The sequence below is a fragment of the Allobosea sp. NPDC003192 genome (genome assembly GCF_050275675.1).
GTDB lineage: Bacteria > Pseudomonadota > Alphaproteobacteria > Rhizobiales > Beijerinckiaceae > Allobosea.
The window spans coordinates 1-56203 of sequence record NZ_JBNNPK010000020.1 but is presented as its reverse complement, the minus strand read 5'-3'; the positions used below and the strand labels follow the sequence as shown (position 1 = coordinate 56203).

Below are 56203 nucleotides of genomic sequence, written 5' to 3'. Positions count from 1 at the left end.
GCGACCGCATCGATACCGCTCTGAGCCGCGGCCATTGCGGCCTGTGGGACTGGGACCTGGCCAGGGGCCGGATGTACTGGTCGGATTCGATGTACGCGATGCTCGGCTACAACCGTACCGGCGAGTATATGTCCTTCGGCGAGGTCAACGCCTTCATCCACCCGGAAGACGCCGACCTCTACGGCCTGGCCGATGCGGTCAGCCGCGGCGAGACCAACCATCTCGACCAGGAATTCCGGGTCCGCAACGCCTCCGGCGAATGGGTCTGGCTCAAGGCGCGCGCCGAGCTGGTCACTGACCGCCGCACCGGCTCGCAGCACCTCGTCGGCATCGTCGTCGACATCTCCGAGCAGCGCCGCATGGCCGCCCGCACCGCCACCGCCGATGCCCGCCTGCGTGACGCTGTCGAGGCGATCTCGGAAGCCTTCGTGCTCTGGGACGCCGACCAGAGGCTCGTGCTCTGCAACGCCAAGTACCAGCAGTTGCACAAGCTCTCGCCCGAGCTGGTCAAGACCGGCACGGCCTATGAGCAGATCATGAGCCACAGCGCTCAGCCGAGCATCGACCGCGAGCCGGTCCGCACCTCGCGCGCAGCCTCGGGCAGCCACTCCTACGAGGCGAAGCTCTCCGACGGGCGCTGGCTGCAGATCAACGGCCGCCGCACCAAGGATGGCGGCTCGGTCTCGGTCGGCACCGACATCACCATGCTGAAGCAGCAGGAGGAGCGCCTGACCCGCTCCGAGCACGAGCTGCTCAAGAGCGTCACCGATCTCAAGGCCTCGCGCCAGAAGCTGGAAGCGCAGGCGCAGCAGCTTGCCGAGCTGGCTGAACTCTATCTCGAACAGAAGGCCTCGGCCGAAAGCGCCAACCGCGCCAAATCGGAATTCCTCGCCAATATGAGCCATGAGCTGCGCACGCCGCTCAACGCCATCCTCGGCTTCTCCGAGATCATGGATGACGGGCTGTTCGGCCCGCTCGGCTCGGAGCGCTATGTCGAATACGTCCGCGACATCCGCTCCAGTGGCGGCTACCTGCTCGCGGTGATCAACGACATCCTGAACATGGCCCGGATCGAGGCCGGCAAGCTCGAACTCGAAAAGACCGATGTCGCGCTCGACCTCGTGGTCGGCGAAGCGATCAGCTGCCATCGCGAGGAGATCACGCGCAAGCGGCTTTCCCTCACCAGCGATCTCGGCAGCGACATGCGCCTCGAAGCCGATGCGCACGCCCTCTTCCAGATCGTCGGCAACCTCGTCGACAACGCCGTCAAGTTCACGCCCGAAGGCGGCAGGATCGCGGTCCGCGTCAAGCCGGCCCCCGACGCGCTCAACCTCTATGTCGAGGACAGCGGCATCGGCATCCCGCGCGAGAAGCTCGGCCGGATCGGGCGCCCGTTCGAGCAGGTCGAAGGCGATCTCATCCGCAGCCATGGCGGTTCCGGCCTCGGCCTCGCAATCGCCCGCTCGCTAGCCGAACTGCATGGCGGCTCGCTCAGGATTCGGTCGATCATCGGCTCGGGCACGATCGTGATGGTCCACCTGCCGCTGAAGAGCCCGGCGGTGTCCGAGCTGGAACAGGCAGCTTGAAGCCGTTTCGCAGGGTGGCAGTGACCGCCTGATGCCGCGAAACCTTGCGGCATTCTTAAACGCCTCTTAACCGAGCAACTTGACGAAGCCTCAACCCAGCGGGGGCAAGCCTGCCCCGAGCAGTCGCGCCGACCGAGCAGCCGGTGCGTTTCCCGGGGTTAGAGCAATGCAAGCCCATCTCGCATCCGACGGCCCGCGGGCCGGCCGAAAGGCGAGCGACGCACTGGGACGCTCGTCGATCGTGACGATCGCCTTCCTGGCCGTGATGATCGCTCTGGTCATGTCTGGCTTCGTTTACATCAGCCACCAACAGACATTGGTGGAAGAGGTGCGCAAGAACGCCAGAACCTTGCGCGTCGCGCGCCAGGCAGTGATGGAAACCGGTGCGGCGGTCGCCGACCTGATGATCCGCCACGACAGCGAGCCCAAGCTGCTCAACTACGCCAGGGCTCTCAACTGGCTGAACAGCTTCCCCGAAGATATTTTCCCAAGGACCGCCTCGCGCGGGTCGGAAGAGGTTCCGGCGAGCGCCATACTCACGGCACTCAAGGCCGGCTGGGCCGATACGGTCTCGGCAGTCGTCGCAAAGCAGCCGGAGATCGCGCAATCGCTTTACGTGGCCCGTGAGATCCAGCCCAACACGACGACCCTCATCGATGCGATCCTGGCGGATCTGACCAGGAGGGAAGCGATCGAGGCATCGCTCAATCGCAGGATCTCCAGCGCGACGAGCATCGTATTGGGCCTGCAGATCATGACCGGCGCCTTCTGCATCCTCGCCTTTCTCGGCGCTTCGCGCAGCAGCTCGCGTGACGCCAGAGCGCGCGATCAGGCGGTCGGCAATGCGAATGCATCGCGCGAACAGGTCTCGCGCCTGTTCGAAATGACCGAGATGCTGCAGAGCGCACTGGACCATGGCGACGCCAATGCGGTGCTGCGCGCGACAGCCGGGGAGTTGATCCCCGAGTTCGGCGGCGCATTGTATGTCTTCAACAACTCGCGCGATCGCCTGACGCTGTCGACCAACTGGGGACGCCCGGACCGCGAAGCATTGCCGGACGCGATCGGACTGCAGCAATGCTGGGCGCTGAAGCGCGGCAAACCGCACATCAACCACCCCAGCTCACACAAGCTGCGCTGCGAGCACTACCACGTCAGCGACTGCGCGCTGGAGATTCCGATGATCGCCCGTGGCGAAATCCTCGGCCTCCTGCAGATCTATTGCGCTGGCGATCAGGCCGAAGAGCGCCTCAAGGACGTGGCGAACATCGGTGCAGCGCTCGCCGACGCCATGTCGCTTGCGCTCTCGAACATCGCCCTGCGCGACAAGCTGCGCAGCCAGGCGCTACGCGATCCGCTGACCGGCCTCTACAACCGCCGCTATATGGAAGATGCGCTGGAGCGGGTCGTTCGCCTGGCCGAGCGCGAGCGGACCGAAGTCTCGGTCATCATGATCGATCTCGACAATTTCAAACGCCTGAACGACCAGCATGGCCACGCGAAGGGCGACGCGGTGCTGCGGGACGCGGCAGCGGCCGTGACGAACCAGCTACGCGAGACCGACATCGCCTGTCGCTATGGCGGCGAGGAGTTGATCGTGGTGCTGCCGAATTGCGGGATCGACATTGCCGCGGCGAAAGCCGAGCGCATCCGGATCAGCATCGAGGCCCTGTCGGAACCGAACGGCGCCCAGGTGTCCGCTTCGCTCGGAGTCGCCAGCGTGCCAGCGACCTCGACATCGACGCGCGACCTGCTGGCCAATTCCGATGCGGCGCTCTATCGCGCCAAGCAGGAGGGCCGGAACCGGGTCGTGCGCGCGCCATCGCACAAGACCAAGGGCGCGCGGATGGAGCAGAGCGGCCCGGGCGACGCCCTGGCGGCGGAGTAACGCGCAGCGCCGGTCATGACGCTCGCCCCGGCCCCAGGAGGCGCCGGAAGATGGCGCGCACGGCGCTGCGGGTTTCGTCGAGTTCGGCCTTCAGCATCTTGGCGTCGGGCAGCCCGACCGCCGTCGCGATCCGGCGCATCACCCGCTCCGGCACGGCCTTGGGATCGAAGTTCTCCTCCACTGCGAAGCGCTGCCAGAGCTGGACGTCGCCGATGAAGCGGGCCGCGCTTGCGAGCCGCTCGGCATCCTCGGCAGGGATGACGCCGGTGTCACGCGCCGCAATGAAGACACCCGCCGTCGTGCGGACGAGGAGCTGCGGGTGGTGGTGGCCATAAGCGAGCACCAGGAACTGCGCCAGGAAATCGAGATCGGTCAGCCCGCCGGCGGCGAGCTTCAGGTCCCAGGCGTCGCTCTCGCCCTTCTCCTTGGCGATCAGCGCCCGCATCTCGGCGACCGCAGCCGCGACCTTCGCCGGTTCGCGCTTGCGCAACAGGATCTCGCGGATCGCGGCCTCGACCTTTGCCTTGAGATCGACATCGCCGGCGACGACACGGGCGCGGGTCAGCGCCATCTCCTCCCAGATCTCGGCCTCGCCCTGATGATAGGCCTCGAAGCCGCCGAACTGCGTCGCGGCCGGGCTCTTGTTGCCAGCCGGCCGCAGGCGCAGGTCGACCTGGTAGAGTGTTCCGCGCCGGGTCGGCACGGTCAGAGCCGCGACGAATCGTTGGGTAAAGCGGACATGCCAGGTGACGGGATCGAGCGGGCGCCTGCCATCGCTGGCCTCCGCCTCCTCCGGCCGATCGTAGATCAGCATCAGGTCGAGATCGGATGAGGGGGTGAGCTCGCCGGCGCCGAGGCGGCCCATGCCGAGCACGACGGCCTCCGCCCCCGCCACAAGGCCGTGATCGGCTGCGAAGGCAGCGCGCGTATCCTCGAAGGCGACGCGGACGCAAGCCTGCGCCACCGCTGCATAGCCCTGCGCCGCCTGTTCGGCGTTGATCACCCCGGAGAGCAGCCGCGCGCCGACCAGGAAGTTCTCCTGCCTTGCAGCGTCGCGCATGCGGTCGAGCCCGTCCTCGACACTGGGCAGGGGCGTTCCGACCATGGCGCGCACGCGCTGCGCCACCCGTTCGGCGTCGTGGCGCGGGGCGCTGAAGGCGGGATCGATCACCGCGTCGAGGACATGCGGATAAAGCGCCGCGACCTTGGCGAGGCGTGGTGCACTGCCGAGAATCTCGGCGAAGAGCTGCAGCAGGGCCTCATGCGAGCGCAGCAGGGTGAGCAACTCGACAGCCGCAGGCATGCGCACGAAGGCGTTGTCGAGATGCGCGAGCGCGCCGTCCGGATCGGTGGTGCGGCCGAGCGCAACCAGCAGCGCCGGCGTCAATTCGGTCAGTACCTCGCGGGCGCGGGCGCTGGTGACGGCGGCACGGCGGCCGAAATGCCAGCCGCGCACCGTCTCGGCCGCAACCGCAGGCTGACGGAAGCCGAGCTTGCCCAGCGTCGCCAATGTCTCGGGGTCGTTCTCGGTTCCGGTGAAGGAGAGCGAGCCGGCCTCGCTGGCGAGGCTGGGCGCGTCCTCGAACAGCAGGGCATAGTGACCCTCGACGCGCCTGGCATGCGCCTCCAGATCCTTGCCGAAAGCCTTGGCCGAGGGGTAGCCGCAGAAGCGAGCGAAGGCGTCGAGATCGGCGGCGTCGGTCGGCAGAGTCTGGGTCTGCTCGTCATGGCGCATCTGCAGCCGGTGCTCGATGGTGCGCAGCCAGCAATAGGACTCCGTCAGCTCGTCGCGGGCTTGCGGGCTGATCCAGTTCTCCTTGGTGAGCTCGCCCAGCATCTCGAGCGTGCGTGGCCCGCGCAAGGCCGGACGCCTTCCGCCAAAGACGAGTTGCTGGGTCTGGACGAAGAACTCGATCTCGCGGATGCCGCCGCGGCCGAGCTTGACGTTGTGGCCGGGCAGGCTGAGCGTCTCGAAGCCCTTTACCGACTGGATCTGCCGCTTCATCGCATGGATGTCGGCGATAGCGGCGAAGTCGAAATATTTGCGCCAGATGAAGGGGGCGAGATCGGCGATGAAGCGGCGACCGAGCTCAAGGTCTCCGGCGACGGGCCGCGCCTTGATCATCGCGGCGCGTTCCCAGTTCTGGCCGACCGTCTCGTAATAGGCATAGGCGGTCGGCAGCGCGACGGCGACATGGGTCGAGCCGGGATCAGGCCGCAGGCGCAGATCGACGCGGAAGACGTAGCCGTCAGGCGTGCGCTCCTGGATGATGCGGGCGATCTGCTGGGTGAGCTTGACGAAGAAGCTGGTGGGCTCGCCGACGCCGGCGGCTTCGGCCATCTCCGGGTCGAAGAAGACGACGATGTCGATGTCGGAGGAGTAGTTCAGCTCGCCGGCGCCATGCTTGCCCAGTGCCAGCACGACGAGGCCCGAGCCCTTGCCGGGCTCGGCCGGGTCGGGAAGCTCGATCCGGCCGAGGCCGGCAGCCTGGTGCAGCGCGTGCTCGCTGGCGAGCTTCACCGCCATGTCGGCGGTAGCGCTGAGCGCGGCAGTGACAGTCTCGACCGGCCAGACGCCGCCGATGTCGGCGAGCGCGATCAGGAGCGCCATCGCCTGGCGGAAGCGGCGCAGTTCGCGCATCAGGTCGGCGGTCGCGGTCTCCGGCATGGCGAAGGCTGCGATGCCGGCCAGCAGCGCATCGCGGCGCTCGCCGGGGTCGGTGGTCAGGGAGGCGAGCAGCCCCTCTGGATCGCGCCGCATGATCTGGGTCAGGAAGGGCGAATGCGCCAAGATGCCCGCGACCAGCGCAGCCGATGTCTCATTGCCTGTCAGATGCGCGACGAGCCGTTCGCCGGCCTCGGCATCGAACAGGCGCTCGATCAGCTCTTCGCGCCAGAGCGCCTCGACCTTGCCGCGCGCCGGCAGGACGGGCGCCGCCTTCAGGCATTCGCATAAGGGCTCGCCCACACTGACCTCCGCGTCGACCGGCTGAGCGAGCCTTAGCGGTTCATCAAGCCGACTGGAACCCTGCCCCGTCCGGCTGCGATGTCGAGCCTTGAGGCGTCTCTGCGACGGGCCTGTCCACAGAAGGCGGTGAGGCTGGCAGCGACATCACGACATCGAGCCCCGGCGCATTGTCCGCGAGGCGAATCGCACCGCCATGCAGATGCGCGACGGCGGAGGCGAGCGCGAGCCCCAGCCCGAAGCCCGGCTTGCTGCGGCTCTGGTCGAGGCGGACGAAGCGCTCGAGGACGCGGCCACGGTCGGCCTCGGGGATGCCGGCGCCATGATCGGCAACGCCGAGCTCGACCGTTTCGCCGACGCGCCGCGCCGTCACCGCGACGGTCGCCGGGGCGTCGCCTTCCGGCTTGCCGTATTTCAGGGCGTTGTCGATCAGATTGGCCAGCGCCTGGCCGATCAGCTCGCGATTGCCCGTGAGCGACAGGCCGGGCTCGACCGAAGCGGACAGAGTGAGCCCCGCCTCCTCCGCCAGCGGCTCGTAGAGCTCGGAGAGCCCGTCGACGATCTCGGCGAGGTCGAGCGGCGCCATGCTGTCGGTGATCTGGCGGGTCTCCAGCCGCGCGATCATCAAGAGGGCGTTGAAGACGCGGATCAGCCCGTCGGCCTCGTCGATCGCACCGTCGAGCGCGGCACGCAACTGCTCGGGCGACTGCGCGGTTCGCAGCGCCTCTTCGGCGCGGTTGCGCAGGCGGGTCAGCGGCGTCTTGAGGTCATGGGCGACATTGTCGGTGACCTGCTGCATGCCGCTCATCAATTCGCCGATGCGGTCGAGCATGGCGTTGAGGTTCCCGGCCAGCCGGTCGAGCTCGTCACCGCTGCCAGAGATCGCGAGCCGACCCTTGAGGTCTCCGGCCATGATCGAGCGGGCGGTATCGTTCATGCCGTCGATGCGCTTCAGCACGCGTCGGGCCACGAACCAACCGGCGAAGCAGCCGAGCACGACGACGAGCAGGACCGACCAGGCGGCGGCGCGCTTGATCACGACGCGCAGACGCTCACGCTCCTCGACGTCGCGACCGACCAGCAAGCGAAAGCCGGCCGGCAGCATGAAGACGCGGACGATGGCGTGGTTGGTCTGGTCGAGCGCCTCGGAGGAGCGGGCGTATTCGATCTCGCTCTCGCCCTGGCGGTCGAGCGTGCCCGGCGGCAGCGCCTCGATATTGCCGGCGATACGCTCGCCCAGCGGCGTCGTCACGAGATAGAGCGAGGCGCCCGGCCCGCGCGAGCGCCGCTCGATGACCTGCACCAGCCGCCTGATGCCGCCGAGGCGCTGCTGTTCGGCCAGCCCCTGGATCTCGGCGTCGATGGTCGAGCGGATCTGGTCGTCGAGCAGGTTCTTGGCGTTCCAGGCGACATAGCCCAGCACGAAGATGGCGAAAGCCGCGAAGACGACGAGATAGATCGCCGTCAGCTTGAAGGCGGTGGTGCGGACGAGATGCGGCAGGAAGCGCAGGCGGCCGGAAGGCTGCGGCGCTTCACCCGTCCGGCCCTCAGCGAGCTGTGTCACGGACCATATATCCCGCGCCGCGGATGGTGTGGATCATCGGGTGCTCGAAGCCCTTGTCGACCTTGGAGCGCAAACGCGAGACATGCACGTCGATGACATTGGTCTGAGGGTCGAAGTGATAGTCCCAGACGTTCTCGAGCAGCATGGTGCGGGTCACGACCTGCCCGGCATGCTTCATCAGATATTCGAGCAGGCGGAACTCGCGCGGCTGCAGCACGATCTCCTCGCCGGCGCGGGTGACGCGATGCGCCAGCCGGTCGAGCAGGAGATCGCCGACGCGATAAGTGGTCGGCTCGGAAGCCGGCGCGCCGCGGCGGCGCGAGAGCACCTCGACGCGGGCGAGCAGCTCGGAGAAGGCATAGGGCTTGGGCAGATAGTCGTCGCCGCCGGCCCGCAGGCCCTTCACCCGGTCGTCGACCTGGGCGAGCGCCGACAGGATCAGCGCCGGCACCGTCTCGCCCTGCTCGCGCAGGGAGCGGATGACAGAGAGCCCGTCCATGCGCGGCAGCATACGGTCGACGACGAGCACGTCATAGCCGCCGCCCTGCGCCATGGCGTAGCCCTCAAGGCCATCGGGAGCGTGGTCGGCGACATGGCCGGCCTCACGAAAGGCTTTCACCAGATAGGCTGCCGCCTCGGCATCGTCTTCAACGATCAGGAGTCGCATGGCAGCACGCTACCTCATCAAAACGAAAAGCGGCAGGTCGGAGGTGACGATCCGACCTGCCGCCGCGACGGCTGGTATTCCCGGCAGGGGGCGACGTGACAGCCGGGAGATACCATCCGCCCGGAACACGCTCTCGCAGATCAACTGACGCTACGCGCGAGAGCATGCCCCAACTTGGGTAGGTCCCCGATCAGGCCGCCGGCTGGCGGCCGACCTCGAACGAGACCTCGCGCTCCTTGCCATCGCGCCAGATGGTCAGGTTGGCCTTGGCGCCGGGCGCAAAGGTCGCGATCTTCTTCGACAGCTCGCGGGCGTCGGCGATTTTCTCGCCATTGACCGCGATGATGGTGTCGCCGCGCCTCAGGCCAGCCTTGGCGGCGGGGCCGTTGGCCTGCGCCTCCGCGATCAGGGCGCCCTTGGCGTCCTTCAGGCCGATAGCGTCGGCGACCTCGGCCGTGACCGGCTGGATCTGCACGCCGATGAAGCCGCGGGCGACCGAACCATGCTCCTTGAGCTGCTCGACGACGCTCTGGACCGTGGCCGCCGGGATCGCGAAGGCGATGCCGACATTGCCGCCGGACGGCGAGTAGATCGCGGTGTTGACGCCGACGACCTCGCCCTTCTGGTTGAAGGTCGGGCCTCCGGAATTGCCGCGATTCACCGCCGCATCGATCTGCAGGAAGTCGTCATAGGGGCCGGAGCCGATATCGCGGCCCTGGGCCGAGACAATGCCTGCGGTCACGGTGCCGCCGAGGCCGAACGGGTTACCGACCGCCAGCACCCACTCACCGATGCGGGGCTTGCCCGAGGCGAGCTGGACGAAGGGATAGCTGCCGGACTCGTTGACCTTGAGCAGTGCGAGGTCGGTGCGCGGATCGGTGCCGATCACCTTGGCCGAAAGCGTCTTGCCGCCATCGGTAACAAGCTGGACCTCGGCCGCATTGGCTACGACGTGGTTGTTGGTGACGACATAGCCGTCCTGGCTGATGAAGAAGCCAGAGCCCTGCGAGAGCTGGGCCTTCGGCTGCTGCTGCGGGCCACGCGGACCCATCCCCTCCTCGCCGAAGCGGCGGAGGAAACGCTCCAGCGGATGGCCGGGAGGCAGCCCCTCGATGCCGGCCGGACCGCCCTCGTCATTGGCGCTGGCGACGACCTTGGCCTTGACACGGACGGAGACGACGGCGGGCTTGACCCGGTCGACGACGTCGGCGAACGACGGCAGCTGGGTCTGCTGCAGGCCGGAGAGCTGGACCGGCTGGGCATTGGCGGCGCCGTGGGTGTTGAGGAAGTTGTCGGCGAGGCCGGCCATCAGGCCAATGCTCAGCGTCGCGGCGCCGGCGACGATCGCGCCGCGCTTCAGGATCGAGCGGGCGGTGGCCGGGGCGCGGGTGGTGGTCTCGGAAGTGTTGTTCTCTTGGGTGGTCATGGTTCTCACCTCGATGCGGGAGGCAGGGCCTTCCCTGCTTCGTGAGGTGAACCATGGCGGGCGGCGCCTTACCCGGATTTCGCCCGTTGATGACAGTTTCGTAAGGTTGGCTGGCCTTCAGCCACGTTCGTCGCGCAGGAGATCGTCGAGCCGGCGCTGTTCCTCGACCGTCAGGGTGACGCCGGCCGGCGACGCAGCGCGATTGCGGCGGCGCCAGAGGAATACGGCCCCGAACAGCACGATCAGGAAAGGCGCGGCCCAGAGCGCGATCGTGCGCGCATTCATCGGCGGGCGCAACAGGACGAAATCACCATAGCGCGCGACGACGAAGTCGATCACGGCCTTGTCATTGTCGCCGGCGACGAGCCGCTCGCGCACCAGGATGCGCAGATCCTTGGCGAGCGGCGCGTCGGAATCGTCGATCGACTGGTTCTGGCAGACGAGGCAGCGCAGACCCGAGGAAATCTGCCGGGCGCGCTGCTCCAGACCCTGATCCTTCAGGACCTCGTTCGGCTGCACGGCAAGGGCCGGCGCCGTGAGTGACAGCAGCCCGACGAGGAGGAGCGGAAAAGCGCGCATCATGCTCACTCGGCCGCCTGTGGAAGCGCGGCCGGCGCCGGCGTGCGCCGCGGCGCGGCCAATCGGAAGCGCCGGTCGGTCAACGAGAGCGCTCCGCCCGCCGCCATCACCAGAGCGCCGATCCAGATCAGCAGGATCAGCGGCTTGTCATGCAGTTTGACCGCGATCGCACCACTATCGTCTGGCTCGCCCAGGCTGACATAGGCCTGTCCGAGGCCGACAGTGCGGATGCCGGCCTCGGTGGTCGGCATGGCGCGGGCCGTATAGATGCGCTTCATCGCCTCGACCGGCTTGAGCTCGCGGCCATCGGCGACAATGCGGAAGCGGGCCGCGTCCTCGCGATAATTCGGCCCGGCGCGCGGCGTGATCGCCTCCAGCGTCACGGTGTAGCGGCCGCTGGTCAGACTCTCGCCGACCTTGAGCATGCCGATCGACTCGGTGCCCCAGGCGACAGCGGCGACGCCGATCACGCTGATGCCGACGCCGGCATGGCCGAGCGCAGTACCCCAGGCCGAGCGCGGCAGTCCCTTAGCCCGCGACAGGATCGCCGCTGCGCCGCTGGCGCGGCCGACGACGCGTTCGCCGACCTCCCAGAACGCTCCGACCACGAGGAAGACGCCGAGGCCGATGCCGAGCGGCGCCAACACCGGCCCGCCGCGCACCAAGGCGAAAATCGCCAGCGTGGTGATGACGCCGACACCGAAGGCGACCTGGGCGCGCTGGGCGGCGCCGAGCAGGTCGCCGCGTTTCCAGGCCAGCGTCTGGCCGATCGGCAGCAGCAGGAGGAGCGGCACCAGCAGCGGCACGAAGGTGGCGTTGAAGAAGGGCGGGCCGACCGAGATCTTGTCGCCGGTGACCATCTCGAGCACGAGCGGATAGAGCGTGCCGATGAAAACGGTGGCGCAGGCCGTCGCCAGGAAGAGGTTGTTGACGACGAGCGCGCTCTCCCGCGAGACCGGCGCGAACAGGCCGCCTTGCTTCAGGAGCGGCGCGCGCCAGGCGAACAGCGCCAGCGAGCCGCCGATGAAGGCGATCAGGATGCCGAGGATGAACAGGCCGCGCTGCGGGTCGCTGGCGAAGGAATGCACCGAGGTCAGCACGCCCGAGCGGACAATGAAGGTGCCGAGCAGCGAGAGCGAGAAAGTCAGGATCGCGAGCAGGATCGTCCAGACCTTGAGCGCGTCGCGCTTCTCCATCACCACGGTCGAGTGGATCAGCGCCGTGCCGGCGAGCCAGGGCATCAGCGAGGCGTTCTCGACCGGGTCCCAGAACCACCAGCCGCCCCAGCCGAGCTCGTAATAGGCCCAGTAGGAGCCCATGGCGATGCCGAGCGTCAGGAAGGTCCAGGCCAGCAGGGTCCACGGCCGGACGGCGCGGGCCCAGACCGCATCGATCTTGCCCTCGATCAGGGCTGCGACGGCGAAGGCATAGGTGATCGAGAAGCCGACATAACCGACATAGAGCAGCGGCGGGTGGATCGCGAGGCCAAGGTCCTGCAGGATCGGGTTGAGGTCCTGCCCCTCTCCAGGCGCCGGGACGAGGCGCCGGAAGGGATTCGAGGTCAGCAGGGTGAAGGCGAGGAAGGCGACACTGACGCTACCCTGCGCGGCGAGCGTGCCCGCTCTCAGCTTCGCCGGCAGCGAGCGGCGCGACAAAGCGACCAGCGCGCCGAACAGCACGAGGATGAGGACCCAGAGCAGCATCGAGCCCTCATGGTTCCCCCAGACAGAGGTCAGCTTGTAGATCAGCGGCTGTGTCGAATGCGAGTTGGCGGCGACGTTCTCGACCGAGAAGTCGGAGACCACATAGGACGCCATCAGGCAGCCAAAGGAGATCGCGACCAGCAGGAAGCAGGCGATCGCCGCCGCCGGGCCGACCGAGGCCAAGGCCGGGTCGTTCCGGCTCACGCCCCAGAGCGGCACGATTGTCTGGACGACCGCGACACCGAGCGCCAGCGCCAAAGCGAAATGACCGATCTCGACGAACACAGGCGCGGCCCTATTTCGTGGCTGGCGCGGCAGGCGCGCCGGGTTTGGTTTCGCCAGGCTGCCAATGCCCCTGCTTCTTCAGCGCGTCGGCGACCTCGCGCGGCATATAGGTCTCGTCATGCTTGGCGAGGACGGAATCGGCGCGGAACCGCCCCGGCCCTTCCAGCACGCCCTCCGTGACGACGCCCTGCCCCTCGCGGAAGAGATCGGGCAGCAGGCCGGTATAGCTGACCATGGTCCTGGTCTTGCCGTCGGTGACGGCGAAACTGACGCGCTGATTGGCGCCGCGCTCGACCGAACCGGTCTCGACCAGGCCGCCAAGCCGCAGGCGCGTGCCGGGCGTCAGGCCCTTCTCGACGATCTCGGTCGGTCCGTAGAAGAAGACGATCGAATCGCGCAGGGCATAGGCGACGAGGCCAGCGGCAAGGCCGAGCATGATGCCGACCGAAGCGATCACGACGAGGCGGCGCTGCTTGCGCGTCAGGCGCTTGCGCGGCGGCGTCGCGGGGATACCGGCCTGGACGCTCATGGTGCGGCCTCCTGCAGACCGAGCTCGGTGCGCAGACCATCGAGGGCGGAGGCAGCCGACTGATCGGAAGCCAGGCGCAGGCGGGCCGTGGAGAGCGACTTCTGCGCGGCGTCGCGCTCGCCAAGAACCGCCTGCGAACGGATCAGGCGCGACCAGTCGGCGAGGCTGCCGCCGCCTTCGGCGAGCCGGGCGGCGAGGCTGTCGACCATGCCGCGGATCGCAGTCATGCGCTCGGCCTCAGGCAGGCTGGCGATCGCATCGGCCGGAGCCGCCGGGCGCTCCAAACTTTCAAGGCGGGCGCGGACCGTGGCGGTCCATGGCGCACCGGCGGGCGCATCCGCGAGCAAAGCCTTGAGCAAAGCGATGGCGGCCGGGACCTGCCCATCCTGCTCCTGCGCGATCGCCATGAAGAAGCGCGCGCGCGGATTGGCCGGATCGAGCTTCAGCGCCTCGGCGAGGCTTTCGCGCGCCGCCGCCGTGACGACGCCGCCGGCAGCAAGAAGCTGCGCCTCGGCCTGACCACCCAGCCGCTCAGTCGTCGCACCATCATAGCGGATCGCATTGGCGAAGGCCTTGGCGGCATCGTCGAAGCGGCCCTGGCGCAGATAGACCGGGGCGAGCACGTTCCAGCCCTTGCCGTCGGTCGGGTTGGCGGCGAGATGGGACTCGATCCGCGCCAGCGCCAGTTCGAAATCCTGCGCCGGATTACCCTTCATTCGCGCCGCGAGCGGCTGGTCCGGCACGCTCGGCGAGCCATAGGCGCCGTAGATCAACAGCGCCAGCAGGGGCACGCAAGAAAGCGCGATGGCGGAGGCAGCACGGCGCCGGCGCAGCGCCGGCTCGCTCTCGCCGGCCGGCGTCGATTCCGTCGCCGTCTCGCGCAGCAGCCGACGCGCCGCCTCGGCCTTGGCCGCCTCGGCCTCGGCAGCACCAATCAGCTTGCGGCCGAGGTCCCGGTCGATCTCGGCGAGCTGGGCGCGGTAGAGCGCAGTTGCCCCGGCCGTGTCGGCGGAGAGCGCCGGCGCCCGGCGGCCGAGCGGCCAGAGCACCGCCATGACCGCAGCCCCGGTCATGGCCGCGAAGATGATCCAGATCAGCATTCGCTGTTCATAGCCGTTCGAAGGTGCCGGTTCATGTCCGAAGATGGCGACAAAGGGTCACGCGGGCAATGCGGCGTCAGACCGCCGGCAGGACGAGCCGGGCCCTGAGGCCGCCCAGCGGCGAGCGTTCCAGCGAGAGGCCGCCGCCATAGAGCTTGGCGAGATCGACGACGATCGAGAGGCCGAGCCCCGACCCCGGCGTCGTCTCGTCGAGCCTGCGGCCGCGCTTGAGGACTTCCGCCATGGCGTCGTCGGGGAGACCCGGGCCGTCATCGTCGATCAGCAGGACGAGACGTCCTTCCGGCGTCTCGGCTTCGGGCGCCAGACTGACCTGCACCTCGGTCCGCGCCCATTTGAAGGCGTTGTCGAGCAGGTTGCCGAGCATCTCCTCGAAATCCTGCTTCTCGCCGCGAAAGCGAACACCGGCAGGGACAGTATGCCTGCCCTCGATCGCCCTGCCCTGCGCGATCTTCTCAAAAGTGCGGATCAGCGCGTCGAGCGAGGGAGATATTTCGGAGGCCCCGCCCAGCGCACCCGACAGTGCGGCGGCACGCGCCCGATCGAGATAGTACTGGACCTGGTCGCGCATGATCGCTGTCTGATGCCGGACGGTCTGGGAGAGAACGCCCTGGCCCGCCTCGGCCTCGTTCTGCATCACGCTGAGCGGCGTCTTGAGGGCATGGGCAAGATTGCCGACCTGGGTGCGGGCACGCTCCAGGATCTCGCGGTTAGCGTCGATGAGCTGGTTCAACTCGCCTGCCAGCGGCGCGAGGTCGGGCGGATAGCGCCCGGCGATGCGCGTGCTTTCGCCGGTGCGCACCGTGCCGACGGCTGCACGCAGGCGCGCCAGCGGCCGCAGGCCGAAGCGGACCTGGGCAATAGTCGAGGCAACCAGGGCGAGGCCGAGGAAGAGGAATGTCAGGGTCAGAGCGAAGCGGAAATCGCGGATGTCGCCCTCGATCTCATCGGCCGGCGCGGCAACGCCGACGGTGAAGCGGCCATCCTCGCCGACATCGATCTCGCGCTCGATGATGCGCAGCCCCCGGTCATCCGGTCCGGAGATATAGCTCTCGCGCAGGCCGCGCGCATTCGGCTGCAGGTTCTGGTCGAGCAGCTTCGGCAATTGTCCACCGACGAGAGAGCGCGAGGTGCGCACCGTCGGGCGCTCTCCGTCGAGGCGGATGATCTGCCAGTACCAGCCGGAGAGCGGCAGGTCGAAACGCGGCTCGCCGAGATCACCGATCGCCTGGCGCTCGGCTTCGGGCGGGGCGGCGAGATCGGCGACCAATTCCTTGATGTAGACGCTGAGGCGTTCGTCGAAGCCGCGCTCGGCCGCACGCCGATAGAAGGTGGTGAGGCCGAAACCGGCGAGGATCAGCACGAGCGCGCAGCAGATGGCGGCCGAGATGAAGAGCCGGGCGCCGAGCGAGAAGCGCTGCCGCGTGACCGGCATGACCGGCCTCAGGCTTTCGCGGCAGCGATGTAGCCGAGGCCGCGCACGGTCTCGATGACGTCGACGCCGAGCTTCTTGCGCAGACGGCCGACGAAGACTTCGATCGTGTTCGAGTCGCGGTCGAAATCCTGATCGTAGAGATGCTCGACCAGCTCGGTACGCGAGACGACACGGCCCTGATGATGCATCAGATAGGCGAGCAGCCGATATTCGTGCGAGGTCAGCTTGACCGGGTTGCCGTCGACGACGACGCGGCTGGCGCGCGTGTCAAGACGGACCGGGCCGCAGATCAGCTCGGCGGTCGCGTGGCCGGCGGCGCGGCGCAGCAGGGCGCGGACGCGGGCAAGCAGCTCCTCGATATGGAACGGCTTGACGACATAGTCGTCGGCGCCGGCGTCGAAGCCCGAGACCTTGTCGCTCCAGCGGTCGCGCGCCGTCAGGATCAGCACCGGCATGGTCTTGCCGGCCCGGCGCCAGCCCTGCAGCACGGCGACGCCGTCGACCTTCGGCAGGCCGAGATCGAGGATCACCGCATCATAAGGCTCGGTCTCGCCGAGATAGAGCCCTTCCTCGCCGTCGAACGCCTTGTCGACGGCATAGCCGGCGTTCTCCAGCGCATTGACGATCTGGCGGTTGAGGTCCTTGTCGTCCTCGACGACGAGCAGTCGCACGGCGGCTTTTCTCCGATTGGCGGATCAGGAACGGGAAATAGCGGAACTAGCGGATATCCGCCACCTTGCCCGAGGCGCCGTCGAGCGTGACCCGGGCGACGCGGCCATCGCGCTTCATCGTCGTCACCACATAGACGAACTCGTCGCCCTGGCGGCAAAGCCTGATGCGCAGGACTTCACCCGGCGCGGCTTCGCGGGCATGGCGGGATGCGGCGGCAGGCTGCATGACTTTGCCGTCCGAAACGGCCTCGCGCGTTTCTTCAGCTGAGAGGCATGTGATCGGCTGCGGCGCATCGACCGTCTCCACCGGCGAAGCGACGGCGGTGACCAAAGCAAGCATCGCGGCAGCGGGGTCGAGCAGCATCATCGTCATGCGCTAGCCCTGTATGCGTGAATGCGCCATGAACATTGACGTGAAAGGCGCCGGTCAAGGCTAGCTCAGCGAACCGCCACAAGTCCACGCCGGAGCAGCCCGGCTCCCGCAACAACGCTGAGTTGCGCCAGTTCGACGTCGAGATTGGTCTGAGGGCTGCCGAAATCGGCGAGCTCCTCTGCCGCTTCGTAGAGCAGGACCGGCGCATCCACTTCGACGATCCTGACGACATCGCCGCCAGCCCGAATCGTTACGCGATAGCGCTCGGTCTCCTCGCCGAGCGGCACCTCGACCACCTCCCAGGAATCGGCGTCGACGCGGCTGCGGCGGATCCAGCTCAGCTCCACGCCGGCAGGCGAGCGCCGAGCCTGAGGACGCACGGGCCCGAGCGGCCGCAACGATGCGATCCCGACCGTCGTGGAGAGCTCGCGCATCGACGCCGAGGCGACATCGGCACTGGGCGGCCCGATCCGGTAGCGGAGTTGCCGGCCGACATCGTCAAGGCTCGTCGTCAACGGAACCGCCGCACCGTCGAGCACGACCACGCGCGCTCCCGGAGCCAATGTCCGTGCCGCCGCCGGCTCCGAGCCGCCGAGCCCGCGCACCATCTGCGACAGCCGGAACATTCGCGTGCCGATCAACTCGACCCGCGCCGCCGTCACGATCTCGATCTCCCCAGTCGGATCGATGAAGGCGAGCGCATTGGCTCCTGCGAGGGCGGCCTCCGGCGCAACCGAGGCGAGGTTTCCGCCGCGCAGGCGAACCTCGACCGATGCCTGCCGATCGGTCCGCCAGAGCGGCCCCGGGGCGAGCACGGTCAGGGTTTCGCCCATGATCGACGGCGCCGTGACGATGCCGGCCAATGCGAACGGCATGCCCTCGGCGGCCCGCCAGATCGCAAGCCCACCAGGCCAGGGATCGGCGAAGGCCGCCAGCGATTGCAGCGGCGGCGGCGTTTCCCGCACGATCGGAAAATCGAGGATCAACGCATCCGGCCGCCCCGCGACCCGTGGCATCACCTTCGGAGGCCGCTCACCGTCCGACACTGCCACTGGCGCACCGCGATAGATCGCCGGCTCGACCGAGCGCGCGCTAGCGCGCCGGGTCGGGCCGTCGCTGATCCGCGTCAGCCGGAACAGGCGCGACTGGCCCGCGACTGCGAGCGAGACGACGTCACCCGCCTCCAGGCCGATGCAGCGCGGCGACAGTTCAAGCTCGAGCGTTTCCCGGCCCGCCCAGATCTCCTGCAGCCACAGATCGGCAAGGCGCTGTCCCTCGGCGCGCCGGGTGACCATAGCGAGTTCGACGGCGCTCTCGCGTCGCGCCGCCCCGGCGAGACGACGCGAGCGCGCCGTCACCTGGCGGTAGTCGTTGTTTCCGTCGATATGGACGAGGCGCAGTTCACGCGGCAGCTCGCTCTCCTGCGCCCGGCGCAGCTCGAAAGGTTGTCCGTCACGGTCGAGCACGAGATCGTCCGCCGACAAGGCCCGCGCAACAGTCGCAGCGCGCCCGCGGAAGACGAGCTTGCCGGAGGACATGGCGGCGTCGAAGCCGAATGTCTGAGCGAGCGGCTCCAGCACCTGCCGCGCCGAGAGCGGCCGGTCGAGGACATAGCCATCGACGAAGCCGTCGATGGCGAGTTCGTCCGGCGCCGGCAGCCCGTAATCGGCCAGGATCGCGTTCACCAGCCGATCGAGCGTCACGCCTTCGAGACGGCCATTGATCCAGTGGCCACTCTCATAATTCGAACCGTCGGCCCAGACCGAGGTCAGGTCGGGAAAGGCCGGGAAGGGCCTGGCATCCCAGGTCCAGGCGAAGACGTTGGCCGGATCGATCATGCGCAAGTCCAGCGACGGCGCAATCGGGTTACGCAGCGGATCGAAACCCGGAAGCGCAGGATCGAATCCGGACAGGATGGCCTCCAGCCCGCGCGCCTGGACGAGGTCGTCGCGCGCCCTGGTCGAGAAATGCGGATAGCCGCCATCGACCGATTTCGGATCGGGGAAGACGTTCGGGGAGTTGCCACCCTTATCCACGGCAGGCAGGCCGACCTCCGTCAGCCAGATCGGCTTCGAGCCCGGCACCCAGCCGGTCGCGCCGATCTCCACGCCGGCGAAGCGCTGGACATGCGAGTTCGACCACCAGTTCGGCAGATCCTTCTGCCGGAAGACCCAGGACTTGCCATAGGCGCCGTCGGTGATGGGCAGACGCATCTGCGCCTCGCGGCCGGATGGATCGGCGTAGTACCAGTCATAGCCCTCGCCGGAGGTGAGGCGATTGCGCAGATAGTCGACGTCGGCAGAACTCCGCGCGATGCCGAGATCGGCATGGTCGGGCGTGTCGCGCCAGTCGGAAAGCGGCGCGTAGTAATCGATGCCGACCGCGTCGATATGGGGACTGGCCCAGAGCGGATCGAGCGGGAACCTGACCTCCAGCCCGCCATCGCGGACATGGGCGCCATATTCGGTCCAGTCGGCGGCATAGGTCAGCTTGGTCGGTGGCGGCAGGATCGTGCGGACCTCGGCCGCGAGCGCCATGAGCCCGTCGACCATCGGATAATAGCCGGATGCGCTGCGCACCCGCGTCAAACCGACGAGTTCGGAACCAATAATGAAACCCTCGACGCCACCGGCCGCCTTGGCGAGCATGGCCGCATGCAGGACCGCACGGCGGAAGCTCCATTCGCCGGCCTGCGCGCAGATGACCCTGTCGCCGTCGAGGCTGAAGTCGGCCGCAGTGGCGGAGCCGAGGAACGCCGCGATCTGACTTGTCGCCGCTGCCCCGCCATCCGGCGATCCCGGCTGGCCGGGAGCCGGCGAGCAGGTGATGCGGCCGCGCCAAGGATAAGGCGGCTGGTGGGAGTTACCGGTGTGTGGATCGGGCAGTGCGTTGTCGGCCGGCACATCCATCATCACGAAAGGGTAGAGCACCACTTCGATCCCGTGGGTGAAGCGCAGCCGCCGGATCAGCGCGATCACGCTCTCGTCCGAAGGCGTGCCGCCATAGGCCGGCCTGCCGTTGAACTGGCTGACGAGGCGTGCGCTCACCCGGTCCAGGCCCGCGACCGACCAGGACGAGACAGGGGTGTTCTTGTCGACGATCTCGACGCGTGGCGCGATGGTGCAGGCATCGGCGCGCAGATCGTCGCCGAACCAGCTGACGACCAGGGAGATGCGCCTGAGCGACGGGCAGAGCGCCAGCAGATGCGCGATCGCCCCGTCGATGTCGGTAGGGCTGTGCAGCTGATGCCGATTCTCGGCGATGCTGATGCCGGGTTCGGGCTCCTGGTTGACCAGGGTCGGCTCGTAGATGAACTCGCTCGCGCCGGGGATCACCGTCACGGCCTTGATCATCTGGCCGAGCCCCGGCACGGCGCGCACGACCTCGAAGGAGAATTGCGGCACCCGGTTGTGGAAGTCGGTGAGCGGGAAGCGCTCGAACACGACATAGGCTATGCCGCGATAGGCGGGCGCCACACCTGCCTCCTTGGCGGCGATCAGCGGGTCGGGCGCCTGATCCTCGGCGCCGAGATGAATGCGCAGCGACACCGCGCTGAAGTCGATCTCGCGCCCGTCAGCCCAGATGCGCCGGACGAAGGCGATCGGCCCCTCGCAGATCGCGACCGCGACATTGGCGTAGTAGCTATAGGAGGTCTCGTAGGTCTTCTGCGCCTTCTGACCGCCCTTGCCGCCGGTCTTGGTCCGGGTGACGGTGGTCGTCACCTCCTCCTCGAAACGCGTCGCCCAGATCAGCTGGCCGCCGAGCCTGGCCCGTCCGTAGACCCGCGGGATCGGCGCTCCTTCGGTCGAGGTGAGCCCGTCGATTTCCTTGAGCCGCGGGCCCTCGACGATGCGCGTGCCGCCACCGCCGCCGAGCAGGCCCTGATCGAGCCGTGCGCCGGCGATCGCGCCGAGCGAACGGCCGATCATGCCGCCGAACGGTCCCCCGACGGCGGCGCCCAGAGCCGAACCGGCAGCCTGCAGAACGAGCGTGGCCATCAGAGGTCGATCTCCGGAAAGGCGAAGGCATGGCTGAGATGGCGTCGCCACCAGCCGGTGAAAGCGACCTCGCTGACCGCCGCGCCGTCATGGGCGTGCAGGATGCGGTCCGGCTCGGTGAGAACAGCGCAATGCGCCGCCGGCAAATGCGCGCGCCAGCGAAAGAGCAGCACGTCGCCCGGGCCTGCGCCCCGGGGATCCAGCCGCCGCAGATGGCGTTCCGCCGCCAGTGCCAGCGTCTCGCCCGAGCCCTGCTGCGCCCAATAGGGCGAATAGGCCGGCATCTGTTCAGGCTCCTGGCCATAAAGCTCGCGCCAGATGCCGCGGACCAAACCGAGGCAGTCGCAGCCGACACCGCGCAGCGAGGCCTGATGGTGATAGGGCGTGCCGAGCCAGCCGCGCGCCGCCGCGACGACGCGCTCCCGTGTCGTCCCCGCGTCCGTCATCGGAACAGGCTCCCGCCATCGAACGGACCGGCGCCGGGATTGCCCGCGCCGACGCCGGCGATGATGAAGTCGTTCCCGGGCAGATGCGGAAAGCCGCGGAAGTTGACGCCGTTGCCGAATTTCCCCAGGCAGGTGGCAAAGCGCTTGTCGCAGCCGGCCTGGGCGGTGAACGCATCGCCGGGCGCGATCGGCTGCGGCGCCGCCTGCCAGAGCTGCAGCGCCACCGTGGCGCCATCGACGCGATGGTTGCGGATCTCAGTGGCGAATCCGGTGTTTCCGCCTGTGATGAAGACCAGCCGCCCGCCGGCGAGGTAGCCGTCGCTGTAGCCGGAGAGCGCCGGCGCGACGATCGCCAGCCGTCCGTCGGTCGCGGCGACTGTCGCCGTGGACGAGCTCGGCGTGACGCCGCAGCGGGCATCGCCGAGATCGGCAGGACAGCTCGCCATATAGAGCCGGCCGCGCTCCTCGTCGAAGGCCTTGCCGAGCCCCCGGACCTCGGCGGTGAAATTGCTGTCACTGCGCTTCACCTCGCCGACGAAGCCAGTCTCCAACAGGCTGCGCTGGCTGGGATCGGCCCAGTTGACCAGCCAAAGCGCGACACGGGCGTCGTCATAGAGGCCGCGCGACAGGTCGATCTCGCTCAGCCCGGCCGCCGCCAGCGCGCCAAGCACCTCGCCGCCGCTGGTCGCGAAACCGAGTTCGGAGCTGGCCTCGGCCGCCTCCAGTCCCGCATTGGCACGGAACAGGACGCCGCCGAAGGACAGGTCGCGGTCATGATCTGTGAAGCCGAGCACCGTGCCGTCGCGGCGGTTCAGGCTCCAGCAACGGCAAAGCGTGGTCGCGTCGCCTGCAACATGCGCGGCGAGTCCCGAGGATAATGTCCGCATGGTGAACCTTCAGTCGGCGATCTCGACGATCGGGATCTTGGGGATGTCGCCGGCCTCGAAGGCCGACAGATCGACCTCGATCGCATCGGTGTCGAAGCGCACCGGGACGTCGAAGGCAAAGCCGGCGCTGATCACGGCGCCCGCCGGGGGAGCCGAGCCGATGGCGAAGGTGAGCAACCCGCTGGCATGATCGCAGGAGACGGCTGCCGGCTGGGCCTGCACGATGCCGTCGACCGCGATCAGCACCGAGCCGGCGACCGGCTTGGTGATGCGGCGGACATAGGGCGCGTGCAGGCCGCCATAGAGCTTGCAGAGCTGGAAGACGCGCGTCGCGCCGTCACCGACGCCAATCTGCTGGTCGCTCGCAGCTGGTGTCGCCGAGGGCGCGCAGCTCTTCCAGTCGAGCCGGTCGCGCCAGCGGAAGCCGTAGAGCCGGCCGCGCCGTTCCTCAAAGAAGGCGACGACCTCGGCGAGCGCATCGAGCGTGCGGATGCCGAAGCCGGCATCATAGCGCCGTCGCGAATGCGCCCAGCGGCTGTTACGCACCTCGCGGCCGGAGGCCAGCGTCACGACTTGCGTCAGCCGTTCCGGCCCACCACGGGCGCCGCAGGCGATCCCGGTTGGGAAACGCTCCTCGTGGAAGCCGCTCATGCCACCTCTCCGTGTGCTGTCATGATGCGGGCCTCAGAGCGCACGGTTGCCGCGCGCCACGGCCCGCGCGATCGCCGCCGAGACCTGCGCTTCCGAGCGGCGGAAGCTGTCGGCATCGGGTGTCGAGACCTGGACGGTGACGCTGACCGGGCGCCGCTCGCCGCCAGCGCCGGCCCGCACACCGAGCTTGCCGTCAGGCCCGCGCGAGAGCGGCATGATCGCCTCCGCGCCGCGCTCGCCCATCAACCCGAGCCCGCGCCCCATGGCGAAATAGGAGGGCGCGGCAACAACGCCACCATCGGCGAAAGGCGAGACCGACGGACCACCGCCTCCGCCGCCTATGCCGCCGCTGAGGAGACCTGCCAGGTTGTTCACGCCACTGCCGAGCCAGCTCGAGATCGTGTTCTGCAGCGGCTTCAGCGCCGATTTCAGCAGGCTCTGGCTCAGCGAGGTGCCAATGCCGCGCAGCACGTCCTCGAAGCGCTTGCCCTCGACGATGCCGCTGGCGAAGGCTGTGGTGATCGACTTGCCGAAGGCCTGCGCCGACTTGCTCAGGCTCTGGGTCAGCGTGTTCAGCGACCGCAGGCCGCTGACATCGAAGGAAGAGGAGTCATCTTCGTCAGCCATCGGCACGGCCTTTCCAATCATCGTCACAGGAAATCGGGTCCGGGTGCGCCCGCATCAGCGCATCGAGCGTCTTGCGCGACGGCGCTTCGACAGCCTGAGGCGAGCGATGGGCCTCGATCGCAGCCAGGATCTCGTGCGGGCTCGCCGCCCAGAAGGCGTCCGGCGTCCAGCGCAGGCGTCCGAGTCCGAAAGCCATCACCTCGCGCCAGGGAAAGGGAACCGCCGCCGGAGCGCCTAGGCCGCCGGCGGCGACGGAGGGCGGGTTTCAGCGCCCTGTCCCGCCGGAGCGAAGGTCGCATCGAGCAAAGCAATTGCGGCAGCGATGGCGCCGTTGAGCCCGTCATCGAAAGAGAGCGACGCGACCTCGTCCACAGCCAGCGTGCCACCAGCGCCGCGCAGCCCCGCCGAGAGGATGCGGGTAATGTCGCGGGCCGAGAGCCGGCCAGCTGCGAAGCGCTCGCCCAGCGCCGGCAGGTTCTCGACCGAAAAAGCGTCTTCGAGCTCGGCGAGCGCGCCAAGCGTGAGCCGCATCGGCAGCGCCCGCCCCTCGACCATCAGCGCGACCTCCCCCCTGTAGCGATTGACCATGCGGGGGTTCCTCAAGCCAGCGTGAAGCTGAGCTGGCCGGCCGATTCCAGCGACAGCTCGAAGGTGACCTCGGCGGCGTGGTCACCGCGATATTCGAGCGTCGAGAGTTGGAACGGCCCGGTGATGGTGCCGAAATCGGGCACGATCACCTGCCAGTCGCGGATCACGCCGTCGAAGAATATCTGGCGCACCAGCGCGTCGGAGGCCTCGTCCTTGAAGATTCCGGCGCCGCTGATGCTGGCCCGGCGCATGCCGGCGCCTGCCAGCAGTTCGCGCCAGCGCCCGGCCGACTCGGCATGGGTGACATCGACCGTCTCGGCGTTGAAGACGATCTGGCGGGCGCGCAGGCCGGCCACGGAGACGAAGCTGCCGCCGGCATCGGCGGCCTTGAGCAGCAGGTCCTTGCCTTTCTGGGCAGGCATGGGCGGTCCTTTCGTGCGGTTTAGATGGCCTCGGTGACGGCCCGGAAGGTCAACGTCACGGTCGGCAAGTGGGTCTTGGGATCGCGGGCGAGCTTCGAGGACAGCCAGCCGAGATTGACCAGGCGGTGTCCCTCCGGTGCGAGCGCGGCGCCTTCCAGGCCGGCGACGATCCGCGCCGCAGCCTCGAGCGCCTTGCGCGAAGAGGCGCTTTCCCCTGCCCAGACGACGAGGGAGAGCTTCTGCTCGCAGCCCCGGTCGCTGCCGGTCGACCAGTCCTCGGCCGTGACTTCGCCATGGACGACGTAGAGTCCGGTCAGGGCGCGCGGCGGTTCGTCATGCAGGCGCCCAGCCCCGATCAGCGCCGTCAGCCCGGCATCTGCGGCAAGATGCGCATGGATCGCGCGCCGCAGCGGCAGAATGGCGTCGCTCATCGGCCTACCTCCTCGACCAGGCAGACGAGACGCCGACGACCGCCATCGGGATCGCCGACCGCGCGGATATCGAAGACCTGCTCGCCGTCGCGCAGACGCTGGCCGGCATCGACGCCGGCACGCCAGCGCAAGGTGATGCGGTGGCTCGTCGCCTGTTCCGGCCGCCCGGCGCGCCAGCGCTCATTGCCCGAGAGCCATTCGACCTGGGCCCAGACGGCGGCGACGGTCTCGAAGCTGCGAAGCTGGCCGCCGGCGCCGTCCGGCGTCTCGGCCGGCGCCTCCAGCAGCAGGCGGCGACGCAGCGCGCCGACCGGGCGGCCTTTGCTGATCTCCCGGATCATCACAGCCTCACGCGTCGGAATGGAGCGACGAGCGCGGCGATCTCGGCGGTCAGCCGCGCCGCGTCGCGGCTGACCACGTCGCCGCGGTGCTCGAACCAGCGGCAGGCTAGCCTGACCACGGCCTGCCGCAGTGGCGCAGGCACCATGTCGCGCGTCGCGCCGAAGCCAGCGACGAGATCGATCTCGATCGCGGCACGGGCGCGGCCGGGCGCTGGCACCGGTCCTGCGATCCTGATCAGCGGCGGATCGGAGCCTGCCACCAGCGTCAGTGCCGACGGCACGACCGGCTCCACAGCGCCGGAGGCGGGATGGACGCGCGCAGCGGTGAGATTGCGCACCGGCGAAAGCGGCAGGCGGATCTCGCCACCCTGCGGCCAGGCGTCGAGGACGATCCGCCAATCCTGCTCGATAAGCAGGCGCCCGGAGGCGGCCTCGATCATCAGCCTGGCCGCCGTGATCAAGGTGCCGAGCAACTCGTCCTCGTCATCATTGACGATCCGCAGGAAATCCTTGGCTTCCACCAGCGAGACCGGCTCGATGACCGGCGGCGTCAAAGCGAGCGGCGTCATGGTGTCTCCTGTTTCGAGTTTGAACGGCGCCGGCGATGCGCTATCGAACCGGCCCGACAGCGGAGACGGCTCGATGCTTTGCAGAACGGCGATTGCTCTGACGGCCCTGGCGGCGGCCTTCGCCGCACCCTGGCCCGCCTCGGCCGTGGTCGGCGGGCGCGAAGGCGGTCCTGTCGCCGGTGCGACCGTGATGGTCCTCAATGCGCGCGGCGGCGTCTGCACCGGCATTGTGCTGTCACGCCGGACCATCCTGACGGCGGCCCACTGCGCCGATTCCCGCGTCGACCTGCGTATCCATTGGCGCGAAGGCAGCGAGCCGGTGCTGGTCGAGCCGTCGGCGATCGCCCTGCACCCCGAGTTCAATGCCAAATCCGTCACGAACCGGCGGCGCTCGATCGACCTCGCGCTGGTCAGGCTCTCAGCGCCGTTGCCGGCGCGCTTCTCGACCGCGACGCTGGTCGATGGCGGCCTGCCGCGGGCCGGATCGCCGGTGACGCTCTCAGGCTATGGCGTCGCCCGCGAGGGCGAGGCGAAGACGACCGGCACCTATCGTTCGGCCGCGCTCGCCACGGTGGAACCTTATGGCCCGGGCAAGATTTTGCTCTGGGCGTCGGATCCAATGACGGGTGGCAAGCGTGCAGGCGCCGGCGCCTGCCAAGGCGATTCCGGCGGGCCGATCGTCGCAGGCTCGGATGGCGTCGTCGCTGTCTCCAGCTGGTCGACCGGCCCGTCCGGCAAGCAATGCGGCCTGCTCAGCCAGGGTGTTCTGGTCGCGCCCCAGCGCGGCTGGATCGACCGCACCCTGACGAGCTGGGGCGAGAGCGCCGACTGGACTACCGCTCCCTGACGTGCTGCTCGCGCGAAGAGCACTGGACTGCGCCGCAGCAAACCATAGACTGGCACCATGGCAACGATGACCTCGACCATGACCTTTTCGAAGCGCACCACGACCGTCGCAATCGCTTTTTGCGCCGGCCTGCAGATGACTGCACCGGCACAGGCCGTGATCGGCGGCGTGCAATCGCGCGCCGTCGACGGCGTGCGCGCCTCGACCTTGCGGGTCGAGACCAGCCGCGGCGAACTCTGCTCGGGCGCTGCGATCTCCTCCGAGCTCGTGCTCACGGCGGCGCATTGCCTGATGACCGGCGGCTCGGTCCGCGTAATCAGCCTAGACAAGCGCTTCCGCAACCGCACGCACGCCGTCGCAGCCGTGCTGCCTCACCCGACCTTCGTGCCCGGCACGACGCCGCGCACCCAACCGGGCGCCGACCTCGCGCTGCTGCGCCTCGCCGCGCCGCTGCCGGCTGACATCCAACCGCTGACGCTCGGCAGCGGATTGTGGCAGGGCGAGACCGTGACCATGGCCGGTTTCGGCCTCGCCTCCGAGACCAACAAGAAAACCGCGCGCACTTTGCGCGAGGTGACTTTGGTCAATGCCGGCAACTACACCACCGCCAACACGGTCAAGGTCGCGGTCGACACCGAGAACCGCGGCGAGATCCTCGGCGCCGGCGCCTGTCGTGGTGATTCCGGCGGGCCTGTACTGCGCGGTCCAGTCGGCTCGCGCGACCTCGTCGGCATCGTCTCCTGGTCGAGCGGCCCGTTGAGCTCGCGCGTGAAGATGATCTGCGGCGGCTTCACCGCGATCACCCCGATCAGCGACCATCGCGCCTGGATCGCCGAGGCGAGCGAGCGCCTGCTCAACTATGGCGATGAGCCGCGTCAGGCGCGCGAAACTGCGCGCCCGAGTGCCAGCTACAGCTGGTGGTTCGGCCGGTAGTCTCGATCAGGCCGAGAACTTCAGCCCCTTGATCGCGGCGAAATCCTGCACGCCGCCACCGACGCGCTTGGTGGTGTAGAACAGCACATGCGGCTTGGCGGAGTAGGGATCGCGCAGGATGCGCACGCCAGCCCGGTCGACGACGAGATAGCCGCGGCGGAAGTCGCCGAAGGCGATCGAGACCGAGTCGGTGGCGATGTTCGGCATGTCCTCGGCCTCGACCACCGGGAAACCGAGCAAGGTCGCTTGCGCGCCCGCCGCAGCCGGCGGCTGCCAGAGATAATGGCCGGTCGTGTCCTTGAACTTGCGCACCACGGCCTGCGTCTTGCGGTTCATCACGAAGCTGGCGTTCTGGCGATAGCCAGCCTTCAGCGCATAGACGAGATCGACCAGGATGTCGGAGGGGTTCGAGGCGGCGAAGGCGCCGGCGACGCCGGTCTTCAGCGTGCCGATATTGCCCCAGCTCCAGCTCGCGTCGGCCACGGTCGGATAGGCGAGGAAGCCCTTGGGCTTGTCGACGCCATCACCGCTGACGAAGGCAGCACCCTCCTGCTCGGCGAAGGCGCTCTCGACCTCCTCGGCGATCCACTGGTCGATGTCGACGATGGCGTCGTCGAGCAGGGTCTGGGTCGCTGCCGGCATGGCATAGAGTTCCATCGCCGGGAAGGAAAGCTCGGCCAGCGTCGGCGTGCCGGTCTGAGGACGCGCCGCCGTCTCCGCCACCCAGCCGGAGGCCGGACCGGTGGTCGAGAACGCCTTCTTGTAGGTGCCGGAGGAGATGGTGCGCACCGTCGCGATCGAGCGGATCGGCGAGACATTGGCGAGACGGCGCAGGATCTCACCTTCGACGGTCGAGGGCGCGAGATAGCCGCCATCGGGGCCGGAGCCTGCCGAAAGCGCCTTGGCTTCGAGCCGCTTCAGGCCGGTCGCCTCGCCATGGCGGACGTAGGCCGCAAAAGCCGTCTTGTGTTCGGCCACGGCCGGGTCGCGCTCCTCGCTCGCAGCCAAAGCCGGACGGCGACTGTCGAGGCTGAGCCGGTCGAGCCGGCGGCGGGTCTCGTCGAGCGCATCGTCGAGGCGGGCGAGCTTCTCGCCGGTCAGCACGTCGCCGCCCATGCGGGTCTCGAGCTCGGCCAGGCGCTCGTCATTGGTGGAGCGATAGGCTTCGAGCGTGTAGCGCAGATCGTCATAGATGGCGGCGACCTCTCCGGTCGCCTTGGTTTCGGGAGCCTGGTTCAGCGCAGTCATGGAATCTCCTGTGGTTCTGCGGCTTCGGTTCGATTCAGGCGAAGGCGGCATGGCTGGGCGGGCGCAGCGCCTTGACGGCGCTGACGCGGGCCTGCGGAAGCATCGGGAAGGTGACGAGCGAGATCTCCCAGAGGTCGACCTTCTCCAGCCGACGCAGCCCGCTGCGCGGCTCGTTGCGGGCGCGCTGCGAGCGGAAGCCGATCGAAAGCCCGTCGACGGCGCCGTCGCGCATCAGAGCGTGCAGCTCACGGGCTCGCGCCACGGCGAGCGAGAGCCGGCCACGGACATAAAGGCCGCGCGAATCCTCGCGCAGTTCGAGCCAGCGGCCGATCGGCTGCGTCGGATCATGCTGCCAGAGCATCCTGATGCCGCCGGCGCCGCGCCGGGCGATACTGTCGCAGAAGGCGCCAGGCTCGACCACGTCCTTGCCGAGATCGGCGATGCGGAACAGGCTGGCATAGCCCTCGAAGGCGCCGTCAGGCTCGATCTTGGCCAGCGGCTGCGCCAGGAACTTGGCCTCGCGCGCCATTGCAGGATAACGGGGCATCACGGTTCTCATCGTGTTCCTCCCCGCCCGCCTCGACCATTCGCGTCGAGCTGCCCCAGCGTCTCGAAGAAACGGCCGAACACCTCGCGCGGCTGACGACCAGGGCGCGGCACGGCCACACCCGATCTGACTGCGGCCGGTGTCGGTCTGGGCGGCGACTTGCCACCGGTCTTGCTCATCAATCCCCTCCCTCGTAGCGGGCGTTGAAGCGGGCGAATTCGCGCACGAACTCGTCGAAGCGCCGGTTGGCGGCGATCAGTTCGCGCAGGGAAAAGAGGGCGAGCCCCGAGGCCGAGAAGGCCCAGAGCAGCAGCGCGAGATGGCCGAGATCGCCGCGCGCGACGATCCCCGCCGCAGCTGCGTCGAATGCGCTCATGACGACACCTCCCGGCGGCCATAGCCGACCGCCTCGCGTTTCTCGTCCTCGTTGAGGAAGCCGGCGGCGGAGACCCGCCGCCAGAGCGACTCCCGCTCCTCCGCCAGCGCCTCGATGGCATCGAGATCGGGCTCGAGTGTGAGCGCATCGCCGAAGGCCGGGCCGAGCCATTGCGCCAGCGATTGCGCCGTGCGCCTGACGAGCGGGATCAGCGTCTGGCGCCAGAAGGCGCGATTGGCCTCGGCGAAATTGGCATGGGTGTTGTCGCCGGGCAGGCCGAGCAGCAGCGGCGGCACGCCGAAGGCGAGCGCGATCTCGCGCGCCGCGACACCCTTGGCCGCGACGAAATCGAGCTCCGCCGGCGACAGCGACAGCGGCTTCCAGTCGAGCCCGCCTTCGAGCAGGAGCGGGCGCCCGGCATTGCGCGCGCCCTGGAAGCCGTCCTCCAGCTCCTGCTTCAGCCGCTCGAACTGCGCCTCGGTCAGCGTGCCGCCTTCCGGCCCGTCATAGACCAGGGCTCCAGACGGCCGCGCCGCATTGTCGAGCAGCGCCTTGTGCCAGGCACCCGCAGCGTTGTGGACGTCGAGCGAGCAGGCCGCCGCCTCGACCGGGGAGAGGCCGTAATGGTCGTCGACCGGGTGGAACAGCGACAGATGCAGGATCGGCGGCAGCGCGCCCTCGTCCTGGCGGAATCGGATCGTCTGCGCGCCGACCGTGTAGTCATAGGCCTCGGGCCAGCCGTCGCGGCCGGGCACGACGCGCATACGGTCGGGCCGGAGCGCATAGAGCTCGCGCGGCTCGCGGCCGATGCTCGCCGCCTCGACATAGGCATTCCCGGCGACGAGCAGATGGCCGTAGAGCATCTCGCGAAAGGCGATGCCGCCCTGGCGCGGATTGGGTCGCTCGATCAGCGCCAGCGCCGGATGCTCCGGCATCTCGCGCTCGCCGACCTTGGCGATCAGCTGCGTCTGCGCCGCCGCCTCGGCGATCAGCCGGACGCAGCGATGCACCACCGGATTGCGCTGATAGCCCTCCCTGGCGAGGGCGCCATAATCACGGGGCGTCCAGACCGGGCGGCCGGCTTCGTGCAGGGCGATCAGCGGCCCGACGCGCGAGCGCTTCTGTTCCGGCGCGGCAGGGCCGCGCAGGCTGCGAAGGAAATTGAGCATGGGTTTCTCGCTGTTGTTGCGACCGTGGAGCGCTAAAGCCCCCTCACCCGCGGCCGGCCCTTCGGCCCGAGCATCAGATGCGTCAGCGCCCAGACCAGCGCGTCGAGCCGGTCGGGCGAGCGGCCGGAGCTGAGGCCAGTCGGCCCGAAATCGCACATCTCGTCCTCCAGCGCCGGAAAGGCGCCGGCATGGCGCACGCGCCCTTGCGCATAGAGCGCCGCCACCGGCTCGGCCCGCAGGAATTTTCCACGGGAAGCCCGGACCGGCGTCACGGGCACGCCCCGATCGACCTCGCGGATGACGCTTGTCGCCATTTCGCCGCCCTGGTTGACCTCGACGACCAAGGCATCGGCCTCCAGCCGGCGATAGAGCGCGACGGCAGCTTGCGCCCATTCATGCGGCTTGGCGCCAGCGAGCGTCGCATCCGCCAGCACATGGCCGATGCCGTCGCGATCGATACCGGCCGCGACGAGCCCGCAGCTATCGGCCCGTTTCGATGAGGAGGCCGGCGGATCGATCGCGACGACGATCCGCGCAAGCGGTGGCGCCTCGCGCTCGCGGCATTCCTCGATCAGCGTCCGGCTCCAGAGCGCGTCGGCGCTCTCCTCGACAATCTCGCCTTCGAGTTCCTGCCGGCCGAGCCGCGTGCCGCCATAGGCCTGATGCACACTGTCGAGAAAGCTCTGCGCCAGGTTGAAGCGGTTGGCGCGGGTCGCTGCCCGGCTGACGGCGACACGGGGATCGTCGAGCAGCCGCTTGATCAGCGGCAACGGCCGCGGCGTCGTCGTCACCACCTGGCGTGGTCGTTCACCGAGCCTCAGGCCGAGCTGCAGCATGTCCCAGGTCTCCTGAAGGTTCGGCCATTTCGCCAGTTCATCGGACCAGGCGGCACCGAATTGCGGCCCGCGCAGCCCTTCCGGATCCTCGGCGGTGAAGACCTGCGCGATCGCGCCATTGCCCCATTCGAGCCGGCGCCGCGACGGCGACCAGATCGGCTTCTCCCAGCGAGATGGATCGCGAGCAGGCCGGAGACGCCCTCGATCATCACGTCGCGGACCTGTCCTTGCGTCTCGCCGACAAGGGCGATGCGGCCAACGGCCTGGGTAGCGAATGGCCATCGCCCCAGCGCCGCACCACGCACCCATTCGGCGCCGGTTCGTGTCTTGCCGGCGCCCCGGCCGCCCAAAACGAGCCAAGCGAACCAATCGCCCTGCTGGGCGGGAAATTGATCAGCGCGCGCCCAAGTGGCCCAGGTCGTCAGGATGATCTGCTGCTCTTCAGGTGAGGCCGTCTCCATGAGACGGCGCACCAGCCGCGCCCGCCTCCTCGGCGGCAAGCGCCGCAAGACGGCGTCCAAGCTCGCTGCGAAGCTCTTCAACTCGGCGTATTCCTTCAGCGGGGCTGGGCTCATCCTCGGCCTTTCCTCCCTCCCCCGCTGCGGCAGAATCCAGCGCGACCAGCTCGCGTACGGTGCGGGCCAGGGTCGCCAGCGTCTTGGCGTCGGTTTCGCTCGCGGCGGTACCGGCCGGCAATTCGGCCAGATGCGCCTCATGCGCTTCGAGTTGCGTCTGCGCCGCCTTCCAGAGCTTGCCGATCACGGCCTTGCGGCCGCCGCTCCGTGCAGGCTTGCGCTTCGCCGCCAGCCGGGCTGGGGCGGTGTCATCAGTCTCGTCGGTCATCGGGAACCTCGGCTCGGCCCGGACACACAAAAGCCGCCGGCTGGGCAGCGCGGCGGCCAATCAAGAATGCGCCCGGCGCGAGCCGGCGTTGCGCTTGAACGGTCCTGCTTCTTTAACTCAGGAAGCTAAGGTCAGGTTCTGAAGGCTCTTGAAAATGCGCGGCTTTTTCCCGTCGCCCTTTTCCTGTGGCAGGTGCACGTTGCCAGAACCCGTCGTCACTTTGACAACCTGGTACTCATAAGGCGGCATGGGGAGGCCACGCGAGACACGTACGGTTGTCGTAGGCACCATTTTTTTGGTCTCCTTAGACATGGTCGGTCTCCATCAGGTTCAGCGCGGAAGGGTAGTAGTGCTTCCGCTTCACCCACTTGAACTGCTCATGACGGGTGACGACGGCAATATCAGTCTCGCCGCCAACCGTGTCGGCTCCGGGGAGGAACCGATAGTAGCTTTTCGTCATGCCGACCAAGAAATCCACAAGCTCGATAGCGTCCTGAATCGGCATGGCCGGGTGCAAGAGCTGCACCTCAGTATGCTGGGCCATCACCTGAAGCAACTGCGGCAAATCTGCCGGGGGAACGCCTGCACGCAACAGTGGTTCCTCGATGCTTTCATCGAACCCTCTTAACAGCCGGTAAATGGGGGACGGCTGCCCACCAACGAACAGACCCGTTTCCCCCTCGCCACAGAGTCTCTCAGGAGGGTCGCAATTGCCATTCACAATCGCGATCTTCCATAGCTCATGGGAATGAGTGGCTGAGGAGCAGCCACCAACCCAGAACTCCAACGAATGCGGTGCGGGCAGCGGATCTGGCAGCGCAGCATATTTTTCTTCGAAGAGAAAAGCGCGCGCCTTAATTGCAACGTCTTCGATCGTATATGCTTTGCAGTCAATATAGTATGGACTATCGCTGTCCTTTAGAGCTCGCCGAAAATCCTTTGCTAAAGCATGTATTGGCGCCGTGCCAATGCTGCCCATGCCTGCGGTCATTGCGCAAATAGGTAACTTCTTATAAAGATTGAAAACTTTATTTCCGTGCCGGTAGACATTAGTCACGACACTTCGGCCGCCTGCAGTCGAGACCAAGCTCGTAGCGCTGTCTGCGCCAAACGCAATACCGTCGTGCACGCACGCGGCCACACAGATCGTCACGCTCGCTCCCCCGGATATTTCTTATCCTTATTGGCGAATAGCATCACGATTCTCGCGTAAAAGCAAAAGCCGCCGGCTGGGGCGCGCGGCGGCTTCGTTCGTCTCAGGCGCAATTCGTGAGCGTTCCTGATCTCTACCCGATCAGCGTCACGATGTCAAGGATAAAATTCCTATCAAACGGAGAGGCGTCAAACCTCCGTCTTCTCCACCCATTTGATCTGGGTCTGCGGCTTGTAGACTTCCATCTTGTCGAGCAGCGCCGCCGGATCGGTCTCCATCATCGCCATGTCGCGATGGGCCTGCCACATGAAGCCGGCCTTCGTCGTGTTGTCGAGGAAGGCGGCGAGCGCATCGTAGAAGCCGTCGATGTTGAGGAAGCCGAGGGGCTTGCCGTGGATGCCGAGCTGGCTCCAGGTCCAGATCTCGAAGATCTCCTCGAAGGTGCCGATGCCGCCGGACATGGCGATGAAGCCGTCGGAGAGCTCGGCCATGCGCGCCTTGCGGATGTGCATGGTCTCGACCACCTCGAGCCGGGTCAGCTTGTTGTGGCCGACCTCCTTCTCGCGCAGCGCCCGCGGGATCACGCCATGGACCTCGCCGCCGGCTTCGAGCGCGGCATTGGCGACGATGCCCATCAGGCCGACGGCGCCACCGCCATAGACCAGCGTCAGGCCGCGCTTGGCGATGGCCGTGCCCATGGCGCGGGCGCCCTCGGCATGGACGGGATCATGGCCCGGGCTCGAGCCGCAGAAGACACAGACTGATTTCATGAGGCGAGTGCTTGCAAGATGCGGGCCCAGGAACGCTGGCCCTTGTGGAAGGAGGAGAGGTCGTATTTCTCGTTCGGCGAATGGACGCGGTCATCGTCGAGGCCGAAGCCGACGAAGAGCGTGTCGAGCCCGAGCGTGCGCTTGAAGTCGCCGCCGACCGGGATCGAGCCGCCGCTGCCGATCGAGACGACCCGGCCGCCCCATTCCTCGGCCAGCGCCTTGCGCGCCTTCTGCAGGACGGGAGAATCGACCGGCACGGCCAGTGCCGGCGAGCCGGAATGCCCGATGAACTCGGCCGTGACGTCCTCAGGCAGGCGCTCGCGCACGAACTGGTGGAAGGCGGCGGCGATCTTGGCCGGGTCCTGGTCGCCGACGAGGCGGAAGGAGACCTTGGCCGAGGCCTTGGCGGCGATCACCGTCTTCGAGCCCTCGCCGGTATAGCCGCCCCAGATGCCGTTGACGTCGCAGGTCGGGCGCGACTGGATCTGCTCGATCAGCATGCGGCCGCGCTCGCCGACCGAGTGCTTCAGCCCGACCTGGCCGAGGAACTCCTTCTCGGTCAGGTTGAGATCGGCCCATTCGGCCTTCTGCGCATTGGTCGGCTCGTGCACGCCGTCATAGAAGCCGGGGATGGTGATCCGGCCGGTTTCGTCATGGATCTCGGCGATGATCTTGGTCAGCACATGGATCGGGTTGGCGGCAGCGCCGCCGAACAGGCCGGAATGCAGGTCACGGTCAGCCGCGGTCAGCCTGACCTCCTGATAAACCATGCCGCGCAAGGTCGAGGTGATCAGCGGCGTGACGCGGTCCCACATGCCGGTATCGCAGACCAGTGCGAAATCGGCCTTCAGCTCGGCGGCGTTGGCCTTGATGAAGCCCGGCAGGTTGACCGAGCCGGATTCCTCCTCACCCTCGACCAGGATAGTGAGGCCGATCGGCAGGTCGCCGGTCTCGGCGAGCGTGGCGCGCATCGCCTCGATGAAGGTCATCACCTGCCCCTTGTCGTCGCAGGCGCCGCGAGCGAGAATCACCTTCCGCCCCGGCTCGATCTCCTTGACGGCCGGCTTGAACGGATCGTTGTCCCAGAGCTCGAGCGGATCGACCGGCTGGACGTCATAATGGCCGTAGAACAGCGCATGCGGCGCACCGGGCTTCGGCCGATGCGCCAGCACCACAGGATGGCCGCCGGTCTCGCGCAGTTCCGCCTTGAAGCCGAGGCTCTCAAGATCACGACGGAGCCATTCGGCCGCCTCGCGCGTCTGTGCGTTGAAGGCCGGGTCGGTCCCGATCGAGGGAATTTCGAGCCAGGACGACAGGCGCGCCAGCGAAGCGTCGAGATCGGCGTCGAGGCGGGAGAGAACGGCGGGAAGCTGGGACATGGCGCTCACTGGAGGCTGATTCCGGTGGCGCCATCATGCCCAGTCGCGCGCCGGATGCCAGCCGTCCAGACGCATAGGCGTGCATCTCGAACCGCGTCTGCGGCGGGACCTGAGAGATTCAGGCCTTGGCGATCTCGCTCAGATAGTCGTCGGCGAAATCGGTCCTGATTGCGATCCAGAGCGGGTGGTGGTCCGACATCTGCCAGGTCCGCCATTTCCGGTAGAGCGCCTCGGGTGTCTTGGCCTTCGCCTTCTTCTCCGGGTCCTCGGCCGGCATCGCCGACTTGTAGATGGCGAGGTCCTCGGGCGTTTCGCGGAAGACATCGGCATACATGTCGACCATACCGCCCTTGAGGACCTTGAAGCGCTTGTCCTTCACCCGGACGGCCATCTGGTCGTAGTAGTGGTCGCCCTTCTTGCGGACCGTGTCGCCGTCGATCTCGGGCGGAATGGTGAAGCCCTTGTCCTTGAGCGCCTCCATCGTCTCATGCTTGGGGCTGACGACGTTGAAATCGCCGAGCAGGATATAGTTCTCGACATTGCCAGCGCGGTCCTTCTCCTGCTTGCTGGCCTTGTCCTGGCGCTCGGCAAAGAAGCCGACGAGCTTGCGGATCTCGTCGACGCGCTGCTTCAGCGCCATGCCGCTCGCCTCGCCGTAGTAGATGTGGACAGTACACAGGCTGAAGCGGAACCAGCCCGACTGGAAAGCGACGAGGAAGGGCGTGCGGGCGAATTGCTGCTTGACCTCGGTGAACTCAGCCTTGGTCGCGGCGGCGAGCTTGGCAGCCTCAGCGCCCTCGTCGAGCTTGGCGGCGGGCTTCACCTTCTTGTGCGCGACGACGAGTTGGCCTTCGGGCAGGACGATCTCGCCCGCGACTTTCCGGAACCAGACCTTCTCGGTGTTGTAGACGAACACCATGCGCTCGTCGTTGCCGCTGGTGTCGGTCGCGATGTAATCCCATTCGCGCCCGAGGATGCGCATGAGCTTTTCCAGCGCCGACAGGTCGCGGTTGATCTCCTGCAGAGCCACGAGATCGAAGGCCGAGATCATTTCCGCAAGATAATAGAAGCTCTCCGGCAGCCGTGGCCCGAAGCCGAACTTATTGGAGTCGAAATCGCGGATGTTCCAGGTCGCGAGCAGGAGCGTGCCATCGTTCTTGTTGGCACGGACGAGTTCCAGGCTCGCCCTGATCGCGATCAGCCGCTCGGCACAGCGCTTGGCCGCAACCGGATCGAGCTTGGCCAGCGCTCGCAGGCCGGCATAATTGTTCGACATCGCCGCCCCCAGCTTGGACGAGGCGCGCCATGGCCGGAGCAGCGAATGCTGACGGACCGCGCCGCAACCTTCGATTGCAGCGAGCGTCGCACAAGCCCGGAGAGCTGTCGATGACCTTTCGTCAAGAAGTGGTTCGTCGACCGGCTACCGCCGCCCGCCCGTCAAGCTCCCAAGGACACCGCGCAGGATCGCTTGGCCGACCTGCCGGCCGATCGTAGTCGCAGCCGAGCGCGCCGCCGAGGTGATGACCTTTTCGGCCATGCTCTGCGGCAGCGGGCCGCCGCGCGAACCGGGGCCGGTCTTCGGGCGCTCTTTCGGGCCGCCGAGCCAGCCGCCGATCGTGTCGAGGATGCCACCGCCCCCTTCGGTCGAGGCCTCGACCGGCGAGCCGTCGGCATTCATGCCCTTGCGCTTCATCAGCGCCTCATAGGCCGACTCCCGGTCGACCATGGTGTCGTACTTGCCGGTGAAGCCCGAGTCGCGCATGCACTGCGCCCGCTCCTGCGGGGTGATCGGGCCGACCTGCGCCATCGGCGGCGCGATCAGACAGCGCTCGACCATGGTCGGCGAGCCCTTGCCTTCCAGCGTCGAGACCAGCGCCTCGCCAACTGCGAGCTGGGTGATCGCCTGCTCGGTGTTGATCTTCGGGTTCTGCCGGAAGGTCTCGGCCGCGGCCCTGACCGCCTTCTGGTCGCGCGGGGTGAAGGCGCGCAGCGCGTGCTGAACCCGGTTGCCGAGCTGGGCCAGCACGGTATCGGGAATGTCGAGCGGGTTCTGGGTGACGAAATAGACGCCGACTCCCTTGGAGCGGATCAGGCGCACGACCTGCTCGACCGCGGTCAGCAACGCCTTGGGCGCGCCGTTGAAGAGCAGATGCGCCTCGTCGAAGAAGAAGACGAGCTTGGGCTTGTCGAGATCGCCGACCTCGGGCAGCTGCTCGAACAGCTCGGAGAGCAGCCAGAGCAGGAAGGTGGCGTAGAGCCTGGGATTGGCCATCAGCTTGTCGGCGGCCATGATGTTGATGACGCCGCGGCCGTCGCGGTCGGTCTTCATCAGGTCGTTGATGTCGAGCGCCGGCTCGCCGAAGAAGAGGTCGCCCTTCTGGTTCTCCAGCACGAGCAGAGCGCGCTGGATGGTGCCGACCGAGGCGGAGGTGACGTTGCCGTATTTGGTCGTCAGCTCCTGCGCGTTCTCGGCGATGAAGGCGAGGATGGCGCGCAGATCCTTGAGGTCGAGCAGCAGCAGCTTCTGCTCGTCGGCGATGCGGAAGGCGATGTTGAGCACGCCTTCCTGGGTATCGTTGAGGTCGAGCAGGCGCGCCAGCAGCAGCGGCCCCATCTCCGAGATCGTGGCACGGACCGGGTGCCCCTGCTCGCCGAACACATCCCAGAAAACGGTGGTGAACTGGTCGGGCTCGTATTTCAGGCCGAGTTCCTCGGCGCGCTTGACGAAGGGCGGCTTGGAATTGCCGGGCGCGGCGATGCCGGAGAGGTCACCCTTGATATCGGCGGCGAAGACCGGCACGCCGTGCCTGGCGAATCCCTCCGCCAGCACCTGCAGCGTTACCGTCTTGCCGGTGCCGGTCGCCCCGGTGACGAGGCCGTGGCGGTTGGCGAGCTTGAGCAGCAACACCTCCGGCTTCTCGCTCTTGCCGATCAGGATCGTGCCGTCATCCGCCATGGTCGCGCCTGTTCCGTTGCCATAAGATCGTGGAAAGGGTGTAGCGAAACGAGAAGTTGGGCGGAAGCATGAAGATCGCTTCCATCGCAGATAGTTTATGTGTAAACTATTTTCAGAGCACCAGAAGGCTCAACATCAGAGGACCGCACGATGGATGAACTGATCTCCCGCATCATGGCCGCTTCGGGCCTCGACCAGTCGCTGGCGCAAAAGGCGATCGGCATCATCCTCGCCTTCCTGCAGAAGGAAGGTCCCGCGGCCGAGATCGGCCAGCTGATGGCAGCGCTGCCGGGCGCGCAGGAACTCGCCGACGCTGAAGGGGGCGCCAAGGGCGGCCTGCTCGGCACGATCGGCGGCATGATGGGCGGCGGCGGCGTGATGGCGCTTGGCGGCCAGCTGATGGGCGCCGGCCTCTCGATGGGCCAGATCCAGAGCGTCTCGAAGGAGATGTTCGCCGTCGGCCGCGAGAAGGCGGGCGAGGACACGATGGGCGCGATCGTCGGCGCGATCCCGGGCCTCGGCCAGTTCGTCTGAGCTGAAGCATCCCTCACGAGAGATCGGAACGCCGCCCACCGGGCGGCGTTTTCGTTTGCAGGCATAGGAGTTCCCTGTCGCGCGGATCGGCATTTCGGCACGGCTTTCCGACAAAGGGGGCATTTGCGTTCGCCGCTGGCCATGGCAATCAGGACTTCGCGGTTGCACAATGGCCGCCAATCGGCGTGTGTTCCGCCGCCTGATCGAAACGGCAGGAGGAACGCGTGCAAGGAGTTCGTTGCTGATGACCTCGATAGTCCTCGCCGACCTGCCCTTCATGGACGCCTTCGCCACGCCGGGCGAAGCGCAATGGCGCGCGGCGGTCGACAAGGTGCTGAAAGGCGCCGATTTCGAGAAGAAGCTGGTCGGGCGGACGACGGACGGCGTCCGGATCGAGCCGCTCTACGAGGCGGCAGCTGAACAAGGCGCACGCCCTCTGCGCGCAGAAGCTGGGCGCTGGCGCGTCGCGGCGCGCGTCGATCACCCTGATGTGGCGGAAGCGGCGAAACTCACCCTCGCCGAGCTCGAAGGCGGCGCCGATTCCCTTACTCTCGCCTTCGCAGGCGCCCCGGCAGCGCGCGATTTCGGGCTCCAGGCGACCACGATCGAAGCCCTCGATGCAGCACTCGACGGCGTCATGCTCGACCTTGTCCGCCTGCGTCTTGACCCGGCCCCCGGCGGCCGCAAGCAGGCGCTACTGCTGGCCGACCTAGCTGAAAAGCGTGGCCATGCGCCCTCCTCCCTCCAGATCGATTTCGGCATGGAGCCGATCGGCGTGCTCGCCAGCACCGGAGCACTCACCCCCTCCTTACCCGAGCTCGGCAAGCGCATCGCCGAGACGATCGCCACGCTGAAGTCGCGCGGCTTCGCCGGCCCGTTCCTCGCCGCCGATAGCCGGATCTGGCATGAAGCCGGCGCGACCGAGGCGCAGGAGCTTGGCGCCGTGCTGGCAACGGCGGTGACCTATCTGCGCCTGCTGGAAGCTGAAGGACTACCGCTCACCCAAGCCCGCGACGCGATCTCCTTCACCCTCGTCGCCGATGCCGACGAGTTCGTCACCGTCGCCAAATTGCGCGCCGCCCGCCTGCTCTGGGACCGGGTCCAGCGCGCCTGCGGGCTCGATCCCAAACCTGTCTTCATCCATGCCGAGACCGCCTGGCGTTCGCTGACCCGGCGCGATCCCTGGGTCAATCTGCTGCGCGGCACGATCGCCGCCTTCTCGGCTGGCGTCGGCGGCGCCGATTCGATCGGCGTCCAGCCCTTCACCGCGGCGCTCGGCCTGCCCGACGGCTTCGCCCGGCGTATCGCCCGCAATACCCAGCTGATCCTGCTGGAAGAGGCCAATCTCTGGCGCGTCGCCGATCCGGCGGCGGGAGCCGGCGGCTTCGAGGCACTGACGCAGGCGCTGTGCGAGCAGGGCTGGCGCAAGTTCCAGGACCTTGAAGCGGAAAGCGCCGAGGGCCTGACCGGCATCGTCGGCGCGCTCGCCAACGGCCATATCCAGAAGGGCCTGGCTCGGGAGCGCGATGCGCGAGCCAAGGCGATCGCGACCCGGCGCGAGCCGATCACCGGCACCAGCGAGTTTCCCAACCTGTCGGAAGCCTCGGTCTCGGTGCTGGCGCCGCCGCCAGCACCCACGCCCGGCAACGACGCGACAGGTGATGCGATCACCGTCGAGGCCCTGCCGAGCATCCGTCTGGCCGAGCCGTTCGAGGCGCTGCGCGCCAGCGCCGATATCGCCGAAGCGGCCGGTGAGCGACCGAAGGCGTTCCTCGCCACGCTTGGCCCGATCGCCGGCTTCACCGCCCGCTCCGGTTTCGCCCGCAATCTGTTCGAGTCCGGCGGTATCGCCGCGCCCTCCGGCGATGGCTTCGCCAAGGCCGGCGCGACCGATCTCGATGCGCTCGTCACCGCCTTCCGGGCCTCGGGCGCGAAGCTCGCCTGCCTGTGCGGCTCCGATGATGCTTACGCGACCGAGGCGGTCCCGGCTGCGACAGCTTTGACGGCGGCAGGCGCCACGGTCTGGCTCGCCGGCCGCCCCGGCGAGCAGGAAGCGGCGCTGCGCGAAGCCGGCGTGACGAACTTCGTCTTCGCCGGCTGCGACGCCATCGCCGTGCTGCAGGATGCGCTGGCGATCGCCATATCCCCTGTCAGCACGAACAAGGGATAAGCATGCCGATCGCCCTCACCATCGCCGGCTCCGATTCCAGTGGCGGCGCCGGCATCCAGGCCGACCTCAAGACCTTCGCCGCGCATCAGGTCTACGGCGCCAGCGTCATCGTCGCGCTGACCGCGCAGAACACCACGGCGGTGACGGCGATCCATCCAGTTCCGGCCGACTTCGTCGCCGCACAGATCGACGCCGTCTTCGATGACCTCCAGGTCGATGCGGTCAAGATCGGCATGCTCGCCACCGCCGAGCTGATCGAAACCGTCGCCGACGGTCTCGAACGCCACAGCGCGAATAACATCGTACTCGACCCGGTGATGATCGCAGCCTCGGGTGGCCGACTCCTACAGGAAGAAGCGATCGAGGCGCTGAAGCGCCGCCTGCTGCCGCTCTGCACGATCGTCACGCCCAATTTGCCCGAGGCAGCCGCCCTGCTCGGAACCGCCATGGCAGAGACAGAAGAAGCCGCGGCGGAGCAGGCCGAGGCACTGCTCGCGTTCGGCCCGGCCAATGTCCTGGTCAAGGGCGGCCACGGCACCGGCGATGACAGTGTCGACATCCTGATCGGCAGGGACGGAAGCCGCGAGCGCCTGGTCGCGCCGCGCATCGCGACTCAGAACACCCACGGCACCGGCTGCACTTTGTCCTCGGCGATCGCCTCGGGCCTCGCCCACGGCATCGCCCTCAACGAAGCGGTGGCGCTGGCCAAACGCTACATCTCGGCCGCGATCGCGGCCTCGGACGCGGTCAAGGTTGGCCGCGGCCACGGACCGGTGCATCATTTCCACCATTGGTGGGACAGGACAGACGGGAGCAAGCCATGACCGCGATCCCGGATTTCACGAAGCTCGCCTTCGCCGACAAGGCGGCAAGCGCAGCCGCACCGCAGAGCACGGGCGAGCTCTGGCAGACGCCGGAGGATATCCCGGTCAAGCCGCTCTACACGGCCGCGGATCGCGACGGGCTGCCCTTCGTCGACACGCTGCCCGGTATCGCGCCCTATCTGCGCGGCCCCTACCCGACCATGTATGTCAACCAGCTCTGGACGATCCGGCAATATGCCGGCTTCTCCACGGCCGAGGATTCCAACGCCTTCTATCGGCGCAACCTCGCGGCGGGTCAGAAGGGCCTCTCGGTCGCCTTCGATCTCGCTACCCATCGCGGCTATGACAGCGACCATCCGCGCGTCGGCGGCGATGTCGGCATGGCCGGCGTCGCAATCGATTCCATTTACGACATGCGCACGCTGTTTTCCGGCATCCCGCTCGACCAGATGAGCGTGTCGATGACGATGAACGGCGCCGTGCTGCCGGTGCTAGCCCTCTACATTGTCGCGGCGGAAGAACAGGGCGTGCCGGCGGCCAAGCTCTCGGGGACCATCCAGAACGACATCCTCAAGGAGTTCATGGTCCGCAACACCTATATCTACCCGCCCTCGCCCTCGATGCGGATCATCGGCGACATCTTCGCCTACACCTCGGCGAACATGCCGAAGTTCAATTCGATCTCGATTTCCGGCTATCACATGCAGGAGGCCGGAGCGACGCAGGACCTGGAGCTCGGCTACACCCTCGCCGACGGCGTCGAATACATCCGCGCCGGCCAGCAGGCAGGCCTCGGTGTCGACGTCTTCGCGCCACGGCTCTCCTTCTTCTGGGCCATCGGCATGAACTTTTTCATGGAGGTGGCGAAGCTCAGGGCCGCGCGGCTGATCTGGGCCAAGCTGGTCAAGGATTTCGGGGCACAGAACGAGAAGTCCCTGCCCCTGCGCACGCATTGCCAGACCTCGGGCTGGTCGCTGACGGCACAGGACGTCTTCAACAACGTGCCGCGCACCATGATCGAGGCGATGGCGGCGACGCAGGGGCATACCCAGTCGCTGCACACCAACGCCCTCGACGAGGCGCTGGCGCTGCCGACCGACTTCTCGGCCCGCATCGCCCGCAACACCCAGATCGTGCTGCAGCAGGAAAGCGGCACCAACCGGATCATCGATCCCTGGGGCGGCTCCTATTATGTCGAGCGGCTCACCGCCGAACTCGCCGCCAAGGCCTGGGGCCATATCCAGGAGGTCGAGGCGCTGGGCGGCATGGCCAAAGCGATCGAAGCCGGCATCCCCAAGCTCCGGATCGAGGAGGCCGCCGCCAAGACGCAGGCGCGCATCGATGGCCGCCAGCAATCGATCATCGGCGTCAACATCTACAAGCCCGAGAACGAAGCGGCGATCGACGTGCTCAAGGTCGACAATGCCTCGGTCCGCGCCCAGCAGCTCGACAAGCTCCGGCGGCTCAAGGCAGAGCGCAATGAGGCGGAGACGCAAGCCGCCCTCACCGCGCTGACCAATGGTGCACAAGGCAACGGCAATTTGCTCGACCTCGCGGTCAAGGCGGCGCGGGCGAAGGCGACCGTCGGCGAGATCTCGCTGGCGATGGAGAAGGTGTTCGGGCGCCACCGTGCCGAGATCAAGGCGATCTCGGGCGTCTACAAGCGGGAGGTCGGCGAGATGAATCCTGCCGTGACGCGCGTGCAGTTGATGTGCGAGGCCTTTGAGGAGGCCGATGGGCGCCGCCCGCGCATCCTCGTCGCCAAGATGGGCCAGGACGGGCATGATCGCGGCCAGAAGGTGATCGCCTCGGCCTTCGCCGATCTCGGCTTCGACGTCGATATCGGCCCGCTCTTCGCGACTCCGGACGAGGCGGCCCGCCAGGCGGTCGAGAACGACGTCCACATCGTCGGCGTCTCTTCTCTGGCCGCCGGCCACCTCACGCTGGTGCCAGAACTCAAAGGCGCGCTGGCCAAGGCCGGCCGGCCCGACATCATGATCGTAGTCGGCGGCGTGATCCCGCCGCAGGATTTCGACGCCCTGATCGAGGCCGGCGCCAGCGCGATCTTCCCGCCCGGAACCGTCATCGCCGACGCGGCCGAGAAGTTGCTGGAAGAGCTCAACCAGCGCCTCGGCTACACGCAAAAAAGCGCGGCGGAGTGATCCGCCGCGCTGCGCTGGCTTTCAAGACTTACCACTCGCGCCAGCGACGATAATAGCGCGGCGGGGGCGGAGGCGGCGGGCCGTAGAAGCGCGGGCGATCATAGTGACGGCGCCAGCGCGGAACGCCCCAGTAGCCATAGGCCGGCGGCGGCGCGCGCCAGCCATAGCCGGGGCCATCATAATAGGCCTGCTGGATCAGGACGCCGGCCTCGGCCTTGCTGGGCGATGCCGCGCTGATCCCGAGCGCAGCGGCAGCGATGAGGCCGGCAGAAGCGAGAGTGCGAAACATCGTGATGTCTCCTTGTGCCGGAGCGGAAACGCTTCCCGCTCTGGCAAGCACCATCGCGCAACCGGCCTGAACCGGTTTTGAGCGGCGCGTTCAGCAAGCGTTTAAGTCACCGCCCCGCCAGCGCCTCACGCTTCATCAACAGGGACGCGCCGATCACCGCGACCGCCACCGCCGCGATCATGATCGTGCAGGCGGCATTGATCTCGGGCGTGACGCCGAGACGGATTGCCGAATAGAGCCGCATCGGCAGCGTCGTCGCGCCCGGCCCGGTGGTGAAGCTCGCGATGACGAGGTCGTCGAGCGAGAGCGTGAAGGCCAGCATCCAGGCAGCGGCGACGGCCGGCCAGATCAATGGCAGCGTCACGGTTCGGAACGTCTCCACCGGAGTCGCGCCGAGATCGCGCGCGGCTTCCTCCAGCGAGCGGTCGAAGCCGGCAAGCCTAGCCTGCACGACGATACAGGCGAAGCCGAGACTGAAGGTCGCGTGGGCGATCACCACGGTCCAGTAGCCGCGCTCGACATCGCCGGCGACGAAGAGCAGCAGCAGCGACAGGCCTGTGATCACTTCGGGCATCACCAGCGGCGCCATCACCATGCCGGAGAACAGGGTGCGCCCTACGAAGACCCGGTAGCGCGCCAGCGCCAGCGCGGCCAGCGTTCCCAGCACCGTCGCCAAGGTCGCCGAGACCAGCGCGACGCGGATCGTCAGCCAAGCGGCGTCGAGCAGGGGCTCGTTGCGCATGAGTGCGCCGTACCAATGCGTCGAGAAGCCGCCCCAGACCGTCACCAACCGCGAGGCGTTGAAGGAGTAGGCGATCAGCGCGACGATCGGCAGATAGAGGAAGGCGAAGCCGGCGACGAGCGCGGCAAGATGGAAGACTCCAAAACGCCTCATCGCGCATCCCCTGGCGCTGCTCCCCTCGCCCGCTGCAGCAGCATCAGCGGCAGGACGAGGACGACGAGGAGCACGATCGCCACCGCCGAAGCCAGCGGCCAGTCGCGATTGGAGAAGAACTCGTTCCAGAGCACCTTGCCGACCATCAGCGTGTCGGATCCCCCCAGGAGATCGGGGATGACGAACTCGCCGATCGCCGGGATGAAGACCAGAGCCGAGCCGGCGAGGATGCCGGGGATCGAGAGCGGCAGGGTCACGGTCAAGAAGGTGGTGAGCGGCGTCGCGCCGAGATCGGAGGCCGCTTCGAGCAAGGTGCCGTCGAGCTTCTGCAAGGTTGAGAACAGCGGCAGCACCATGAAAGGCAGATAGGAATAGACCATGCCGATCAGCACGGCGGCATCGGTGTTGAGCAGGCGTAAAGGCTCACTCGTCAGCCCGATGCCCATCAGCGCCATGTCGAGCAGGCCGTCCGGCCTGAGGATGCCGATCCAGGCGTAGACGCGAATCAGGAACGAGGTCCAGAACGGCAGGATGACCAGGACGAGCAGGACGCTTTGCCAGCGCTTGGGCGCCAGCGCCATCGCATAGGCGAGCGGATAGCCGATCGCGAGCGCGATCAGCGTGGTCAGCGCTGCGATGCGCAGCGAGGAGAGATAGCTCTGCCAATAGAGCGGGTCGTCGCCGAGCAGGCGGAAATTCTCGAGATCGAGCGCGCTCAGGAATTCGCCGAGCTGAGCGAAGCCGGGGAAATGCGGAGCGTAGGGCGGCTGGTCCGTCGCGGCGTCCGAAAGCGCGATCCGGAGAACGATGACGAAGGGCGCGAGGAAGAAGGCGATGAGCCAGAGATAGGGGATGGCCGCAACCAGCAGGCCGCGCCCCGTCCCGCTGGCTCGGGGAACCGGCGTGCTCACGACGCCAGCACCATGCCGGCCTCGACGTCCCAGGAGAGCCAGACCCTGTCTTCCCAGGCGAAGGGCCGCTCGATCCGCCGCGTGCGGTTGGTCAGCGAGACCTTGAAGAGCTTGCCGTCATCGCCGCCGACCATGACCTGGACCATCGTCATGTCGCCGAGATAGCCGATATCCCAGATCTCGCCGGCGACCTTGTTGACGCCCTGCGGCGGCTCGTCATGGCTGAGCGCGATCTTCTCGGGACGCAGGCCGATGGTGAGCGCATCGCTCGGCCGGCAGTTCGGCGCATCCTCGTCGAGCTCGATCACACCGACCGGCAGGCTCTCAAGAGTGATGAGATCGCCTTCCACAGCGGTGACCCTGCCCTCGATCAGGTTGATGTCGCCGACGAACTCGGCGACGAAGCGGCTGGCCGGCGCCTCGTAGATCAGGTCGGGCGGCGCGATCTGCAGCAGCCGGCCATCGTCCATCACCGCCATGCGGTCGGCCATGGTCATGGCCTCGTCCTGGTCGTGGGTGACGACCATGAAGGTCAGGCTAAGATCGGCCTGGAGGTCCATCAGCTCGTATTGCGTCTCCTCGCGCAACTTCTTGTCGAGCGCGCCCAAGGGCTCGTCGAGCAAAAGGAGCTTGGGCTGCTTGACCAAGGCGCGGGCGAGCGCGACGCGCTGGCGCTGGCCGCCGGAGAGCTGGTCCGGCCGGCGCTTCTCCATCCCCTTCAGGCGGACGCGCCCGAGCATGGCATCGACGCGCTGGGCGATCTCGGCCTTGGGCAGGCCCTCGCGCTTCAGGCCGTAGGCGATGTTGTCGCCGACGCTGAGATGCGGGAACAGCGCATAGGACTGGAACATCATGTTGACCGGCCGCTGGTGCGGCGGCACGGCGGTGATGTCGACGCCGTCGAGCAGGATCTCGCCTTCGTCGGGCTGCTCGAAGCCGGCGAGCATGCGCATCAGCGTGGTCTTGCCGCAGCCGGACGGGCCGAGCAGCGCGAAGAACTCGCGTTGATGGATCGCAAGCGAGAGCCGGTCGACCGCCGTCACCGCGCCGAAGCGCTTGGTCACATTGCGGAATTCGACCAGTGGCTTGGCGTTCGGATCGTTCCAGGGCTGGAAGTCGCGCCGGACGCTACCCGGCGAGGCGCGCCTTCCACCCGCTTCCGGACTGCTCACCTGCCGCTCTTGACGCGGGTCCACAGCCGGTTGACCACCCGCTGTGTCTTCTGGTCGTAAGGCGTGATCGTGTAGAGGCGGCTCATCACCGCATCGGTCGGATAGATGCCCGGATTGTCGCGGACCTCGGCCGAGAGCAAAGGCTTCGCCGCGAGGTTGCCGTTGGCGTACTGGATGAAGTCCGAGTTCTTCGCCGCCATCTCCGGCCGGTTGACGAAGTCGATGAATTGCAGGGCCGCGTCGGGGTTGCCGGCATCCTTCGGGATCACGAAGGAATCGAACCACATCAGCGCGCCTTCCTTCGGGATGACATAGCTGATCTCGACCTTGTTCTTGGCTTCGACGGCGCGCTTCCTGGCCTGCAGCACGTCGCCGGAATACCCGACCGCCAGGCAGATATCGCCATTGGCGAGCGCGTTGATGTATTCCGACGAATGGAACTTCTGGATGTGCGGGCGGATCTTGCGCAGCAATTCGCCGGCCTTGTTGAGATCGGCCTCGTTTTTCGAATCGGGATCGAGCCCGAGATAACGCAGCGCCGCCGGGAACATCTCCTCGACCGCGTCGAGCACATGCACGCCGCAATTGGAGAGCTTCTTCAGCTTCTCCGGATCGAAGACGATGCTCCAGCTGTCGATGACGGCGTCGTTGCCGAGCCGTTCCTTGATCTTGGCAGTGTTGTAGCCGATCCCAGTGGTGCCCCACATGTAGTTCACGGCGTATTTGTTGCCGGGATCGTATTTCGACAGGCGCTGCTTGATCTCCGGCCAGGCGTGTTTGAGGTTCGGCACTTTGGCGGTGTCGATCGGCGTGTAGAGACCGATCGGGATGTGCCTCGGCAGGAAGGAAGCGGTGACGACGACGAGGTCGTAGCCGGTCTTGCCGGCGAGCAGCTTGGTCTCGACCGTCTCCATCTGGTCGAAGGTATCGTAGACGACGGTGATGCCGGTCTCTTTCTTGAAGGCGTCGAGCACCTCCGGATTGACGTAGTCCGACCAGTTGAAGATGCGCAGTTCCTTGTTTTCCTGCGCCCCAGCCGGGCCGGCCGCAAGAGCGAGCCCGAGAGCCGCCGCAGCGGCCAAGCTATGCATAACCGACGTCAACGTGCGCAATCTGCCCCTCCTTTAGATTTCGCGGGCGCACGCTAGCAGCTTGCTGCAAAGCCTCAACCTCGATTTCGTGATCGGCGACGCTCCGTCGTGCCTTGTTGCGGCCCCGCCTCGCCCCCTATTTTCCGCAAAAGAATGATCAGACGGTTTTTCCTGTTCTTCGCGCTCGTCTTCCTGCTGCCCCTCGGCACTCACGCCGCCTGGTGGCAGTTGCAGCCGCTGGCCTCCGACTGGGCCCGCGCCGACTGGTCGAGCGCCGCGCTCCTGCCCGCCCCCGCCATCGAGCCCGAAGCGACCGTCCACATCTTCGCCGCCCGCGTCGGTCGCTGGCGCGGCGTCTTCGCCCATCACTCCTGGGTCGTGGTGAAGGAGAAGAACGCCCCGGCCTATACCCGCTTCGACGTCGTCGGCTGGGGCAATCCGGTGCGCGTCAATGTCCGCGTCGCCGATGGTCGCTGGTATGGCAATGTCCCGGAGGTCGTCGGCGAGATCAGGGGGCAGGCAGCCGAGGCGCTTATCCCGCGCATCCGCGAGGCCGTGAAGGGCTATGGCTATAGCGACTATGGCTCCTATGCCGCCTGGCCGGGGCCTAACTCGAACAGCTTCGTCCAGCACATTCTTTCCGAAGTGCCGGAGCTCGGCCGCGCTTTGCCGCCGACCGCGATCGGCAAGGACTGGCGCGAGAGCGGGCTCTACGCCGGCTTTACGCCGAGCCGTACCGGCTTGCAGGCCTCGCTCTACGGCCTCGCCGGTGTGACACTCGGCTGGGTCGAGGGCGTCGAGATCAACCTGCTCGGCCTCGTCGCCGGCTTCGACTTGCAACGGCCGGCGCTGAAGCTGCCGGGCTGGGGGCGGGTGGGACTATAGCGTCATGCTCGGGCTTGCCCCGAGCATCTCAGGCCGGAAGAGGCTCCAACAGTCCTCTCGTCCAGAGATTCTCGGGTCTGCGCTTCGCTTCGCCCGAGAATGACGCCCTTCATCAATTCCGCAGCACCAGGCAGGCCCCGCCCGCCTGCCGCAGGCGATTGCAAGCCAATGTCGCCTCGCGCAGGCTCTGCGCCGGCAGCCTGACGCGGTAGAAGCGGCCCCTGCCCCGCCCCGGCACGGCCGAGCCCAGGATCATGGTCGGCTTGCCCGCCAGCAGCGAGGCGAAGCGCGCCGCGACCCGCTGATAGGAGGCGATGGCGCGTGCCTTCGAGGTGTTGCCCGCGAGCTGGACGCCGAACGGCCCATAGGCGCCCTCGACCAGCACGGCTGGCGCGGTGATGCGGATCGAGGCGACCGTGGCGAGGCAGTCGGTCTCCTCCCGCGTCGCCGCCGGCGGCGTCTCGCCTGCGCCAAGCCGCCATTCCTCGACAGGGCGGCCGGTGATGAAGCGGACATAGGCCTGCGTCTCATAGGGCAGCATGCCGCCGCGCTCGACCCAGCGCGCGACGCGGTTCGGCCCGCCATTATAGGCGGCTGCGGCGAGGCCGAGATTGCCGAACTGGTTCTTGAGCGCCGCGAGGAAGGCCGCCGAATGCGGGATCGCCGCCTCCGGATCGAACGGATCGGCGAGGCCGCGCTCATTCGCCGTGCCCGGCATGAACTGGGCGATGCCCTGTGCGCCTGCCGGGCTGACGACGTTGGGCCGGAAGCTGCTCTCGCGCCAGATCAGGCGCGTGAAGAAGGCGACTGGCAGGTCATGCGTCTTCGCGGCGCCTTCGATCAGCCGGCAGATGGTCTGTGCCACGCTCTCGGTCTGCGGCTCGGCTAGAGCCGGGCCGCCGAGCAGCATGGCGGCGAGCGCCGCGACAAGGATGCGGCGCCGCGCTGCCCTCACGCGGCGTCGAGCGCCTGGGCGAGATCCGAGATCAGGTCCTCGATGTTCTCGATGCCGACCGAGATACGGATCAGCGCGTCGGTGAGGCCGATCTCCTCGCGCAATTCGCGGGCGACGCCGGAATGGGTCATCGCGGCGGGATGCGAGACCAGCGTCTCGGTACCGCCAAGGCTGACCGCGAGCTTCATGATCTGGAGGTTGTCGAGCACGGCGAAGGCTTCCTTCTCGCCGCCCTTGACGTCGAAGGCGAAGGTCGAGCCGGGCTCGACGCATTGCCGGTCGAACACCGCCTTGCGCGGATCGCCCTCGGCGAGATCGCCGAGGTAGTGGACCTTGGCGATCTTCGGGTGCTTGCGCAGATAGTCGGCGACCTTGCGGCCGTTCTCATTGGCGCGGTGCATGCGGATGTCGAGCGTCTCGAGCGAGCGCATCAGCATCCAGCAGGAATTCGGATCGAGCTGGGTGCCGAGCGAGCCGCGCCAGCTCTTCACCTGCCGCACCAGCGCCTTCGAGCCGCTGATCGAGCCGCCGACGAGGTCGCTGTGGCCGCCGACATATTTGGTCAGCGACAGCAAGGTGAGATCGGCGCCGTGCTTCAGCGGCTTCTGGAAGATCGGCCCGAGCATGGTGTTGTCGACCACGACCGGCGGGCGATGCCCCTGCGACTTCTCCAGCTCGTCGGCGATCGCCTTGCAGGCGGAGAGGTCGACGAGGCCGTTGGTCGGGTTGGCCGGGGTCTCGACCAGGATCATCGCGACGCGGCCCTTGGCGGCGGCATCCTGTGCGACCTTGCGCATCTGCACGACATCGACGCCATCCGTGAAGCCGAAGGGCGTGACGCCGAAGGCGCCCATCTGGTTCTTCAGCAGCGTCTCGGTGCCGCCATAGAGCGGGCGGCTGTGGATGACGGTGTCGCCCGGCCGCAGGAAGGCGAAGCAGGTCGTCGCGATCGCCGCCATGCCGCTGGCGAAGACGGCGCAGGCCTCGGCCTCGTCCCAGATCGCCAGGCGATCCTCGAGGATTTCCATGTTGGGATGGTTGAAGCGCGAATAGACCAGGCCCGACTTCTCGCCCGGCTTGAGCTGGCGGCGGCCAGCGGTCAGGTCGAAGAAATCCTTACCCTGCTGGGCGTTCTCGAAAACGAAGGTCGAGGTCAGGAAGACCGGCGGCTTGAGCGCGCCTTCCGACATGGCCGGCGAATAGCCATAGCCCATCATCAGGGTCTCGGGATGGAGCCGGCGATTGGCGATCCGGTCCTTATGGTAGCTGTCGTCGCTCATGACTTACCTCCTCGCCGGCCAGCTCGGCCCCGCGACGCGAGCCTAGGACGATCCTAGGGCCATTGCATGAACGATAACCCGTGCTCTAGAGCAAGATTTTGCAGCTTCCTGCTCGCAGGCAAGCCCAGAGGAGCAGATCATGCTCGACACGATCGACCGCCGCATGCTCACCCTCCTGCAGGAGGATGGCCGCATCACCAATCAGGACCTGTCGGAGAAGGTCGGCCTGTCGCCGACGCCCTGCCTGCGCCGGCTGAAGCGACTGGAAGAGACCGGCGTCATCAAGGGCTATTCGGCGATCGTCGATCCCAAGGCCTATGGGCTGCCCTTCAGTGTCTTCGTCTCGGTCCGGCTCAGCCAGCAGAATACGGAGCAGATCGCCGAGTTCGAAAAGGCGGTCGAGAACTGGCCGGAGGTGGCGGAATGCTATCTGATGACCGGCAGTCAGGACTATCTGCTGCGCGTGCTGACCGACGGCATCGAGGGCTATGAGCGCTTCCTGAAGCAGAAGATGACGCGGCTGAAATGCGTCCAGTCGGTCGAATCCAACTTCGCCCTGGCGACGATCAAGAAGCGGGTCGGCCTGCCGCCGCTCTGATCCAGTACCGGCGCAAGGAACGCTCCATCCCACATGCCGGCGCGACAAGGCTGCCATGTGGCTGCTGGCAGTGCCCGCCGAGCGACCTCCTCCTAAGCTACCCCGGCAAGGCCCGTCGCCAAAGACGGGCTGCACGGAGGAACACCATGAGCAGAGCAGAACGCGCCAGCGGCGCAGTGTCGCTGTTTGCCATTGCCGCCGTCACCATCGCTGGGTGCCTACCCGCCACGGCCGAGATGTCCAGCGCGGTCAAGCGTTCCGAACAGACGGTCGCCGGCTTGCAGGGGCCGGCGGAGCTCATCCTCGATCAATGGGGCGTCGCCCATATCTACGCCGCCTCGTCTCGCGATGCCCTCTTCCTGCAAGGCTACAATGCGGCGCGCGACCGGCTCTGGCAGATCGACCTCTGGCGCAAGCGCGGGCTCGGGCTTCTAGCCCGGGATTTCGGCCCGTCCTATGTCGCGCAGGATCGCGCCGCCCGGCTCTTCCTCTATCGCGGCGAGATGGACAAGGAATGGGCCGCCTACGGCCCCGACGCCAAGTCCTATACCGACGCCTTCGTCGCCGGCATCAATGCCCGCGTCGACGAGGTACGGGCTGGCAAGCAGCCATTGCCGCTCGATTTCCGCGTTTCCGGCACTTTGCCGGATCGCTGGAGCGCCGAGGACGTGGTGCGCATCCGCAGCCATGGCCTGACCCGCAACGTCATGTCCGAGGTGGTGCGCGCCCGCGTCGCCTGCGCCGCCGGCATCGAGGCCGATCGCTTCCGCCGCGTGCTGGAGCCGAGCGTCAAGACCAAGGTGCCGGACGGGCTCGATCCCTGCGCGATCAAGCCCGACATCCTCGACGATTACACTCTCGCGACGCGCGAGGTCACCTTCGCCGCCCCCGGCGAGAAGCGCGCCGCGCTCGACCGCGACGCCATCTTCGCCGCGGCCGGCGACAGTGTCTCCACCATCGGCTCGAACAACTGGACGATCGCGGCGAACCGCACCGCGACCGGCCGGCCGATCCTGGCCAACGATCCGCATCGCGCCCATGGCGTACCGTCGCTGCGCTACGTCGTTCACCTCAATGCACCCGGCCTCTCGGTGATCGGCGCGGGTGAACCCGCTCTCCCCGGCATATCGATCGGCCACAATGGCGAGATCGCCTTCGGGCTGACGATCTTCGCGATCGATCAGGAAGATCTCTACGTCTATGAGACCAACCCGGCCAATCCGAACCAGTATCGCTATGGAAGCGGCTGGGAGGAGATGAAGACCGTCAGCGAGACGATCGAGGTCAAGGGCGAGGCGCCGCGCCAGGTCGACCTGAAATTCACCCGCCACGGCCCGATCATGAAGGCCGAGCCCGATGAGAAGCGCGCCTTCGCCATCCGCACGGTCTGGTTCGAGCCGGGCACCTCGGCCTATTTCAACTCGGCCGAATACATGACGGCGAAGGACTGGGCCGGCTTCAAGAAGGCGATGGCCGAATGGGGCGCGCCATCCGAGAACCAAGTCTATGCCGACAACAAGGGCAATATCGGCTGGATCGTCGGCGGACGCGCGCCGCAGCGGCCGAACCATGACGGCCTGATGCCGGTGCCCGGCGACGGCCGCTATGAATGGACCGGCTTCCTCAAGGCCGGCGAACTGCCCGAGGTCTACAATCCGACCGACGGATTCTTCGCCACCGCTAACGAGATGAACATCCCGAAGGACCATCCGTTGCTCGCCAAGCGCGTCGGCTTCGAATGGTCGGATCCCTCGCGGATCAACCGGATCAAGGCCGTGCTCGGCATCAAGACCAAGGTGACGCTCGCCGACGCCATGGCCCTGCAGAACGACGACAGCTCGGACAATGGCCGTAAGCTCGCCGCGCTGCTGGCGCCGCTGTCCTCGGACGATCCGGTCACGGCCGAAGGCCTGAAGCTGATCAAGGGCTGGAACCACGAGACCGCAGTCGACAGCGCCGCCGCCGCGCTCTCCGAGGTCTGGATGAGCAAGCATCTCGGCCGCGCCCTGACGGCCAAGGCCGTGCCGGAAAGGGCGCGTAGCGTCATCGGCCCGCTCGATGTCGCGGCGGTCGTCGCCTATCTGCAGGCGCCCGACAACGCACTCGGCCCCGATCCGAAGGCGGCCCGTGACGCCTTGCTCCTCGAGACACTGAAGGCGGCGATGGAGGAGCTCCGGCAATCGCTCGGACCGGACACCACGAAGTGGAACTGGGGCAAGATCCATCATGCCCAGTTCGATCATGCGCTCTCGCCGCTTGCCAGCGGCCCGGACCGGGCGCAGCTCAATGTCGGCCGGCTCGCCATGGGCGGCTCGGCCTTCAGCCCGCGCGCGGCATCCTACCGGATCTCCGACTTCAAGGTGATTGCGGGCGCCTCGTTCCGCATGGTGCTGGACGTCGGCAACTGGGACGAGAGCCGCTTCGTCAACACGCCAGGCCAGTCGGGCGACGCCTACAGCCCGCATTATCGCGATCTCGCGCCGCTCTGGGCCGCCGGGGACTATGCGCCGCTGCTCTATTCCCGTGAGGCGATCGAGAAGGCCGCCCGCTCGGTCATCGCGCTCAAGCCCGGCGGCTGACGCGGCTGGGCACGAGAGCGGAAGCTCCGGCCTCCGTTCTCAGGCCCGCGCCCGGTCGATGGCGCGCCGGACGACCTGCGTCACTTCGCTGTTCGACAGGAAAAGGTCGTGGCGCAGCAGGCTCCAGCCGCGGCCGGCCGTATCGGCAACGCGAACGCCAAGCTGCTCCAGCCGCTCGCGGTCGGCGGCTCCGGCGCGGGCGACACCGCCAGCGATGCGCGAGGACACCGCCAGAGCCTTGTCGCCAGGATCGATGATCACGGTCATCCGATGCGCGATCGGGCCGAGCCGCGGTACGGTTTGCTCGAAAGCGTCGATGTCGACATCGGGCGAGGCCAGGACGACGGCGCCGACCCGGTCGGAGAGGCCCTCGAAATCGCGCAGCTCACGCAGACCCTCCAGCGTCAGGAAGCTGCCCATCGAATGCGCGACGATATTGATCCGCCCGATCGTCGGATTGGCCACCAACGCCTTCAGTGTCTGGACGAAACCGTCGCGCGACCAGAGTGCGCTCTCGCGGTCATAGGCATAGGCGAGCAAGCCGCCGCCGGACGGCCAAGTGAACAGCGCCGTGCGGCCCTCGAAGGCGAGTGCATGCGAGAGCTGGCCGGCGCTGCGTGCGGCCGATTCGAAAGTCTCGTTGAAGCCGTGCACATAGAGCAGCACATCGCGGCCGGTCGCAGCGTCAGAGAAGGCGCGGGCGGCGTCGCTCGCGCTGCGGCGGGTGACGCCGAGCACGGCCCAGTCGCCGCTGACGACGGAGCTCACTTGCGCCGCGACGCCGCGTCCCGGCGCCGACAGCCTGACCTCGGCGAAGGTCAGCCCGCTGCCGCGTTCGGAGCCGAAATAGGGCGGGCGATCGCCGGTCGGCTTGCGCGTCGTCGCGACGAGCAGCTGCGGCTCCTTGCCGAAGCTGGATGAATCAGCCGGCCCGATGAAGGGCGAGACGGAAGCCTCGCTCTGCGCGCAACCGGCCAGCCCCAGCCCGAAGAGGGCAACGAAGGAGCGGCGTGAAACGGCGTGTCGCGAAGGCGAGGTCACTGGCGAAATCC

Annotated in this window: 51 protein-coding genes and 2 pseudogenes (1 of these 53 cut by a window edge); 11 read left to right on the top strand and 42 right to left on the bottom strand. The window is 67.5% G+C overall.

Annotated features, from left to right (window positions below):
- Positions 1–1586: the 3' portion of a PAS domain-containing sensor histidine kinase gene (locus tag ACQKLX_RS23340; protein ID WP_427363944.1), read on the top strand. It extends 685 nt beyond the left edge of the window; only the last 1586 of its 2271 coding nucleotides appear in the window; its start codon lies off the left edge, out of view; its stop codon occupies positions 1584–1586.
- Between the two features lie 166 nt (positions 1587–1752).
- Positions 1753–3474 (top strand): GGDEF domain-containing protein, encoded by a 1722-nt coding sequence (locus ACQKLX_RS23335; RefSeq protein ID WP_427363943.1) that lies wholly within the window; start codon positions 1753–1755, stop codon positions 3472–3474.
- A gap of 13 nt (positions 3475–3487) precedes the next feature.
- Here ACQKLX_RS23335 and ACQKLX_RS23330 read toward each other — a convergent pair whose 3' ends face one another.
- The 22 genes and pseudogenes from ACQKLX_RS23330 to ACQKLX_RS23225 form a co-directional block, all read right to left on the bottom strand.
- Positions 3488–6442, bottom strand: a complete 2955-nt coding sequence (locus ACQKLX_RS23330; protein WP_427363942.1) for a bifunctional [glutamine synthetase] adenylyltransferase/[glutamine synthetase]-adenylyl-L-tyrosine phosphorylase — start codon at positions 6440–6442, stop codon at positions 3488–3490.
- Positions 6443–6485: 43 nt separating this feature from the next.
- On the bottom strand, positions 6486–8003 hold the full coding sequence (locus ACQKLX_RS23325; RefSeq protein ID WP_427363941.1) for a HAMP domain-containing sensor histidine kinase: 1518 nt from the start codon (positions 8001–8003) through the stop codon (positions 6486–6488).
- On the bottom strand, positions 7987–8670 hold the full coding sequence (locus ACQKLX_RS23320; protein WP_110490698.1) for a response regulator transcription factor: 684 nt from the start codon (positions 8668–8670) through the stop codon (positions 7987–7989). Before ACQKLX_RS23320 ends, ACQKLX_RS23325 begins: the two co-directional genes overlap by 17 nt.
- Before the next feature lie 190 nt (positions 8671–8860).
- The gene (locus tag ACQKLX_RS23315) at positions 8861–10096 is read right to left on the bottom strand and encodes a trypsin-like peptidase domain-containing protein (RefSeq protein WP_427363940.1); all 1236 of its coding nucleotides are present in this window, start codon (positions 10094–10096) and stop codon (positions 8861–8863) included.
- A 117-nt stretch (positions 10097–10213) separates the two neighbouring features.
- Positions 10214–10678, bottom strand: a complete 465-nt coding sequence (locus tag ACQKLX_RS23310) for a cytochrome c-type biogenesis protein (RefSeq protein WP_427364029.1) — start codon at positions 10676–10678, stop codon at positions 10214–10216.
- A 2-nt stretch (positions 10679–10680) separates the two neighbouring features.
- Positions 10681–12663, bottom strand: coding sequence for a heme lyase CcmF/NrfE family subunit (locus ACQKLX_RS23305; protein WP_427363939.1), 1983 nt, complete (start codon positions 12661–12663; stop codon positions 10681–10683).
- 10 nt (positions 12664–12673) lie between these two features.
- A complete protein-coding gene (gene ccmE / locus ACQKLX_RS23300; protein ID WP_427364028.1) occupies positions 12674–13147 on the bottom strand; it encodes a cytochrome c maturation protein CcmE in 474 nt (157 codons plus the stop codon).
- A 41-nt stretch (positions 13148–13188) separates the two neighbouring features.
- Positions 13189–14292, bottom strand: a complete 1104-nt coding sequence (gene ccmI, locus ACQKLX_RS23295; protein WP_427363938.1) for a c-type cytochrome biogenesis protein CcmI — start codon at positions 14290–14292, stop codon at positions 13189–13191.
- A 76-nt stretch (positions 14293–14368) separates the two neighbouring features.
- Complete coding sequence (locus ACQKLX_RS23290) at positions 14369–15745, bottom strand: sensor histidine kinase (RefSeq protein WP_427363937.1); 1377 nt, start codon at positions 15743–15745, stop codon at positions 14369–14371.
- An 8-nt stretch (positions 15746–15753) separates the two neighbouring features.
- Positions 15754–16416 (bottom strand): response regulator transcription factor, encoded by a 663-nt coding sequence (locus ACQKLX_RS23285; RefSeq protein ID WP_110490706.1) that lies wholly within the window; start codon positions 16414–16416, stop codon positions 15754–15756.
- A gap of 46 nt (positions 16417–16462) precedes the next feature.
- Positions 16463–16789 carry a PepSY domain-containing protein gene (locus ACQKLX_RS23280; protein WP_427363936.1) on the bottom strand — a complete coding sequence of 109 codons (327 nt, stop codon included), beginning with the start codon at positions 16787–16789 and terminating at the stop codon, positions 16463–16465.
- A gap of 65 nt (positions 16790–16854) precedes the next feature.
- Entirely contained in the window at positions 16855–20787 is a 3933-nt protein-coding gene (locus tag ACQKLX_RS23275) for a baseplate multidomain protein megatron (RefSeq protein ID WP_427363935.1), read from the bottom strand.
- Positions 20787–21233 carry an NlpC/P60 family protein gene (locus tag ACQKLX_RS23270; protein WP_427363934.1) on the bottom strand — a complete coding sequence of 149 codons (447 nt, stop codon included), beginning with the start codon at positions 21231–21233 and terminating at the stop codon, positions 20787–20789. The genes ACQKLX_RS23275 and ACQKLX_RS23270 overlap by 1 nt, the downstream gene beginning before the upstream one ends.
- On the bottom strand, positions 21230–22120 hold the full coding sequence (locus ACQKLX_RS23265; RefSeq protein WP_427363933.1) for a DUF2163 domain-containing protein: 891 nt from the start codon (positions 22118–22120) through the stop codon (positions 21230–21232). Before ACQKLX_RS23265 ends, ACQKLX_RS23270 begins: the two co-directional genes overlap by 4 nt.
- A gap of 9 nt (positions 22121–22129) precedes the next feature.
- Complete coding sequence (locus ACQKLX_RS23260; protein ID WP_427363932.1) at positions 22130–22771, bottom strand: phage distal tail protein, Rcc01695 family; 642 nt, start codon at positions 22769–22771, stop codon at positions 22130–22132.
- A 33-nt stretch (positions 22772–22804) separates the two neighbouring features.
- Entirely contained in the window at positions 22805–23398 is a 594-nt protein-coding gene (locus tag ACQKLX_RS23255; protein ID WP_427363931.1) for a phage tail tape measure protein, read from the bottom strand.
- Positions 23391–23600: pseudogene (locus ACQKLX_RS23250) on the bottom strand (phage tail assembly chaperone); the annotation flags it as partial. The pseudogene ACQKLX_RS23250 and the gene ACQKLX_RS23255, both read right to left, overlap by 8 nt.
- 32 nt (positions 23601–23632) lie before the next feature.
- A complete protein-coding gene (locus tag ACQKLX_RS23245; RefSeq protein ID WP_427363930.1) occupies positions 23633–23986 on the bottom strand; it encodes a gene transfer agent family protein in 354 nt (117 codons plus the stop codon).
- An 11-nt stretch (positions 23987–23997) separates the two neighbouring features.
- Complete coding sequence (locus tag ACQKLX_RS23240; protein ID WP_427363929.1) at positions 23998–24408, bottom strand: phage major tail protein, TP901-1 family; 411 nt, start codon at positions 24406–24408, stop codon at positions 23998–24000.
- A gap of 20 nt (positions 24409–24428) precedes the next feature.
- Entirely contained in the window at positions 24429–24839 is a 411-nt protein-coding gene (locus ACQKLX_RS23235) for a DUF3168 domain-containing protein (RefSeq protein ID WP_427363928.1), read from the bottom strand.
- On the bottom strand, positions 24836–25180 hold the full coding sequence (locus ACQKLX_RS23230) for a phage head closure protein (protein WP_427363927.1): 345 nt from the start codon (positions 25178–25180) through the stop codon (positions 24836–24838). Before ACQKLX_RS23230 ends, ACQKLX_RS23235 begins: the two co-directional genes overlap by 4 nt.
- Positions 25180–25749 (bottom strand): head-tail connector protein, encoded by a 570-nt coding sequence (locus ACQKLX_RS23225; protein WP_427363926.1) that lies wholly within the window; start codon positions 25747–25749, stop codon positions 25180–25182. Before ACQKLX_RS23225 ends, ACQKLX_RS23230 begins: the two co-directional genes overlap by 1 nt.
- A gap of 73 nt (positions 25750–25822) precedes the next feature.
- On the opposite strand from ACQKLX_RS23225, the gene ACQKLX_RS23220 reads away from it, so the two are divergent.
- Both ACQKLX_RS23220 and ACQKLX_RS23215 read left to right on the top strand, forming a co-directional pair.
- On the top strand, positions 25823–26596 hold the full coding sequence (locus ACQKLX_RS23220; RefSeq protein ID WP_427363925.1) for a S1 family peptidase: 774 nt from the start codon (positions 25823–25825) through the stop codon (positions 26594–26596).
- 57 nt (positions 26597–26653) lie between these two features.
- Positions 26654–27529: a S1 family peptidase gene (locus tag ACQKLX_RS23215; RefSeq protein ID WP_427363924.1), complete on the top strand. Its 876-nt coding sequence runs from the start codon at positions 26654–26656 to the stop codon at positions 27527–27529.
- Between the two features lie 6 nt (positions 27530–27535).
- On the opposite strand, the gene ACQKLX_RS23210 is transcribed toward ACQKLX_RS23215, so the two are convergent.
- The 12 genes and pseudogenes from ACQKLX_RS23210 to ACQKLX_RS23155 form a co-directional block, all read right to left on the bottom strand.
- Entirely contained in the window at positions 27536–28777 is a 1242-nt protein-coding gene (locus ACQKLX_RS23210; protein WP_427363923.1) for a phage major capsid protein, read from the bottom strand.
- A 34-nt stretch (positions 28778–28811) separates the two neighbouring features.
- Positions 28812–29324 carry an HK97 family phage prohead protease gene (locus ACQKLX_RS23205; protein WP_427363922.1) on the bottom strand — a complete coding sequence of 171 codons (513 nt, stop codon included), beginning with the start codon at positions 29322–29324 and terminating at the stop codon, positions 28812–28814.
- Between the two features lie 178 nt (positions 29325–29502).
- Entirely contained in the window at positions 29503–29700 is a 198-nt protein-coding gene (locus ACQKLX_RS23200; protein WP_427363921.1) for a hypothetical protein, read from the bottom strand.
- Entirely contained in the window at positions 29697–30869 is a 1173-nt protein-coding gene (locus ACQKLX_RS23195; RefSeq protein ID WP_427363920.1) for a phage portal protein, read from the bottom strand. Before ACQKLX_RS23195 ends, ACQKLX_RS23200 begins: the two co-directional genes overlap by 4 nt.
- A gap of 32 nt (positions 30870–30901) precedes the next feature.
- Positions 30902–32166: pseudogene (locus ACQKLX_RS23190) on the bottom strand (DNA-packaging protein).
- Complete coding sequence (locus ACQKLX_RS23185) at positions 32147–32608, bottom strand: hypothetical protein (RefSeq protein ID WP_427363919.1); 462 nt, start codon at positions 32606–32608, stop codon at positions 32147–32149. Before ACQKLX_RS23185 ends, ACQKLX_RS23190 begins: the two are co-directional and overlap by 20 nt.
- Before the next feature lie 57 nt (positions 32609–32665).
- A complete protein-coding gene (locus tag ACQKLX_RS23180) occupies positions 32666–32860 on the bottom strand; it encodes a hypothetical protein (protein WP_427363918.1) in 195 nt (64 codons plus the stop codon).
- Positions 32853–33605 (bottom strand): hypothetical protein, encoded by a 753-nt coding sequence (locus ACQKLX_RS23175; protein ID WP_427363917.1) that lies wholly within the window; start codon positions 33603–33605, stop codon positions 32853–32855. Before ACQKLX_RS23175 ends, ACQKLX_RS23180 begins: the two co-directional genes overlap by 8 nt.
- A 284-nt stretch (positions 33606–33889) precedes the next feature.
- Positions 33890–34471: an LOG family protein gene (locus ACQKLX_RS23170; protein ID WP_427363916.1), complete on the bottom strand. Its 582-nt coding sequence runs from the start codon at positions 34469–34471 to the stop codon at positions 33890–33892.
- Positions 34468–35850: a M20/M25/M40 family metallo-hydrolase gene (locus ACQKLX_RS23165; RefSeq protein ID WP_427363915.1), complete on the bottom strand. Its 1383-nt coding sequence runs from the start codon at positions 35848–35850 to the stop codon at positions 34468–34470. Before ACQKLX_RS23165 ends, ACQKLX_RS23170 begins: the two co-directional genes overlap by 4 nt.
- 118 nt (positions 35851–35968) lie before the next feature.
- Positions 35969–37126 carry an endonuclease/exonuclease/phosphatase family protein gene (locus tag ACQKLX_RS23160; protein ID WP_427363914.1) on the bottom strand — a complete coding sequence of 386 codons (1158 nt, stop codon included), beginning with the start codon at positions 37124–37126 and terminating at the stop codon, positions 35969–35971.
- Positions 37127–37270: 144 nt separating this feature from the next.
- Positions 37271–38806 carry a helicase HerA-like domain-containing protein gene (locus ACQKLX_RS23155; protein WP_427363913.1) on the bottom strand — a complete coding sequence of 512 codons (1536 nt, stop codon included), beginning with the start codon at positions 38804–38806 and terminating at the stop codon, positions 37271–37273.
- 150 nt (positions 38807–38956) lie between these two features.
- On the opposite strand from ACQKLX_RS23155, the gene ACQKLX_RS23150 reads away from it, so the two are divergent.
- The 4 genes from ACQKLX_RS23150 to scpA all read left to right on the top strand — a co-directional run bounded on the left by ACQKLX_RS23150 (position 38957) and on the right by scpA (position 44496).
- Positions 38957–39340: a DUF2267 domain-containing protein gene (locus tag ACQKLX_RS23150; protein ID WP_427363912.1), complete on the top strand. Its 384-nt coding sequence runs from the start codon at positions 38957–38959 to the stop codon at positions 39338–39340.
- A gap of 244 nt (positions 39341–39584) precedes the next feature.
- Positions 39585–41510: a methylmalonyl-CoA mutase family protein gene (locus tag ACQKLX_RS23145; protein ID WP_427363911.1), complete on the top strand. Its 1926-nt coding sequence runs from the start codon at positions 39585–39587 to the stop codon at positions 41508–41510.
- Complete coding sequence (thiD, locus tag ACQKLX_RS23140) at positions 41507–42334, top strand: bifunctional hydroxymethylpyrimidine kinase/phosphomethylpyrimidine kinase (protein WP_427364027.1); 828 nt, start codon at positions 41507–41509, stop codon at positions 42332–42334. The genes ACQKLX_RS23145 and thiD overlap by 4 nt, the downstream gene beginning before the upstream one ends.
- The gene (gene scpA, locus ACQKLX_RS23135; RefSeq protein WP_427363910.1) at positions 42331–44496 is read left to right on the top strand and encodes a methylmalonyl-CoA mutase; all 2166 of its coding nucleotides are present in this window, start codon (positions 42331–42333) and stop codon (positions 44494–44496) included. Before thiD ends, scpA begins: the two co-directional genes overlap by 4 nt.
- A gap of 28 nt (positions 44497–44524) precedes the next feature.
- On the opposite strand, the gene ACQKLX_RS23130 is transcribed toward scpA, so the two are convergent.
- From ACQKLX_RS23130 to ACQKLX_RS23110, 5 genes are all read right to left on the bottom strand, one after another.
- Positions 44525–44785, bottom strand: coding sequence for a hypothetical protein (locus tag ACQKLX_RS23130; protein ID WP_427363909.1), 261 nt, complete (start codon positions 44783–44785; stop codon positions 44525–44527).
- A gap of 106 nt (positions 44786–44891) precedes the next feature.
- The gene (locus ACQKLX_RS23125; RefSeq protein WP_427363908.1) at positions 44892–45680 is read right to left on the bottom strand and encodes an ABC transporter permease; all 789 of its coding nucleotides are present in this window, start codon (positions 45678–45680) and stop codon (positions 44892–44894) included.
- The gene (locus ACQKLX_RS23120; RefSeq protein WP_427363907.1) at positions 45677–46591 is read right to left on the bottom strand and encodes an ABC transporter permease; all 915 of its coding nucleotides are present in this window, start codon (positions 46589–46591) and stop codon (positions 45677–45679) included. Before ACQKLX_RS23120 ends, ACQKLX_RS23125 begins: the two co-directional genes overlap by 4 nt.
- Positions 46588–47763, bottom strand: a complete 1176-nt coding sequence (locus ACQKLX_RS23115; RefSeq protein ID WP_427363906.1) for an ABC transporter ATP-binding protein — start codon at positions 47761–47763, stop codon at positions 46588–46590. Before ACQKLX_RS23115 ends, ACQKLX_RS23120 begins: the two co-directional genes overlap by 4 nt.
- Entirely contained in the window at positions 47760–48854 is a 1095-nt protein-coding gene (locus tag ACQKLX_RS23110) for a polyamine ABC transporter substrate-binding protein (RefSeq protein ID WP_427363905.1), read from the bottom strand. The genes ACQKLX_RS23115 and ACQKLX_RS23110 overlap by 4 nt, the downstream gene beginning before the upstream one ends.
- A 153-nt stretch (positions 48855–49007) precedes the next feature.
- Here ACQKLX_RS23110 and ACQKLX_RS23105 point away from each other — a divergent pair, with 153 nt between their 5' ends.
- Entirely contained in the window at positions 49008–49739 is a 732-nt protein-coding gene (locus ACQKLX_RS23105; RefSeq protein ID WP_427363904.1) for a DUF3750 domain-containing protein, read from the top strand.
- A 112-nt stretch (positions 49740–49851) separates the two neighbouring features.
- Here the strand turns inward: ACQKLX_RS23105 and ACQKLX_RS23100 are convergent, their stop codons facing one another.
- Positions 49852–50649, bottom strand: a complete 798-nt coding sequence (locus ACQKLX_RS23100; RefSeq protein WP_427364026.1) for a lytic transglycosylase domain-containing protein — start codon at positions 50647–50649, stop codon at positions 49852–49854.
- Between the two features lie 41 nt (positions 50650–50690).
- Positions 50691–51974 (bottom strand): cystathionine gamma-synthase family protein, encoded by a 1284-nt coding sequence (locus tag ACQKLX_RS23095; RefSeq protein ID WP_427363903.1) that lies wholly within the window; start codon positions 51972–51974, stop codon positions 50691–50693.
- A gap of 139 nt (positions 51975–52113) precedes the next feature.
- Between ACQKLX_RS23095 and ACQKLX_RS23090 the strand changes: the two genes are divergently transcribed.
- Both ACQKLX_RS23090 and ACQKLX_RS23085 read left to right on the top strand, forming a co-directional pair.
- Entirely contained in the window at positions 52114–52572 is a 459-nt protein-coding gene (locus ACQKLX_RS23090; protein WP_326877319.1) for an Lrp/AsnC family transcriptional regulator, read from the top strand.
- Positions 52573–52718: 146 nt separating this feature from the next.
- Complete coding sequence (locus ACQKLX_RS23085) at positions 52719–55151, top strand: penicillin acylase family protein (protein ID WP_427363902.1); 2433 nt, start codon at positions 52719–52721, stop codon at positions 55149–55151.
- Between the two features lie 39 nt (positions 55152–55190).
- Here ACQKLX_RS23085 and ACQKLX_RS23080 read toward each other — a convergent pair whose 3' ends face one another.
- Positions 55191–56201 (bottom strand): alpha/beta hydrolase, encoded by a 1011-nt coding sequence (locus ACQKLX_RS23080; protein ID WP_427363901.1) that lies wholly within the window; start codon positions 56199–56201, stop codon positions 55191–55193.
- Positions 56202–56203: the final 2 nt, after the last annotated feature.

What these genes read in the sequence shown, in the direction of transcription:
- ACQKLX_RS23335 (WP_427363943.1), top strand. Translation starts at nt 1,753, where the DNA reads ATGCAAGCCCATCTCGCATCCGACGGCCCGCGGGCCGGCCGAAAGGCG.
- ACQKLX_RS23320 (WP_110490698.1), bottom strand. Translation starts at nt 8,670, where the DNA reads ATGCGACTCCTGATCGTTGAAGACGATGCCGAGGCGGCAGCCTATCTG.
- ACQKLX_RS23315 (WP_427363940.1), bottom strand. Translation starts at nt 10,096, where the DNA reads ATGACCACCCAAGAGAACAACACTTCCGAGACCACCACCCGCGCCCCG.
- ACQKLX_RS23310 (WP_427364029.1), bottom strand. Translation starts at nt 10,678, where the DNA reads ATGATGCGCGCTTTTCCGCTCCTCCTCGTCGGGCTGCTGTCACTCACG.
- ccmI (WP_427363938.1), bottom strand. Translation starts at nt 14,292, where the DNA reads ATGCTGATCTGGATCATCTTCGCGGCCATGACCGGGGCTGCGGTCATG.
- ACQKLX_RS23290 (WP_427363937.1), bottom strand. Translation starts at nt 15,745, where the DNA reads ATGCCGGTCACGCGGCAGCGCTTCTCGCTCGGCGCCCGGCTCTTCATC.
- ACQKLX_RS23280 (WP_427363936.1), bottom strand. Translation starts at nt 16,789, where the DNA reads ATGACGATGATGCTGCTCGACCCCGCTGCCGCGATGCTTGCTTTGGTC.
- ACQKLX_RS23275 (WP_427363935.1), bottom strand. Translation starts at nt 20,787, where the DNA reads ATGGCCACGCTCGTTCTGCAGGCTGCCGGTTCGGCTCTGGGCGCCGCC.
- ACQKLX_RS23270 (WP_427363934.1), bottom strand. Translation starts at nt 21,233, where the DNA reads ATGACGGACGCGGGGACGACACGGGAGCGCGTCGTCGCGGCGGCGCGC.
- ACQKLX_RS23265 (WP_427363933.1), bottom strand. Translation starts at nt 22,120, where the DNA reads ATGCGGACATTATCCTCGGGACTCGCCGCGCATGTTGCAGGCGACGCG.
- ACQKLX_RS23260 (WP_427363932.1), bottom strand. Translation starts at nt 22,771, where the DNA reads ATGAGCGGCTTCCACGAGGAGCGTTTCCCAACCGGGATCGCCTGCGGC.
- ACQKLX_RS23255 (WP_427363931.1), bottom strand. Translation starts at nt 23,398, where the DNA reads ATGGCTGACGAAGATGACTCCTCTTCCTTCGATGTCAGCGGCCTGCGG.
- ACQKLX_RS23245 (WP_427363930.1), bottom strand. Translation starts at nt 23,986, where the DNA reads ATGGTCAATCGCTACAGGGGGGAGGTCGCGCTGATGGTCGAGGGGCGG.
- ACQKLX_RS23240 (WP_427363929.1), bottom strand. Translation starts at nt 24,408, where the DNA reads ATGCCTGCCCAGAAAGGCAAGGACCTGCTGCTCAAGGCCGCCGATGCC.
- ACQKLX_RS23235 (WP_427363928.1), bottom strand. Translation starts at nt 24,839, where the DNA reads ATGAGCGACGCCATTCTGCCGCTGCGGCGCGCGATCCATGCGCATCTT.
- ACQKLX_RS23230 (WP_427363927.1), bottom strand. Translation starts at nt 25,180, where the DNA reads ATGATCCGGGAGATCAGCAAAGGCCGCCCGGTCGGCGCGCTGCGTCGC.
- ACQKLX_RS23225 (WP_427363926.1), bottom strand. Translation starts at nt 25,749, where the DNA reads ATGACGCCGCTCGCTTTGACGCCGCCGGTCATCGAGCCGGTCTCGCTG.
- ACQKLX_RS23220 (WP_427363925.1), top strand. Translation starts at nt 25,823, where the DNA reads ATGCTTTGCAGAACGGCGATTGCTCTGACGGCCCTGGCGGCGGCCTTC.
- ACQKLX_RS23215 (WP_427363924.1), top strand. Translation starts at nt 26,654, where the DNA reads ATGGCAACGATGACCTCGACCATGACCTTTTCGAAGCGCACCACGACC.
- ACQKLX_RS23210 (WP_427363923.1), bottom strand. Translation starts at nt 28,777, where the DNA reads ATGACTGCGCTGAACCAGGCTCCCGAAACCAAGGCGACCGGAGAGGTC.
- ACQKLX_RS23205 (WP_427363922.1), bottom strand. Translation starts at nt 29,324, where the DNA reads ATGCCCCGTTATCCTGCAATGGCGCGCGAGGCCAAGTTCCTGGCGCAG.
- ACQKLX_RS23200 (WP_427363921.1), bottom strand. Translation starts at nt 29,700, where the DNA reads ATGAGCGCATTCGACGCAGCTGCGGCGGGGATCGTCGCGCGCGGCGAT.
- ACQKLX_RS23195 (WP_427363920.1), bottom strand. Translation starts at nt 30,869, where the DNA reads ATGCTCAATTTCCTTCGCAGCCTGCGCGGCCCTGCCGCGCCGGAACAG.
- ACQKLX_RS23180 (WP_427363918.1), bottom strand. Translation starts at nt 32,860, where the DNA reads ATGTCTAAGGAGACCAAAAAAATGGTGCCTACGACAACCGTACGTGTC.
- ACQKLX_RS23170 (WP_427363916.1), bottom strand. Translation starts at nt 34,471, where the DNA reads ATGAAATCAGTCTGTGTCTTCTGCGGCTCGAGCCCGGGCCATGATCCC.
- ACQKLX_RS23165 (WP_427363915.1), bottom strand. Translation starts at nt 35,850, where the DNA reads ATGTCCCAGCTTCCCGCCGTTCTCTCCCGCCTCGACGCCGATCTCGAC.
- ACQKLX_RS23160 (WP_427363914.1), bottom strand. Translation starts at nt 37,126, where the DNA reads ATGTCGAACAATTATGCCGGCCTGCGAGCGCTGGCCAAGCTCGATCCG.
- ACQKLX_RS23155 (WP_427363913.1), bottom strand. Translation starts at nt 38,806, where the DNA reads ATGGCGGATGACGGCACGATCCTGATCGGCAAGAGCGAGAAGCCGGAG.
- ACQKLX_RS23150 (WP_427363912.1), top strand. Translation starts at nt 38,957, where the DNA reads ATGGATGAACTGATCTCCCGCATCATGGCCGCTTCGGGCCTCGACCAG.
- ACQKLX_RS23145 (WP_427363911.1), top strand. Translation starts at nt 39,585, where the DNA reads ATGACCTCGATAGTCCTCGCCGACCTGCCCTTCATGGACGCCTTCGCC.
- scpA (WP_427363910.1), top strand. Translation starts at nt 42,331, where the DNA reads ATGACCGCGATCCCGGATTTCACGAAGCTCGCCTTCGCCGACAAGGCG.
- ACQKLX_RS23130 (WP_427363909.1), bottom strand. Translation starts at nt 44,785, where the DNA reads ATGTTTCGCACTCTCGCTTCTGCCGGCCTCATCGCTGCCGCTGCGCTC.
- ACQKLX_RS23125 (WP_427363908.1), bottom strand. Translation starts at nt 45,680, where the DNA reads ATGAGGCGTTTTGGAGTCTTCCATCTTGCCGCGCTCGTCGCCGGCTTC.
- ACQKLX_RS23110 (WP_427363905.1), bottom strand. Translation starts at nt 48,854, where the DNA reads ATGCATAGCTTGGCCGCTGCGGCGGCTCTCGGGCTCGCTCTTGCGGCC.
- ACQKLX_RS23105 (WP_427363904.1), top strand. Translation starts at nt 49,008, where the DNA reads ATGATCAGACGGTTTTTCCTGTTCTTCGCGCTCGTCTTCCTGCTGCCC.
- ACQKLX_RS23100 (WP_427364026.1), bottom strand. Translation starts at nt 50,649, where the DNA reads ATGCTGCTCGGCGGCCCGGCTCTAGCCGAGCCGCAGACCGAGAGCGTG.
- ACQKLX_RS23095 (WP_427363903.1), bottom strand. Translation starts at nt 51,974, where the DNA reads ATGAGCGACGACAGCTACCATAAGGACCGGATCGCCAATCGCCGGCTC.
- ACQKLX_RS23090 (WP_326877319.1), top strand. Translation starts at nt 52,114, where the DNA reads ATGCTCGACACGATCGACCGCCGCATGCTCACCCTCCTGCAGGAGGAT.
- ACQKLX_RS23085 (WP_427363902.1), top strand. Translation starts at nt 52,719, where the DNA reads ATGAGCAGAGCAGAACGCGCCAGCGGCGCAGTGTCGCTGTTTGCCATT.